The following is a 54,599-nucleotide window of genomic DNA, read 5'->3' on the forward strand; positions in this document are numbered from 1 at the left end:
GCCTTCGTCTAACCGTTGCTCTCGCCAATTATCACCGTGGAAACGATGTCGCTAGTCCTAACATCACGCTATGAGACCCATTCTGCCCCACCGCCCCTGTAGTCCTTCGGCAGACGCTTGTCCACCTGGTACTCCACCTGCGCCCGGAACGGTCCGGAAAACACACCGGCTGCCGTCGAAACGAATGGTTGTCCCGTCGAGAGATCCACCATCGCCCCGGCAGTCGCGTTCTCCATCGAGGCGGCCAGGTACTCACCACCAGAGAGGCCCTGCCAGTGACGCTCGATCGCTTCGCCGAACTGGGCGGCGATCTCGTCTGATTCGTTCATGAACAGCGCCAGTGTTCGCTGCTCGCGCTCGCTGAGGTTCTCGATTCTCTCGCGGTCATTGAACAGGAGTGAGTTCTGGATCTCTTCCCAAGTCCAGTGGGCCGACCCTTCACCGCCGTATCGCTCGTTGTTCCGGACTACTTCCCTTGTTAGCTCGGGGAAAGTCGCGTTGTCGAACGTCCGCTTGTACGCCCGGGTGAACGCTGGATGACCGTTCTCGTTAACCTTCGCGCAGCGCCTCCGGTAGCTTTTCGAGGATCTCCTCCGGCAGGCCGTCCTCGAACTCGTCGGCCACGATGTCCCGCTAATCCTCGATGCTATCCCGGTCGAACGTGGTCGAAAGCGGGTCAACATCGTGGACGATCTCCTCGACGGTGCGACCGACATCGTCCCCGGCTTAGACCTCGTGATGATGGACCGTGAGTTCGCCAATGACGGCGTCAAAGACGCCTGCGAGGACCACGGTGTCCACTACCTGAATCCGGGTGTGGTGCGGTCCAGCAGCGACCACGAACACCAGATCGCCAAGCTCGCCAGCGAGGACAAAGACTTCGACGTCGTCAAGCAGGAGCGACTCGACGATGGACCGACGCGGAAGGCGGTCTATCTCCCGAAGCGCGAGTGGGAACGAGAAGACGAGGCCGATGACGGCACGGACGTGACGATTCGCCAGGAACTCATCGAAGACTTCGAGGACATCGGCGATACAACACCGCTCTCGGCGGATCGTGACGGCGACTCGCCGTTGAGCAATCTTCTCGATGAAGTCGCGGACGAGGAGGAGATCGACGAGCCGACACGAGTCGAATCGCCGACGGTACCCTTCGAAACGAACCTGCCGTGGGTAGACGTCGATCCCGCTGACGAACGGGAGATGAAGCACCAAATTGGGCGGGTAATGGTCTGGTATAAGCGGCGCTGGGGTATCGAAAACGGGTTCAAGAAGCTGAAGACGTTCCTCGCAGAGACACAGTCGCCCGACCACCGGTTCCGGTACTTCAACTTCGCGTTCGCCTGTGTCCTCAACAACTGCTGGCGGCTGGTGGATATCCTCGTCCAACTCGAACTGGACGGCGAAGTGGGGGACGGGCCGGCTATCTCGGCGAACTCGTTCCTGACGTTCGCCAAGAAGAATTACGGCCTCGACCCACCCGACTAACCCACTCGTTTCCTCTGGGCTCTCCTCGCTCGAGAGCGCCAGCGCTGTCCTGAGTGCGCTTTCTCCGGTGGTTTCCGTACCGCTATCCGACAGGTTTCATAGACGTACGTTCTCAACGGCTCTCGGAGAGTTATTTCAGACTGTTCAGTTGTGAAAGCTGTGCATCATAGAGGCATCTTCGCAACATCAGGGAACGATTTCCATATCGCACTATGTGATTTATCGAGCGGGATAATCACATCCAACGCAGAGACGGAGAGACGAACTCGGCAGCCACGGAAGACCCCAGAAGCAACAGATCCTAGAGCCCGTCCACGAGAAACCGACAGACAGAGCGCCACACTGGCCGTTTCCAGACGTATCCGCGAGAGAAGTGGCCCGAACGACGCTCGACCGCAGGTCGTCGTCTACCACGTGCGAATCAATTCGGGAGTAGCGGGACGAACCGATCTCGAGAACGTATAAGACGATATTTGAGATCGTGGTTTGATCTCGACGATAGGCGGTGTCGGTGGCGCTATCCTATAGTAATCGTTGAAACGATTTACACACCGCTCGCACTCGAGCGGGAGTGCAATGACTTTCAACGATCCCTATAGATTCTGAGACAATCTCGCTTGCGGAGGGGAAACGTCAATCCAGCGGTGTCGTTGCTTTCGAGTCGGCCGTCTCGGGCCAAAGCGTCTCTGCGCCTGATGGATCCGGATCCCAGATGTACCCCTCGACCGCAACGACATCGCCACCGTCGTTGTACCGGCCACGGCCCTGCTCTCGGATCCGCAAGACATCGCCGTCAGCCGTCCAAATTCGATACCGGATGTCGAAATCCTCACGATGATCCATCGCGTCTTGAACGGCGTTCCAGACGTCGTCGGCGTCACCTTCGTGAATGATATCACCGCCCAAGGTAACGGTCCCGTCTACCAGTCGTTCGCTATCGTATCCTGTGAGACCCTTCGCTCCGCCAGAGGCGAACATAACCGGCCACCCCTCCTCGTTTTTCACCCGGTAGGCCATTCCGGACAAGTTGTTGATGTACGAGGTGAGGTGAGAGACGATCACCTCGTGTTCTCGGTGAGAGCACTGGCCGTGGCCATGTCCGAGAGGATCCGGTCGGAACGACTGTCGATCACGTCGGTCGTCTCGGAGATGGTTTCGATGGTGCGAGCCTGACTGTCGTTGACATCTGCCACTTCACCGATCCCGGAAGCGGCCTCGTCAGCGGCCGACGTAATCTCCCCGAGTGCGACGAGGACACTCTCGACTTTGTCATTGGCTTCGGTAACCTGTTGGTTCGTCTGTGTCGTTTGTTCGACCGTCTGTTTGGTCTGGTGTTCAAACTGTTCGATCTGGGTAGAGATTTCGTCAGCGTGGGCGATGGTTTCGTTGGCGAGCCCCTTGACTTCGTTAGCGACGACGGCGAATCCAGCACCGGAGTCGTCGGCTTTGGCCGCCTCGATGTTTGCGTTCAACGCCAAGAGATTCGTCTGGTCTGCAATATCGGCGATCACGTCGACGACCTCTTCGATCGCCTCCATGCGGTCGCTGAGTTCATCAACTGTCGTTGTCAGTTCGTCGGTGATATCGACCACCCCGTTCATCGTCTCCAGTGCAGTCTGGGTCGTCTCTTGACCGCGTTCGGCTGATGTCTGGGCCTGTTCGGCAGCGGCCGCGACCTCTTCGGAACTAGCAGCGACCTCCTCCATCGAGGTGCTCAGTTCTTCGAGCTCCTCACGAACGTTGGCGACCTCGTCGACCTGCGTCTCTGTGACTTCGAGTGTCCCATCTACATGTTCGCTGATCGTTTCGATGTGCTCGACTGCCTGTCCAAGTTCCCCCTCTTGTGGCATGAACCCACCAAGAGAAGCGTTCAACAACAAGATTCCGGCCAATAGCAGACTGAAGACGCGCGAACGGTAAATCGAGAGACTCGAGGCCAGGGGTTCGAAGGCGGTCGAACAGATTCGATGGCAACTCCAGCGTCAAACGCCGTTTCGATCGAGTCGATGCTGCCTCGAGGCCCGACGAACGCACTCTCCGTGAATCGAGCGAACCGATCGGTGATCTCGCCGGAGCGATGAGTTTCGTGGACCTCCGGAGGACCCCGACGACCGGGTTCACCACGTCTAGTCTCGGACTCGAGGGTGGGTCGCCGCGACTGGACCGCGTGTTCGTCGGGCCACGATCGACGCCACGACACCCCGTTGCCTTCTACAGCGCCAGCGTAGTGGGTCGTCGAGGAGAAACGCTCGGAACCCGACTCGAGTTTGTTGATAAATCATATACGACGATAGCAAATCTATCGGAAGTTTCGGAAACGGCCCGGCGAGGCTTAAGGGGGTCGCCGAGAAATCCACGAGCCGTGATCGTCGACGACCGCGTCCTACGCGAGGATTTCGTGCCGAGCGAGGTGGTCCACCGCCACGACGAGGTGAATCGCCTCTCGGAGGCCCTCGAGCCGCTGGTGTACGGCCGGCGACCCGATCCCGCCTTCCTGTTCGGGCCGACGGGCGTTGGAAAGACCTGTATCGCCAGATACGCGCTGACGCAGCTGTGTAAACAGGAGCCGGACGTCCGGGTCGCCTACGTCAACTGCTGGCAGGAGTACACCCGCTTTCGGGTCCTGTACAGTATCCTCGAGTCGGTCGGACGAACGACGGGCGTCCACCGGTCGACGCCGAAAGACGAACTGTTCGGTCGGCTGTCGGCGACGGACGACCGTCCCGTCGTCGTGATTCTCGACGAAGTCGACCAGCTCGAGGAGACGGGTGCCCTGTACGACCTCCATCGACTCGCTCACGTCTCGCTCGTGATGATCGCCAACCGCGAGGACGAACTCTTTGCCGGCTTCGACGACCGCGTGCGCTCGCGGCTTCGTGCCGGCTCGAGGGTCCGATTCGACAGGTACGGCACCGACGAGCTGGCGGCGATCCTCGAGAAACGAGCCGAGAAGGCCCTCGAGCCGAACACGATCGGGGACGAGCAGTTGCGAACGGTCGCCGACGCGGCGTCGGGTGACGCCCGCGTCGGAATTGGCATCCTCCGATCGGCCGCCCTCCGGGCCGAACGACAGGGGACCGCCCCGGTCACGGACGCCGTACTCGAGGAGGCGATTCCCTCCGGACGGACGGCCGTACGGCGGCGAACGCTCGAGGGGTTGATCGAACACCAGCGGGTGCTGTACGACGTGATCGCCGACGCCGGTGAGATCGAGCCGGGTGAGCTCTACGCCACGTACGAACGTCGCGTCGAGGAGCCGAAAACCAGGCGGACGCTCCGGAACTACCTCACCAAGATGGTCCACTACGATCTGATCGAGGCCGTCGGCAAGCGCCGCGGTCGGACCTACCGGGTGGTCGACGAGGAGGTCGGCGATAGCTGAGCGCGTCTCGACGGTCTCGAACCGCTACTCGAGCGTCCTGGTCGAACACTGCTGCGACCGAGCGTCGTCGTGGCGAACACCGCTACGGTCGAGCGCCGTCGCGGTCGAACACCGCTGCGATCGAACGTCTGCGCGTCGGCAAGACCGAAGCAGTTACTCGAGATACGGCAGTGGGGACACCGGCGCGAACATCGGCGCGACCGTCAACAGGTGCCGGAGGCCCGGAACGTGAGAGGCGCCGATCACCAGCAGTATCCGCTCGCCGTCGACGCCGTTCCAGAGGTTCGTCGCGATCCGGATGTTCCGCTGGTACCAGGCCGTCAACAGACTCGTCGCGGCGTACTCGCCGAGGTCGCTCCCCTCGAGTGCTGCGGCGAAGAGCAGTTCGTCGTTCCACCGCGCCCGGTCGGGGTCGTTGAGGTGACGGTGATACTCGAGCAACGTTCCCTCGTCGAGTAGTCGCTGATCCTCGGCGATCGTCTCCTCGAGTGCGGGAAGGGGATACGCGACATCGGCGGGATCCGGGAGCAACGACTCGAACGACGGCGGCGTCTCCTCGGACTCGAGCAACGCGGTCAGGTCCTGTGGGTAATCGACGGCCGCTGGCGGCTCGTGATCGAGCTGGTCGGCCAACCGAAACCCGATCTGGACGATCTCGTTGGTCGGGTCCAGGCGCTCCGGAAGCGACCCGAGGTCACCGTCCCGATAGCTCGCGTACGCGTCGTCGAGGGCCTCCTGCTCGGCGGACGGCCACTCGACGGCGATTCGTTCGGGTTCCCACTCCGCGAGCCGACCGGCGAGATCGGCGAGTTCCCGCTGTCGGTCCTCCCTGAGGACGTCGCCCGGATCGACCGCGAAGACGTTTCCGCCGTCGCCGTCGTCCGTGTGCTGGAGGTGCGTCGATCCGAAGAGCATGACGCGCCGTTTCCCCGCCCGCAATGCGGACCGCCCGTCATCGGCTCCGTCACCTGACTCGCGGGCGGTCGGGCTGGTACAGCCGGCGACCCCCGCCGCGGAACCGATCGTCGCCGTCGCCAGGAATTTCCGGCGAGCGAGAGCGAGTTCGGCGTTCATCGGTCCGCGGAGACAGACGTGGTGGGCATCTCGTCGGTGTCGAAGTCGGCGAAGCGGTCGGGTCCGTGCAAGTGAACAGTTTCGCGTGTTCGAGTCATCGTGGTTCGCTCGGAAGGAGGCAGGCGACGACGATATGACATCGTGACGAGTTGGCGAGTGAACACCTCGGCGAAAGCTACTTCACGACGAACACCACGTTTCGGAATTTCGGAAAGTGAACGGATACCCGAAAGAGAGTGACCCGAGCGGCCGAAATCGGCCGGTCCGATTCGTTTCGGAAAATCGGAAACCGCACGCCGCCGCTTATGTGCCGTTCTGACGACCTCCCGTCTATGTCCGACTCCGCAGTTCACGGGGAACCGCTCGGCGACGAATCCGGACTGGTACTGCTCGAGGTGTCCGAACCGCACTCGACCGTCGTTCATCGACTCGTCACGCACCGGTTGGCCGACACACCCGGTCGGACGGCCTACTGGATCGACGCACGCAACGCGGCCTCGACGCACGTCCTGTACGACTGCGCCTCGAGCGCCCGCGCGCTCTCCGGCCTCCGGATCGCGCGGGCGTTTACCGCCTACCAGCACCACTCGCTGGTCCGTGAGGTCGTCCGACGGGCCGACCCGCGGACGGAGCTGATCGTCGCACCGAACGTCGCCTCGCTCTACCACGATTCCGACGTGCCTGCGTACGAACGCGAGGAGCTGTTCGCCTCGACGCTCGAGACGCTGTCGGAACTGGGAGAGGTCCTCGGCTGTCCCGTTCTCGTCACGAGCGCCGACGACGAGCGGGCGTCGGCAGTCAGCGAGTACGCACGGACGACGATTCAATGCGTGCACACGCGCGAAGGACTCCGTCTGATCGGGCCGGACGGGAACGCCGCGACCGAAGGCTACTGGCAGGGAGAGTGGTGGCAAACGACGATCCCTTACTGGGCCGAGGTCTGTGGGACCGTCGACCGACTGGACCCCGTCGTCGCCGCTTACGACCACGGGCTGCTCGAGGTGACTCCCTGATGGGGCGGACGAACCCCACTTATCGGAACGCGATTCGGGCGATAGAGTCCGAGTGGAAGCCGATGCGGCGGGCACTGCGCCGGGAGCACCAGTCGGACTTCGACCGACTGTTCGACCGCGCCCGCGGTTTCGCCGACGCGGCCGGGTACGCGAACCCGCCGGGGCCGGAACGGGCGCTCGTGTTGTCGCTGTTGCTCGCCCACGAGGCCGAGTTGCGCCGGCTTCGCGAGGAGTGTGCGTGTCGGTGTGGCTCCGACAGGGGCCCGACGGACGGCGACCGAACGCGAGGGGACGAGAGCGAATGAGTCCGTACACGTTCGAATTCGAGGGCGACACCGTCCGCGAGTGGACGCTGACCGACACCGGAGCCGAGTCCCGGCTCGTCACGGACTATCAGCCATCGCTGTACGTATCGGGTCCCGACGACGCGCTCTCGGATCTGCGAGCGCGTCTCGAGTCCGATCCCAAACTCGTCGCGACGGGGTGCGAGCGCCTGGCGACAGATCTCCACGAGGCCCACGCCGGCGACCGGAGTTCGGTGCTTCGTGCCGACCTCGAGCGCGTCGGCGAGGCACGGACGCTGGCCCGCGAGATCCGCGGCGTCTACGAGCGCGAAGCGTACGCGCCGGGGACGTTCCGGCTGTTCGACGTCGATCTGTCGCCGGGATTTCGGTACTGTCTCGACCGCGGGATCGATCCGACCCCGGGTCGTGATCTTCGAACGCTGTCGATCGAACTCTCGGAACCGGCGCTGGGAGACGGCGACATCTCTGCAGTGAGAGTCGAGGGCGAACCGATTGGCAGCACCGAGACGGACGCTGTCGACGTCCTTCGAACGCTCGAGGATCGCCTCGAGCGCGACGACCCGGACGTCCTGGTGGTGAGCCACGCGGATCTGATCCCGCTGCTCGACGAGCGGGCGACCGAACGCGGACTCGAGGGGTTTCGCCTCGGGCGTCTCCCGGGGTGGACGCGGCTGGCCGGGGAGAACACGTACGAGAGCTACGGGCGCGTGGGCCACTCCCCGGCGCGCTATCGCGTTCCGGGTCGGGCGATCGTCGACGAGTCGAACAGCTTCCTCTGGCACCAGTCGGGGCTGGCTGGACTCGAGTACATGATCGAGAAGACGGGCCGCCCCCTGCAGGAAGCGGCGTGGGGAAGCATCGGAACGCTGTTGACCTCGAGACAGATTCGACTGGCTCGCGACCGGGAGGTCCTCGCGCCCTGGAACAAGTGGGAGCCCGAGCAGTTTACCGACGTCCGAACGCTTCACGCGGCCGACCGCGGCGGGTTCACGTTCGCGCCCGAGGTCGGCTTCCACGAGGACGTCCACGAGATCGACTTCGCGTCGTTGTACCCGCGGATCATCTGCGAGCACAACGTGAGCCCGGAGACGGTCGACTGCGAGTGTCGGGACAGCCTCGGAGCTGGTACCGGCGAGGCAACCGGCGAACTCGGCGGAGACGGCCGTCACGTCCCGGAGCTCGGATATCGAATTTGTGGGGACGACGGCTTTCTCCCCGACGTTCTCGAGCCCCTGCTCGAGGACCGGGCGGCGCGCAAGCGGCGACTGGCCGCCGATCCGTCCGAGGAGGAAGCCGCCCGCCTGCGCGGCGAGTCGGGCGCGATCAAGTGGGTGCTCGTCGCCTGTTTCGGCTACCAGGGGTACCGAAACGCCACGTTCGGGCGAATCGAGTGCCACGAAGCGATCAACGCCTACGCCCGTGAGATCGCCCTCGAGGCGAAACGACGGCTCGAGGACGCCGGCTGGCGGATCGTTCACGGGATCGTCGACAGCCTCTGGGTGACTCCCCGAGTGGACGAGCCGACGCCGATCGGTGAAGTCGCGGCCGAGGTCAGCAACGCCGTCGGGATCGAGCTCGAACGCGACGGCCACTACGAGTGGGTCTGTTTCGTTCCCCGTCGCGATTCGGCCGCGAGGATGAGCGCCTCAGAGGGGACGACGGGAAAGAGTTCCTCAGGGAGGACGACAGCGGAGTCCGCGCCCGCTGGCGCGCTCACGAAGTACTTCGGAAAGCGGGTGGATGGCGGGTACAAGATCCGGGGACTCGAGTGTCGCCAGCGGAGCACACCGGCGTTCGTCGCGGAGAGTCAACGCGAGTTCGTCGAGGTCCTCGACCGGGAACGGGAGCCGGCCGCCGTCTGCGACGCACTCGATCGTCGGCTCGGCGAGCTTCGGACCGGGTCGGTCGATCCCCAGGACCTCGTCGTCACGAACCGGGTTTCGAAGCCGCTCGAGGCGTACGACCGGCGGACGCGATCGGCCGCGGCGCTCGAGCGCTACGAGTCGAAGGGACTCGAGCGTTCGCCGGGTCAGTCGGTCCGATACGTCGTCGTCGACGACGACGCCGACGGCGCCGAGCGGGTTCGACTCCCGTTCGAGGAGCCGACCGCCTACGACGCGGAGTGGTACGCGACGGCGGTGGTTCGCGCCTGCGAGAGCGTCGTCTCCCCGTTCGGGTGGGATCGACGTCGGATTCGTTCCACCCGGCAGGACGGACGAACCGTGTCACTGACGACGTTTCATACGGATTGCTGTAGCGATTTACCGGTGAGACCGCCGTCCGGGTCGCGGTCTCACCGGAACTGATCTACAGTAAACCGTATCACGGGTGAGCTGTCGTCTCTCGGCGGAGGTTGGGCAGGGCGTTCGCCATTGGCAGTTTCAAGCGAGAGAGCGTCAGTAAATCCGATATCCGACACCACATTTATATCCCGCAATCGATTGTTGAATGGCAATCGATTCATGGACGTCTTCGACACGCGAGCAGAGAGACGACACGGACGGATGTACCGGTTTCACGATACGATGCCGGCGTCGACGACCGGAATCGATACACGAGACCCATGAGCACGTCCGGAGACACTACCCCCGAGCGAGCACAGATCCTGCTAGTCGAGGACAATCCGGGAGACGTCCGGCTAACGGAGGAGGCGTTCAAACAGGGACGGATCGAGAACGATCTCCACGTCGTCACCGACGGAAATCAAGCACTCGAATTTCTCGGCAGGGATGGACGATACGAGGACGCCCCGCGTCCTGATCTCATCTTGCTCGATCTCAACCTGCCACGGACCGACGGGGAGGAGGTCCTCGAGCAACTCAAGGACGATCCGAACCTCCGATCGATCCCGGTGATCGTCCTGACGAGTTCCCGTGCGGAAGAAGACATCGTCAAGTCCTACGAACTACACGCCAACGCGTATCTCACGAAACCGGTCGATCCCGACGAGTTTATCGATGCCGTCCGGGCGTTCGAGAAGTTCTGGTTCTCCGTCGTCAGGCTGCCCTCGGAGGTGGACCGATCGTGAACGAATCCGATCCACGAACCGAGACGGCCGATCGAATCGACGTGGTCGACGACCAGAGAACCCATGCCGATCAGCGAGCGAACCCCCTCCAGATCCTGCTAATCGAGGACAATCCGGGCGACGCTCGCCTGATCGAGGAGATGCTCAAAAACACCGAAGAGCTCACTCAGCGAGTCAGAACAGACGAATCTGCCGATCAACTGCCGGAGATGATCCGTGAGACACACCTCGAGGATGGACTCGAGCGGGTGCAGTCCGATCCGATCGACCTGGTGTTGCTGGATCTCAACCTCCCGGACAGCGAGGGATTACGGACCCTCGAGACGGTCTCCGAGCAGGGTGACGAAACGCCGATCGTCGTGTTGACCGGGCTCAGAGATCAGCAAGTCGGCGTTCGAGCGATTCAGCGGGGTGCAGAGGACTTCCTCGTCAAAGACGAGGTGACGAGCGAGTTGCTGGTCCGGACGATCCACCACGCGATCGAGCGGGCTCGACAGAAACGCCAGCGTCGCCGACAACGCCAGCAGTTGGAGGCGCTAAACCGGTTAAATCGGATCGGACACGACATCACACACGCCGTGATCACGACCGAGACGCGGGCCGAACTCGAGCAACGAGTGTGTGATCGTCTCGTCGAATCCGACGCGTACCGCTTTGCCTGGATCGGTGGCGTCAATCCCGGCAGCGACCGCGTCGTTCCGAAAGCCGCTGCTGGTGTCGAAGGAGGATACCTCGAAAACGTCGAAATCACGGTCAACGAGGACGACCCAACCGGCCAGGGTCCCTCGGGAACGGCGATCCGAACCGAATCGGTCCAGGTCATGAGCGACGTCCATACGCATCCCCAGTACGAACCGTGGCGCGAAGCGGCGAAAGAGCAGGGATACCAGTCGTCGGTCGCGATCCCCATCATCCACGAGGATCTCGTCTACGGCGTGTTGAACGTCTACTCGTCGTCGCCACGGGCGTTTACCGGCCCCGAGACGACGATTCTCGCCCGCATCGGCGACATCATCGCTCACGCGATTACCGCGATCGAGCGGCGGGACGCACTGGTCAGCGACGCTGTCGTCGAACTCGAGTTCCGGGTCGACGAACTCGCCGAACCACTGGTCGCGCTCTCACGGGAAGAGTCCTGTCGCGTGGAGATCGAACAGCTGATCCGTGGCGACGAGACGTTGCTGGCGTACGGCTCTGCGTACGAGGTGTCCCAGGACCGATTTCGAGATTCGGTCGAATCCACTGACGGCATCGACGAGGTTCGGTTCCTGACGGTCAGACGTGGGGAGTTCGAGTTCGAACTCGTCGCACCAGTCGCGATCTCGTTGCTCGAGTCGATCGCCACACACGGCGGCCGCGTCGATTCTGCGACGATCGAAGACGGGGAGTTTCGGTTTGTCGTCGAACTGCCACGGGGACGGGATACCCGACAGATGATCGAGGTCATCAGGGAAAACCGCCCCGACGCCACCTATCTCGCACAGCGGACCACCGAACGGAGCGACCGAACCGACATGGGTACGCCAGGGGTACTCGAGAACGATCTCACCGAAAAACAACGTGCCGCACTCGAGACGGCGTACTTCGCCGGCTACTTCGACTGGCCACGCCAGAGCACGGGCGAGGAGATCGCCGACCGACTCGGAATCGCGCCGGCGACGTTCAACCAGCATCTCCGAACCGCCGAGCGGAAGTTCTTCGATTCGGTGTTCGAAGGGTAACTATCGGTTGCGATTCGAGCAGCTGTTTTCGTTATGTTCGGGCTGGCACCATCGATAGAATTGCCCGGGTCAAACGTGTGGATGACTCTGCGTTTCTTCTCGCCGGAGGAGTCAGACGGATTGCTGTCCCTGTGTCCCGCCGTATCCGGGGAACGGGTCCCAGATGTGGCGGTACTGACGGACAATAGATCGTATCAATCAGCGCTTGCCGCTGGTTACGACGTTTTCACCACCACTACCACCACGATCGACCCAACCAAGCGCTCGATAACCGAACCCCGTCCGAAGAACTGTGCAACTAGATTCACTAGTGCTTTGGCACGCCTGCACTGCAGGGTCGAATTCGGTGGTGTGGTCCGAGTCGACCCTGCAGTCGACGCTTGTCGAAGTACTATTTCCGGAAATTTAATGATGATGTATGAAGTTCCGTAACGTGTTAGCCAATAGTTACCAATGATCGATCTCGATATCGACATGCGGCAGTACGATTGCCCGTTTATCGACACGACCGACGACGTCGATATCGCCTTCTCCGCGGTCCAGTGGCAACTCGATACGAGCGATGATCAACTCGAGACGCGACTCATCGCGAGAGGCGAGTCGAGGGGAGCCCTCGAGGACGGACTCAAGGCGCTTCGAGCGCATCCGAACATGCGGGAGTGTTACATCCTCTCGAAGCGAGAGAACGTCGCCCAGATCGGGACGACGATCGAGCAGACGAACGCGATGGAGACGATCCAGCAAAACGGCGGCTACATCACCGGCCCGTTCCAGATCGAGCACGGTCGGGAGCGCTGGCACGTCGGGTTCGACGACGACGACGCCGAGGATCATGCCCTCGCCGAACTCGAGCGCCACAACGACTACCACGTCGAGGACCGCGACCAGTTCGGCCCCACGCCGCTTTTCGACCTCCTCGAGAACTCCGACAGCGCTATGGAGTTACTCGAGGGGTGTCGGTCGCTGACCGAGACCGAACGGGAGACGTTCGAGGTCGCCTCCCGAAACGGCTACTACGAGACGCCGAGAGAGACGACTCTCGACGAACTCGCGGATCACTTCGAGATCTCGAAGACGGCCGTCTCGATGAACCTCCGGCGCAGCGAACGCAAGATCCTGAAAGGTGCGCTGTCGGCACTCGACGGGATGGTGGGCCGCGAGGAACTCTGATACGGAACGCTGTCCGGTGGATTGGTGCAATCGCAGGACTGCTCGCGGTTTCACCGTCGATGACCGACAGCAGTCCGGACGACAGTAAACCGTATCAGCATAATTCGAGGTGACCCTCCGACCTCAAGGAGCGAGCGAAGTCGTTCGAAAGACCGGAGGTCTTTCGTGATGACGAGACGTTCCGCGTCTCGAACCACGAGCGAGTAGGTCGGAGAGGACAGCGAGGGATCGAAGATCCCTCGAGCCGTGCGAACGGGCTACGGCCCGTGAGCAGAAATCGACGAAGGATGGCACAACCGCACGACAGTAGCTACCCGACTCCCCGGAGCTATAAGTACCGTTGGGAAGTGATCTGAAATATAGGGGTGCGTCGAACCGCGCCGGTCAAACTCATTGTCCCCGATGAGCACCGCGACGAGCTCCACGAATCCGCTCGACAGTTCCTTCACTGCGCGAACCGTGCCGTCGAGTTCTGTTGGGATGACGAGACCTACACGGACTGCATTACGGCGAATACGACCGCACGGGACGCGCTCTACATGGAACTCCGAGAGGAAACCGACCTTACCGCCAACCTCGTTCAAGAAGCCATCCGACGCGCCGTTCAAGCGACAAAAGGGTGCGTCGAACGGTGGAAACAGGGCAAGCGGGTGAGCCAGCCGCAGTTCACATCATGGAACTATTTACCGGTACCCGCTCCACGAGCCACGGATGTGTCGGCACCGACGGACAGAAAACCGTATCATTCGCACCGGATGCGGTCCGTACCTTCTTGCCAGTCGCCGATATACCACGCTGTATGGACGAACTCTCACTCGGCGTTCCCGAACCGATCCTCGAACGATTGCCACCGGAGGACGAGACCGTCGCAGCCGACATGCGAGAAGCGATCGCAGGCTGGGAGCAACGACTCAACGACGTGATCGACGAAGCGGACGACGACCGGGAGGCTGCCACGCAGATCCTCGAGGCGATCGACCGATTCGAGGAACGCTACCAGACGTACGACGAACTGGTGCCGGAGCTGCGTGCGTGGGGACAGTCCCCGATCTACGCACTGGCGTGGCGGACGCTGTACGCGGACGTCATCGCTCAACTGTACGACCACGACGACCTCGGAGAACACCTCGAGCGGGAACGAAACGCACGGCTGGTCCAAGACGGCATCAGACTCCGTGATCTGTAGTTCCCAACCGAAATGATCCGTCGTTGTCGACCGGGACCGAGGCCGTCACGTACGTTTGTGGCCGCTCTCCTCCGTCGGTTCGAGACCATGCCGGGCAACCGCTCGAGCGACTGGCCCCTCCGAGTGAAGGCACCAACTGAAAACCCCTGGTCGGTGAAACCGGTCTATGGCCTCGATCCCCAAGGAGGTTCACGACCTGTTCGAGAAACGTACGTTCGCCCACGTCGCGACGCTGACCGACGACTGCGATCCACACGTCACGCCGGTGTGGATCGACTACGACGCCGATGACGACCGGTTGCTGTTCAACACTGAACGCCACCGCCGCAAGCTTCGCAACCTCGAGGCGAATCCCTCCGTCGGTCTCAGCATGATCGATCCGGACGATCCATACCGTCACTTCACCGTCATCGGTGACATCGAGGAGATCACGACCGACGGCGCTCGAGAACATATCGACGAACTTTCCCGGCGCTATCTGGACCAGGACTACCCGCAGCCGATCGAAAGCGAGCGCGTGATCGTTCGCATCCGTCCGAACGAAGTTATCGTCTGAACACCGTCAGACGCACGTCAGCCACACGTCGGAACAGAATCCTGGGGCTTTTTAACCCGGTTCGTTGGACGGCCGGTATGGGGCCCGGGGAATCAACGAGCGTCAAGATCGCCAAGAAAGTCGCCGCACGCGACGGAACCAGTCCGAGTGACCTCCAGCCACCGCTGTACGCGGCGGTCGATACGGACGCACTGGACGCCCTGTTTCGTCCGTCGACGACACGCGAAACCGACCTCCGTCTCGAGTTTACCTACCGAGGATACACGATTTCGGTCACGCCACCTCAGGAAATCGAAATCGAACCGAGGTGTTCGTCCGCCGAACCACCGGTCGACTGAGACGAATTGTTGTCTCACAGAACTGCCCTCGATCACGAGGGGTACTGATAGGGATTATCGTAGGAGTTCATCGTTTCCCAGTGAAGAACCGAGAGACAGTGCCGAAAGAGAGGATTCGAAACCGGTGGTTGGCTACGATAATCCCTATGAGGACAAATCTCACACTGGCAGGTTGCCACGGATCCATCGTCAGCAGATAGAAATGGCCGGCGCAGATTACGAACCACGCCCAGACGTGCTCGCTTCGCTGTGCGCGACTGGTCTACTTCGAATCTGCTTGGTTCCATTTGTCCGCATCGCAAACTCGTCGCTTCGCTCCCCGTTTTGCGATGCGGGAAAAGTGGGCCGGCGCAGATTCGAACTGCGGTTACGGCCACCCGAAGGCCGAAGGATACCAAGCTACCCCACCGGCCCGCATTTCGAAAGTGATCATCCGAGCGTTTAACGGTTCCGAAACCGTTCATCGGCTGAGAGAAAAGGACCAAAATACGCCCGACGTGACCCGGTCGGTTCGCCGTTAGCAACCGGGGAATCAGCTACCAGCGCTCGTAGCCGTTCGTATCCAGAAAGTGATGAGCGATCGTGATCGCTTGATCGGCGTGCACCAGCTCCGGACCGAGTCGAAGCCGCCGGTCGGCGGCGGCCTCGAGCGTCCGGCGCTCGTCGTCGGTGAAATCCCGGTGGTCCGAGAGGACGAACGTCGGATCCGCGAGGTCGCCGGCGTCGACTACTGGATCGCCGTCCTCGTGTAGTTCGATGATCGGCCCGTCCTCACCGACGGACTCGAGCGTCTCTTCGAATCCGCGGCGGTAGAGTTCGACGCCAGGGCTCGGTTCGGCGGGGAGTGCACCGATCGCCTCGCCCCGATGCTCGAGTGCGTTCCGGACGAGTGCGGCGGTGCTCCGTTCGTCCGGATTGAGACGACGAAGCTCGCGACCGTCGAACGAGATCGTGAGTTCGTCCTGGGCCACGAGGTGGACGCGGACGTCCGAACGGATGCCGTGGGAGGTGACGAACGAGGCGGTGATCGATCGGCAAAGCGCGTCGAGGCGGCCGGCGCCGCCGGCGAGGTCGTCGAGCGAGAAATCGGGATCGGTGGGAACCTCGTGGCCGACGAGTACGAACTGGCGCATACTCGGGCTACGGACGGCTGAGGGATAGCCGCCACGATTCCGTGCGGTACGCTCGGCCGGGAGACGGTCTGACACGATTTCGGCTACTCGTCTCGAGACGGAACACGTCTGCCGCGTTCGAACAGTACGCGTACGTACCCCAGTCCGGGTGCTCCGTCACGGTACCAGACGACCGCCGCGAGGACGAACAGTCCGAACTGGAACAGTTCGTAGGGCCCCATCGCATAGTAGGTAAGAATCGCGTCCAGCACTCCGTCGACGGGATCTTCCGGCGGCTGTTCGACCAGCGGCCAGAGGAGGAACTCGGTTCCGGAGAGGTCGCCAGTGAGCACCGAGGGTGGGACGTCGGCCAGGAGATGAGAGAGGTGACCGACGACGAACGCGACGCCGACGCCACGAGCGTCGAAGCGGATCGCCAGGGCGTAGACGGCCAGAACCAACACCGCGGCGAACAGAAGCGAGTGACCGAGCGTGCGACCGCCCGGGAGGACGTCGAACGTCCACGCGAGCGGTTTGTCGATCAGGTCGGGGAGCTGTGAGCCGATCGCGAGTGCGATCGCCGGAAGCGAAAGCGGCGGACGATCGTACTGGTAGTGGGTGTAGGCAGTATACAGGAGATAGGCGACGGCGAGGTGTCCCCAGGGCCACATCGCTCTCCGATTCCGTGTGGAAGCGGATAAACGGATCGCCGTGTTTCGGTGCCAGCGGATCCTCGCAGCCCGCCAGTCGGTGCCGGCGGATCCTCGCAACCCGCCAGAGTGCTCGAGCACCGGAATAGAGATGGGATGGCACAGGCAGGGTCAACCGTTACCCCTTCCCCAGCCGGGTGTGGTGATATGGCGAAATCACAGCCGTCGCAGACCGACCGACAGGGACGTCAGCTACTCACGATTCTGGAGGGGCGGACCTGCCCGGTCTGTCCAGACGGCGAACTCGAGCGAGCGACGTACAAGGACAACCGAGCCGTCGTCTGTGACAGTTGCGGCACGCCGCAGGCACAGGTCTGGTCCTCCTCGTGACCGGTTCCTGCGGGTCGCTATCCGATCCGTCGGCTGCCGAATCGAGGCTCGCCGGAGCGATCGTCAACCCAACTGCGCGTCGGTGATCCGCAATCGCCTCGAGACCCGTCCCACTCACGCTCGTACTCGAGGTCGATCCACCGGTCCATGTGCGGCCCGTCGACCACCAGGGTCTCAGAACCACCTTTTTTCCGCTCGGGTCGACTTCGTCGACCGCTCGCGCAAAAATCTGGACCAAAAAAAGCCGCTCGTTCGCTTCGCTCACTCACGGTCGAACCAATCACTCCAGTTGCGCGTCAGTGATCCGCAACCGACCCCGGGACCCGTCCCACTCACGCTCGTACTCGAGGTCGATCCGCCGGTCCATGTGCGGCCCGTCGACCACCAGGGTCTCGAACTCCCCACCTTCTCCCAGAATGTGAACGCCGTACTCGTCGTGTAGTTCCTCGAGTTCGGCGAGCGTCTCGCAGTCGAGTGTTCGTCCGAGCCAGGAATCGTCTAACCCGTAGGCGGCGACCTGGACGATCAGGATCTCGAAGCCAGCCTCGAGCATCGAGTCGGCGAGTTCTCGTGGATCTTCCTGCCACAGCGGCGCGAACAGCTCACACCCCAGACGCTCGCACATGGCTTCGATCCGGTTGGTCTGATACTCGCTCTCGACGGCACCGGCCGTCAGGCCCGCGATCCCACCCTCGAGATTCCGATCGAGCGTCTCGAGGGCGGCTTCGAGCGGCTCGAGTTCGTCGTCGCCCTGCTCGCTCGAGTCGTCGGCCAGCCCCGCCTCGAGGTCGCCCGGATCGACGTCGACGAGTTCGATACCGACGCTCTCGGCGGCGAGTTCGGCGAGTTCCGTCGCGGGAACGTGGTACATGTACGAGTCGTCGCTCGGGTGGACGGTGACCAGTCGCCGAACGTCGAGGCCGTCCTCGAGAGCGCGGTACAACGCCCACGAGGAGTCCTTCCCGCCGGAAAAGAGGCTCACCCAGGCCCCGTCTGCGTCGCTCATGGTTGTGCGTGCATCTACGGGGGTAAATGGGTGACGAGTTACGCGTCCAACTGAAACGTTCGCCCGACTCGCTGGTGAACGCGAACCCGTCCGGTACGTACCGACGGATCGGAACCCGACCGTCTCGTACGGATTTCTGTCCCGATCTCCGGGTACACCCGCCCCACGGTCGCAGTGCGTCGGCACTGACGGACAGGAAACCGTATCACTCGCCCTCGTCGGACTCCGGTTCGGCGCTCGAGTCGCCATCGACGCCGGTGGCAGCCGTCGAACCCGATCGTGAGTTCGTCCGGTCGTCGACGATTTCGACGCCCGTCTCGTCGTTTCCGGCGCCCGTCGACCCCGTCGGTGGCGGTCCGCCGTCCGTCAGGCCGGACGTGGCGCTGGCTCCGTCGTCGAGTTCCGTTTCGTCTCGGCCGCTGAGCGACGCTGCCAGTCGAGCGCCGACGAGACTGACCGCGATCGCGGCGACGACGTACACCGCCAGCCGCTCGCTTGCGGTGACGAAGACGGTTTCGACCGGAAGGGTTCCGTGGCTGGCGATCTCGACCGGATCGATGAGCCCCTGTTGCTCGAGGAAGTACGCCGAGAAGCCACGGATCACGAGCCCGACCGAGAGCACGACGAACGGCAGGTTGAGATAGGAACGCCGGATCGGTTCCTCGCCGATCAGCTCGTCGAGGACTCGACCGGCACTCGCGGTGAGCGCGGCGACCGCAAGCCACGGGATGCTATCGTACGTAAACTGCATCGTCGGAATCACGATACCCGACTGATCCTCGAGATTCGAGACACCGAGCCCTCCTGCGAAGAGGCCAACGAGAGTCAGTCCGGCGGCGGCGACGTAGGTGACGACCGACACCTGTCCGGAGTACAGCGACTCCCGGACCTGGTGGGCGGCACCGGTGATGATCTCGTCGATGCTAAAGCCCTTGTAGAGCAAGAAGAGGCCGATGACGCTGGTGATCGCGGCGGCACCTTCCGCGGGTCCGACGACGGTCGCGAGCATCGGGAACACGAGAAGCGTCAGGCCGATCGGGACGAGTACGGTCTGGCGAAGTTCTTCGTCCGCGAGAAACTGCTTGAGCAGGTAGTACGTCGACTCGATGTCCCGGGCCTGCCGAACGACGACCCGGTCGACCGAGTCGACCTGGACCCGACTCTCGACGACCGGGACGAGCCGCTCGTCCTCTGCGCTGTCGATGACGACGACCGCGGACTCCGGCTCGTACTCGGCGATGAGTTCGTCGAGTTGGCGAGCGACTGCTCTGTCTGCCGAGACCATCGACTCTCGGTCCCCCGAGACGACCGCCACGACCGCCTCCTCGTTCTCGTCGCGGAGGTTCTGGGCGACGCGAAGCGTCTCGAGCAGGGAGTTGACCCCCGAATCCTCCGGATCCGCGAGGCCGATGTCGGTCACGAGCGCGCGGACTGCCTCCCAGCCGACGATCGGCGAGCGGAGACCGGCTTTCCGGCCGACGTCGTCGGTCCGGTCGAGACAGACGACCAGCGTTGTCACGGTACCTGTTCCTTTCTGTGTGACGATAAAACCACGTACTCGTTCGCCAAGCTCGTCGAGCGACCACCCCAAACCGCCACGGTAGCGGCGCTTTCGTTCACGTACCGGTTCTCTCGATTTCCAGAACTGACGACAGCAAACCGTCTCAGGACCGCAGTCGAAACTCCCTCGGTTCGGCCAGTCCGGCGATACCGGCCCCGAAGGCGTAGGCGACGGATCGCGCGCCGGCTCCCATGCGAGCGACCAGCGGCCGCTCGGGTTCGAACTCCTGGACGGTCACCTCGTCCGTCTCGAGGCGATCAGCGAGCACCTCCTCGACGTCCCGGCGGGTGCCGAGTTCGTCAACCAGGTCCAGTTCGTGAGCCGACTCGCCGAGGTAGATTCGGGCCTCGGTGTCGCGGACGAACTTCGGCTCGAGATCCCGGCCGTCGCTGACGCGCTCGACGAACGTCTCGTAGTAGTCGTCGATCACCCCCTGCAGGTACTCGCGTTCGTCGTCGTCCATCTCCTTCAGCGGCGTTCCGGCGTCTTTGTACTCGCCGGCCGCCAGCCGTTCATACGAGAGACCGATCTTCTCGGCGAGTTCGCTCGCGTTCACCCGCGAGCCGATGACGCCGATCGAGCCGACGATCGACCCTTCGCGGGCCCAGAGTTCGTCACAGCCGCTTGCGATCCAGTAGCCGCCGCTTGCACAGACGTCGGTCGCGTAGGCGATCGTCGGCCCCTCGAAACGATCGGCTGCGAGCCTGATGTCGTCGCTCGGGACGACCTCTCCACCGGGGGTGTTCAGTTTCACCAGTAACGCCTGTACGTTGTCGTCGTCGTTCGCCCGATCGATCTGTTCGACGATGTCGTCCGCCGGCGTCGCTCGCGGACTCGAGGGGAGCGCACCACTCCCACCGTCACGCGTAATCGGCCCCTCGACTGCGACCTCGGCGACGTCGTAACCGGGAAACAGCGAGCCCGCGATGCTTCCGGCGATCTTGACGCCAACGAGTAACACGCCGAGTGTGAGGACGACACCGAGTAGCTCCGCCACCGTCTCTGGATAGACGACGAACAGTCCAACGCCGAGGACGGCAAACAGCACCGTTCCCGACAGCACGATCGCGAGCCGACCGATTCCAGCCTTACTGACCATCGATCACACCTCGAGTCATATCACCGTCTGCGTGTGCTGACCTGTTAAAAGAGTCGTCTGCCGCATCCACCGACGGCATCGCTCGGTGTCGAACCGTCGAAAATCGAACGGAAGACGAATCGAAGCGACGACCGCGGTTACAGGAGCCCGGTCTTCTGGAGCTTCATCAGGTCCTCGGTATCGAGGGTCTCGCCTTCCTTGAACTTCTGATAGATCTCCTCGGCTTCCTCTTTGGCTTCCTCTTTTTTCTTGTCGCGTTCGGACTTGCGCTCCTTTTCTTCTTTCTTGTCCAGTTCGCGCAGACGCTTCTGGACGCGCACGAAGTCCTCGTGGTGCTGGTCGGCGGCCTCCTGGGCCTCGACGAACGAGTCGTGCATGTCGTCGGCGTCGTCACGGATATCGTCAGCCTCGCGGTAGGCCTCGATCATCTGGTTGTGGTGTTCCTGGGCCTTGTCCGCGAGTTCAGTGACCTTCTGGTGGTGTTTGGAGGCCTCGGAGCGAACCTCCTCGGCTTCCTCGACGAGTCCCTCTAGGTCCTCGTTCTGGTCGAGTTTCTGCTTTCGCTCCTCGTACTCCTCGCGTTTGGACTCGATCTTCTCGATGAGCTCCTTTTCTTCCTCACTCGAGAGGACCTCGGTCTGCTGTTTGAACTCGAGTTGCTCGATCTCTTCTTTGAGCTTGTCGAGGTCCTTGCCCTCGTCGAGTTCCATGTCCGATTTGAGCTTCTCGACCTTGTCGAACAGCTCGTTGGCCTCCGCGTTGAGTTCGTTGCGTTTATCCTTGTGCTCTTGGACCTGCTCGTTTAACTCGTCACGCTGTTCGCGGTGTTCCTGGGCCTCGTCGACCTTCTCGCGTGTCTTCGCGTTGAGGTCGTCGCGTTTCGAGGCTCGCTCGGAGGCCATCTGGTTGAGATCGTTTCGCCGATCTCGCAGTTGGCCCGCCATCTTGATGAGCTGTCCTTTCGATTTGTTTTCAAGGTCGTCTTCCGTCAGTTCGATGTTTTTCGATTCGTCTACCATGTGTTATTCAAACCTCTGTGCCATACCCGCACCGGAGTGGTCGGACCGACCACCGACGCATTCGTCGCTGGTGACGTACGTCGGTATCGGCCGAAGAGAGCGACCGCTCGGAATCTGCGAAATCTCGGTGAGTAAGATTTCCTGTCATCGATCGTCGAGCGATACGCGCCCCGGTGGCGTTCTGGTACCCGTGAATACTGTCGCCTGTAATTTAAAAGTACCGATCGAAAAAACCGTGAAAACCGTTAGCAGACGCCCCGTCGTCCGTGTTGGACAGTAACATGCCGACCCACACGACATATAAACGGGTGGACGAATTCGACTCGGAGGGATTATCGTCGCCAACCGATCGCTTCGCCGCTTGTCTGTCGACACCGTGTCTCGACCGACGGGCGGGTAATCCATGGACTTCTACGATAATCCCTATCAGTTTCTCCACTCGAGGCGGCGACCGACCGACGCCGTCGCCGCGTCGCACCTCGTGTGATTGGGTGTGGCGTGGCTATTTCCCGGCGTGACGCAGACGGATCGCCGCCCCGTACTGCGGGGTCGCGATCCGTCTTATACGGATTGCTGTACCGATGTACCGGCGAACTCGTACCTGTCTGCGGGTTCGGCGGTAGCGATTGACAGTATACCGTATCAGAATAGGTTCTCGAGGCGGTCGTCGGTGAGCTGGTCGACGTTCTCGTCGGGATCACGCGCCTCAGTCTCGTTTGCCGTCTTCGCACGCTCCATGAACTCGTCGAGGCGGGCCGAGCGTTCGGCCCCGCCGAGCAGGACCAACGCGCCCAGTCGTTCGCTTTCGATGGGGAAGTCGCCGCCACGGACCTGCATACTGTCGATTTCGTCTTCGACCCACCGGCGGGCCCGCTCGACGCCCTTGCGGGGGATGCGATCGGGCTCGCCCGCGATGACGACGAGCGCCGAGTCAGCTGCGGTCGCAGCGGGCATGCTCGTTCCGGTCAACAGCGCTTGTCTCGTGACCGTCATGGTCACCTGGATGTTCTCGGCGCTGTCCTCGCTTGCAACCTCGCTTGCGTACCCCAGCACGGAGACGCCGCCGGAGCGAAGCGTGTTGATGACCTCACTCGAGTCGACGACGCTCTCGCCGACGCCCTCGGTCGCCTCACCCGAGGCAAACAGCAGGCCGACACGCCGGGCGATCTTCTCGTTGATCGTCTCGAAGGCACCCTCGACGCTCTCTCCCTGTTCGTGCCAGGAGTCGTTGTCGATCAGGAGCGTTGAGTCGGCCTCCCTGAGCAGCGTCTTCAGCGAGCGGCCGGCGTTGGCCTGGTACAGTGCACCCTCGTTTCGGCCCGGAAGGACGCCGAGTGCGTAGACGGGGACGTCGTACACCCGCTTCAAGTGGTGAACGAGAACGGGTGCGCCGCCGCTTCCCGTCCCGCCACCGAGGCCGGCGATCACGAAGATTGCCTCGGCGCGGGAAGTGACGCGGCCGTCCAGGTTGCCGAGGACCTGCTGAATGTCCGATTGCATGATCTCGGTACCGAGTTCGTTGTCGCCGCCGACGCCGTGACCGTTGACGCGGTCGGCGCCGATCAGCTGCGTGTCGACGAATTCGAGGGAGTGGAGGTCGGGTTCTGCGGAGTTGACGGCCAGGGCACCTTGAACGGCGTCGAAGCCCATGTTCGCGTCGAACCGGGCGAGCCGTTCGGTGACTTTCCCACCAGCCTGACCGATCCCGATCAGGGCGACTTTCATACAATTCGTCATACGCATGAGGGAAGTTGAACGTTCCGATGAGATACACGTGCTATCACGGGACGTGGACTGTCCCGATCGATCACCAGCCCAACCACCGATCGATCGCGATTGTTGAATGGTAACCCACTTGTGGCCGAGCGCTGTCGGTTTCGGTATGTTCTACGAACAGCGGATGGCCGTTCCCGGCTCGCCCGCCGAACTGCGAGCGGAGTACGAGGGCGACCTCGAGGCGGTCGTCGAGACCCACGGTCTGGATACCGTCGCCACGGAAACCGGGCTCGATCGGGACGTCGTCGACGCACTCGTTGCGGGCGACGCTCCCGACCTCTCACTCGAGGACGCAGCCGAAATCCAGTCGCTCGCGGAGGGCGCGCCCGATCCGGAGACGATCGTGACGATGGCCTGCGAGCACCTGCTTCTCGGCATGTCCACGGCGGTCCTCGATGTCGACGCCGTCGAGAGCGAACTCGAGATCGACCTGGACCCAAAGGAGATTCAACAGAAGATCGAACGCCGCGCGCCGATGTCCCTCGAGGAGTTCGTCCACATCCAGTACGTGATCGTCGACAACACGCCGTGATCGAACCGTTCCGGACGATACTCACTCGAAACGCGGCAGAACCTCGTCCTCTATAGTAGCCACTGAACGTCATTGCACACCTGATCGCCAGCGGGATCGGTGATCAGTGTGTGGATCATTTCAGTTACTGTACCTCGAGCGACGACCCTATTGTCGTCGGCTCCCGACTCGGCGTATGCACGTCGCGATACTGGGCTGTGGATACGTCGGCCTCGAGCTGGGCCGACAGCTCGAGACGCGTGGACACGACGCGGTCGGCGTCCGGCGCTCCGCGGAGGGCGTTCGCCGGATCGAGGACGCCAGTCTCGAGGCCGTCCGGGCCGATATCACCGACCCCGACGCGCTGGCGGACGTTCCGGACGCAGACGCGATCGTCTTTATTGCGAGCAGCGGCGGCCGCGGGGCCGAGACAGCCCGCGAGATCTACGTCGACGGTCTCCGGACGGCGATTGAAGTCTTCGGCGAACGCGAAAACCCACCTGATCGGTTGGTCTACACCTCCTCGACGGGTGTCCACGGCGACCACGACGACGACTGGGTCGACGAACAGACGCCGCTCGAGCCGACGACGGAGAAAACCGCGGTGCTCGCCGAGGCCGAACGGATCGCCCTCGAGTATCCGACCGAGTACGGGTACGACGGCACCGTTGCGCGCTATGCGGGGCTGTACGGACCGGGGCGGTACCGACTCGAGCGCTACCTCGAGGGGCCGGTCACCGAGGGCTACCTGAACATGGTCCACCGCGACGACGCCGCGGGGACGGTCCGCTACCTGCTCGAGGAAGAGCTCGCGCGCGGTGACGTCGTTCAAGTCGTCGACGACGAACCCGCCGAGAAGTGGGCGTTCGCCGACTGGCTGGCCGACGAGTGCGACGTCGACCGACCGCCGAAGCGGACGAAAGCCGAACGGCTCGAGGACGACGACCTTTCTGACGCCGCCCGTCGACGGATCCTGACCAGCAAGCGGTGTTCCAACGAGAGGCTCCGTGCACTCGGCTACGAGTTCGCCTACCCGACGTTTCGCGAGGGGTATCGCGACGCGGTCGACGCGTACACGGGATGACAGTCACCTGGGGAGTGCGATCGGGTTCGGGGACGCGAACGTGTTCCTCTCCGAACCATCGATCGGCCAAAACAGGGGAAAATTCTTGGTAATTCAATATAAGTGTCCGGTATGTACGATCCCGGGCCCTCGAGGACCGTCGCGTTCGCCGACGTGGACGTTTCGTCCTTCGAGGGTGTCGTGGAGGGGGTTACCTCGCTCGAGCCGCTGGTTCTGTCGCTTCTGATCCTCGGCGTCGCCGCCCTGGTGCTCGGCGTCTGGTGGCTGATTCGCTGGTTCCGTCGCCCACCGGGCGCTCGCCTTCGACGAGTGCTCGCCGGCTACGACGATGTCTCCGTGTTGATGCATCCAAACCCCGACCCCGATGCGATGGCGTGTGCGATGGGCATCGCCACCATCGCCGACTCAGTCGACACGGAGACGACACTGCAGTATCCCGGTGAGATCCGCCACCAGGAGAATCGGGCGTTTCGCACGGTCCTCGGCCTGGATCTCGAGAGCGTCGAGTCGAGTTCCGAGCTCACTTCCGACGCAGTCGTACTGGTCGATCACAACACCCCGCGGGGCTTTACCGGCGCACAGACCGTCGAGCCGATCGCCGTGGTCGATCACCATCCCGGAAACGGGACCGGGACGAAGTTCACGGACGTCCGGACGGAGTACGGCGCGGCGGCGACGATCGTCACCGAGTACGTCCGGGAACTGGGCGCGACCACGGAGGACGAGGAGAACGGCGATGACGGAACACTCACCCTCACGCCGGAGCTCGCGACCGGTCTCCTGTACGGCATCCAGGCCGACACGAACCACCTCACCAACGGCTGCTCGAGTGCGGAGTTCGACGCCGCTTCCTATCTGTTCGACGCGATCGACGAGGACTTGCTCGAGCGAATCGCCAACCCGCAGGTCAGCGACGACGTGTTACAGATCAAAGCGACCGCGATCACCGAGAAACGCGTCGAGGGTCCGTTCGCGATCTGTGACGTCGGCACCATTTCGAACGTCGATGCGATCCCGCAGGCAGCGGACGAACTCATGCATCTGGAAGGGGTGACGGCGGTCGTCGTCTACGGCGAAAGCGACGGGACGATCCACCTCTCGGGCCGGTCGCGTGACGACCGCGTCCACATGGGCGAGACGCTCCGACACGCAGTCAGCGACATTCCGATGGCGAACGCGGGCGGGCACGCGCGGATGGGCGGCGGACAGCTCTCGGTCGATCACATGCGGGGGATCGGTCCGTCGGACGGTATCGACAAAGCCGAGTTCGAAGAACGGCTCTTCTCGGCGCTGTCCGGAGAGCGGTGAGAGGGGTTCTCGAGAGAGCCACTTCGCGATGAAAAACGTGATCCCGACGCGCTGTCGCGGCCACGGGTAGTTCGCGGGCCGTGTCGATGTGGTCGCTGTCGATTCCGAGTTCGACAGCCTCGGCGGATCGACTCGTTATCTGATCTCCTTCCACTCCTCGTTGCAGTCCGGACAGATCCGGACGGTCTTGATCTCGTCCGGATCGTTTTCGGTCTTCAGGGGCTTTTCACACTCGCTACAGACGAGACGATCGTACGTATCCTTCTCGAGGTCGCCTTTGCGTAGCGCCTTTCGGACTGATTTCATGTTCACTCTGTAGGAAGGTAGGGGAGAAAAAGACCGGGGCTTTCTGCCATTTCGTATAGAGTACCCGATAGCTTCCGTCCTCCCGTCTCGTTCGCCGGAGTCGTGGCCGTTTTATCGGTGGGGCCGAACACACCACCGATGGAGTACGTCCAGGAGCGAATCGCGACGCTCCACGACCTGAGTGGGGGCCGACGCTCCCCCGACGCGTCCGGCGACCTCGAGCGGGCGGTCGACGACACGGTCGTCGTCGTTCCGATGACCGACCGGGAGTGTGAGAGCCCCGCGGCCGACCGCGTGCTCTCGGAACTCGAGTCGCTCGATCCGGCCGCCGTTTTCGTTCCCGTGCGCGCGCCAGCGGAGCGCATCGGAACGTTTCGCCAGTGGCTCGAGTCGTTTTCGGTGCCGATCCAGTTGCTCTGGTGTAACTCGCCCGCGGTCGAGACGCTCCTTGCGGAGGCCGGGCTGTCGGGGGCGTTCGGCAAGGGACTCGACGTCTGGCTCGCACTGGGGCCGGCGGCCGACCGCGGCGAGTTCGTCGTCGTTCACGACGCCGACGCCCGGAGCTACGAGGCCGATCACGTACGACGACTCCTCACGCCGCTGTCGTTCGGATTCGAGTTCTCGAAGGGGTACTACGCCCGCGTCGAGGACGGTCAGCTGTACGGCCGCCTCTTTCGGCTGTTCTACGAACCGCTGATCGCCGCCGTTGGGGCCGAACACGACGAGCCGATCGTCGACTATCTCGGCGCGTTCCGGTACGCGTTGGCCGGAGAGTTCGCCGCCAGCGCGTCGCTGGCTCGCCACCTCCGCGCGCCACGAGCCTGGGGGCTCGAGGTCGGCACGCTTGGCGATGCGTTCGATCACGCTGGCTTTTCGGGGACCGCGCAGGTCGACCTCGGCCGGCACGTTCACGACCACCGCGCGGTCGCCGGCGAGACGGGACTCGAGGGAATGAGCCGCGAGGTCGCCGCCGAACTGCTGCGAGTCCTCGAGGAACGCGGTGTCGGCCTGGAGTACGAGACCCTCGCCGAGCGATGTCGCGTCGCGGGCGAGCGATTGATCGACGGATACCGGGCGGATGCGGCGTTCAACGGACTCGAGTACGACGTCGCGGGCGAACGGGACCAACTCGCTCGCTACGCCAGGTCGATCGGCGAGCCAGGCCCCGACCGGCGGCTCCCCCGGTGGGTGGACGCGCCACTGGAACCGGAGGCGGTGCTCGCGGCTGCGCGGCCGTGGCTCGAGGGGCGGGTCGGATCGTCGGCCGGGGATTCATCGCGACAACCGACACAGAAGAGCGACTCGCGGTAACGGGTGTGCCCGACGCTATCAATCTTTATCAGCGCACCACTCGTTGGGAGCGGTATGAACGCGACCGCCGACGAACTGGCCGGCGTGGTCGATCTCTTCGGCGGACTCACTCGAGCGGAACTCGAGCGTGCGCTCTCGGAAGCGGCCTACCGTGCGGACGGCCGATCGGTCGACGACGCCGCGCTCTCGGCGGCGATCACCGATGCACTCGACTCGTTCGCCCTCGTTCGCTACGAGCGCTCGGACGATCCGTCGCCGCTTCTCGTCGCCGGCCCGACCGCGTTCCCGTCGGTTCCCGACCACGCCGAGGACGTTCCACACATCCTCGGGATCGATCGACGCGACCTCGACCGGAAGGCCCTCGGCGAATCGACGTCCGAGCGGTTCGTCGAGGCAGTCGACGACGCGATCGAACGCGGCGACCAGGATCGACTCGAGGAGCTGATCGACGTCAGTTACGACCTCGAGGCGTGGGCGCCCGTGGACCTGACGACGGAGCGAAACCGACTGACGGAGGCACTCGACTGAGATGAGCCGTTTCGATCTCGACCCTGTCGCGGCGCACACCCCCGTCGAGATAGACGATCAGCCGTACGACGCGGCCGTTCTCGCGCCGGTCGTCGATCGAAACGACGAGGACCACCTCCTATTTACGCGCCGGGCCGATCATCTCGGCGAACATCCGGGACAGATGAGCTTTCCGGGTGGCGGCGCGGAGCCGATCGACGACTCCCTCCTCGAGACGGCGCTCAGGGAGTCCGCCGAAGAGATCGGCCTCGGGTCCGAGGAGGCCGACATGATCGGCCAGCTCGACGACATTCGGACGATCACGGAGTACGCCGTCACGCCGTTCGTCGGACGGATCCCCGACCGGGAGTATCACCGCGACGGCAACGAAGTCGCCGAGATCGTCGTTCTTCCCCTTGCGGGGTTTCTCGACTCAGCGAACTACGAGTACGAACGGCGCGATCATCCCTACTACGGCGAAATGGTCGTTCACTACTTCCACGTCGACGGCTACACCGTCTGGGGTGCGACCGGCCGCATCCTCGTCCAGTTGCTCGAGCTCGCAACGGGGTTCGAAGCGCCCGAGCGCGTGGATCGTTCGCAGGTCTGATGGGGTGGTTCGGCAAGTCTGAGCCGGCACGTCCGGCCGGTGGATGCTGGAACGGACCACCCAGAGGTAAGTATGATCCGAACGCAGATGGCACTATGATATCGACACGAAGTCGCGTAACGAACTCCCGAAGTATCCGAACGCGACGGCTATCTGGCGTCTCGTCGCCTGGTCTACGATGACCGAAAGCGAGGACCTCGAGGCGGAACTCGCGGTCGGCACCGACGCGTTCACCGACCGCGGTGCGGGCTCGAGCGTTGCGGTCGTGGGTGCAGGCGCAGTCGGCGCGACAGCCGCGTACGAACTAGCACGCGAGGGAGCGGATGTGACCCTGTACGATCGAGGAACGGTCGCGAGCGGAGCGAGCGGCCGGGCCGCGGGAATCTGCTACGACGCGTTCGCCGACCCACTCGACGCCGATCTCGCCGGCGAATCGGTCGAGCGATTCAGAGCCCTCTCGGGCGAGGAGACGTTCCCGTTCGTCGAGTGTCCGTACGTCTGGCTCGCACGCGAGGGCGACGACGAGCGCGTCGATGCCGTTCGAACGGGCGTCGAGCGGATGCAAGAACACGGTATCGTCGCGCTCCAGGCGGATGGCGACGCGCTCGCCGACCGATTTCCGTCGCTTCGGACCGACGACGTCGCAGTCGCAGGAATCGCCGGCGCAGCCGGCTACACCGATCCGGCCAGATACACGGCGTGTCTCGCGGCGGCTGCCAGCGGCACAGGGGCAACCATCGAGACGGAGACGCCGGTCGCGATTCGAGCGGACCCCGCACGGATCGTCGTCGACGGCGAGGAACGCGAGTTCGACGCCGTACTCGTTGCAGCGGGTGGCCACACGAAACGCGTGCTCGCGGACGCGGGGATTTCGATCGCGATGAAGCCGTACCGAGTGCAGGCACTCGTCGCCGACGCCGACCTCGCGGAGCCGATGTGTTACGACGCCACCGGCGACTTCTACGTTCGCCCCCACGCGGAGGGGATCCTCGCCGGCAACGGGACCGAGGAACGCGAGGCCGATCCGGAGGGCTACGACCGCGACGCGGACTCGACGTTTTCGACCGACCTGATAGAGCGGGTCTCCCACCGGTTTCCCGCCGGCTCGTTCGACCTCGAGCGAGCCTGGGCCGGACTCTGTACGGCGACGCCGGACCGGGATCCGCTGGTCGGTAAACTCGAGTCGAAGCTGTACGTCGCGACCGGGTTCCAGGGGGAGGGAATCATGCGCGCACCGGCGATCGGCGCGCGGATCGCCGAAGAGCTACTCGGCGGGGACGGGATCGACGCCTACGACCCGACCCGGTTCGACGGCGACGAGGCGTTCGACGTCACGGAGGGGATGACGTTTACGTTCGAGGAGTGACGAACGTCCACACGGCCGGAGCGCGGTCCCGATTTTCCGGGAGATCAGAATGGAGTGCGATCGTCCAGGATGGGGCGCGGTTTACCGGAACTGACTGACAGTAAACCGTCTCAGTCGTCGACGGCGACGCCGTCGCCGGCGGAACTGGACGACTCCGCAGTTCCGGGGGCGTTCGGTCCGTCGACGCTACCGGATTCGTCAGTTTCGCCGGACTCGACACGGGGGGCAGCTTTCGGAATTTCAATGCGGATCGTGCCGTTCTCCGAGAGGGTCGCGGTTCCGGCGTCCGGCTCGACGACCGCATCCGACGGCAGTTCGGCTTCTCCGTCTAACGTCATCCCGCGACCGGGAAACCGCATACGATACCCCTCGCGGAACTCGCGAAATCGGTCGATACGAACTCTGACGTTTCCGTCGTGGTATCGCACCTGTACGTCGTCGGGTTCGGTATCGGGGGCATCGAAGACGACGAGATACGACGAGTCGGCCTCGAGAACGTCGACGGGGAGCGAGCGATAGTTCTGGACGTGGCCGTTCGCACGTCCGATCTGTCGATACAGACTGTTGCCGACCGCAGAACCGAACTCCTCGAGGGTCATACACGCTCACCTCGAGAGCGGGCGGCGGTCGTCGTTGTGGCGTCGGGAGCGAGGATGTGGGCGGAGCCGGGGGACATACTCGAGAATCCCTCTACGGTCTGTAGCTTCATATTGGTTTTGATGTGGGGAAATTAACGTCTGACGAACCGGCGGGTCGGCTGGCTCCAACCCGCAACATCGTGTTACAATTTGACCGGTTCCAGGGAATCGGTTTCACCACAGACCGGACACGAAAGCGCCGCAACCTCGAAGTCGTCGGGAACGTCGTAGGTGTAGTGGTTTTCGAACAGGTCCAAAAAACAGTCGTCGTCCGTACAGCGGACCTCCTCGGTCGGTGGCATACCCGGTTCGAGGGCCTCCGGCTATATCAACGCTGGGAGAGCAGCGACGCATCCCCCGTCCGTTCCCCGATGTAGTCACCGTTTTACCGCTCGAGGCGCTACCTCGAGCCATGACTGACCCCGAAACGCTGTCGGTGACGATCGTCGACGGCTACGTCGACGAGCCCGCCCACTTCGGGGTGCCGCCGTACGTTTCGACGTACCCACGATACGCGGCGGGAGCGCTCGTGGACGCGGGCGTCCCACGTGAACAGATCACCTATCATACGATCGACGGCCTGCGGGACGAACAGCACCGGTGGCGCGACGTCGACGAGGCCGACCTGCTGATCTACCTCGGTGGGATGACCGTTCCCGGCAACTACGTCGGGGGAACGCCGGCCGAACCGGACGAGGTTCGAAAACTCGCCTGGACGGCAAGCGGAACGAGCCTGATGGGTGGTCCAATCAAGTTCGGCGTCGGCGACGCCAACGAGGGGGCGACCGAGACCGAACGCCAGGATCTCGATTTCGACTTCGTCGCGAAAGGCGACGTCGAGGCCGCCGTCTACGATCTCGTCGAGAGCGGTCTCGAGGGGTTCAACAACCGAATGCGCGATATCGACGAGGTCTCGCGGTGGGCCCGGGAGGGCGCGTTCGTCGTCGAACAACACCCGAATCACCCCGACTACCTCATCGCCGAACTCGAGACCTCGCGGGGCTGTGCCTACCGGTGTTCGTTTTGTACCGAGCCGCTGTACGGCAACCCCGAGTTCCGGCCACCGCCGACGGTCGTCGGCGAGGTCGACGCGCTCTCGGATTTCGGCGTTCGACACTTCCGAATCGGCCGCCAAGCCGACATTCTGGCCTACGGCGGCGACGGCGAAGCGCCGAACCCCGACGCGCTCAGACAACTCTACAGCGGCATCCGCGAGGTCGCACCCGATCTCGAGACGTTACACCTCGACAACGTGAACCCGATCACGATCGTCGAGTGGCCCGAGAAGAGCCGCGAGGGGCTCCGGATCATCGCCGAACACAACACGCCCGGCGATACGGCCGCCTTCGGTCTCGAGTCGGCCGATCCGGTGGTCCAGGAGGAGAACAACCTGAACGTCAGCGCCGAGGAGTGTTTCGAGGCCGTTCGGATCGTCAACGAAGAGGCGGGGTGGCGCCCGGGTGGGCCGAGGGACTCGAGGCCCGCCGACGGCGCGAGCGCGGGCCCCGAGGACGCGCCCGCCTTTGGCGACGAAGCACCCCGCCGGCTCCCCAAGTTGCTTCCCGGAATCAACCTCCTGCACGGTCTCAAAGGCGAACGCGAGGAAACCTACGAGCGCAACCTCGCGTTTCTGCGGCGAGTCTACGACGAGGGGTACATGCTCAGACGCGTCAACATCCGGCAGGTGATGTCGTTCGACGGGACCGAAATGTCCGAGACGGGTGCCGAGATCGCAAACGAACACAAGAAGCTGTTCAAACGCTACAAGCGCCAGGTTCGTGAGGAGATCGACAACCCCATGCTCGAGCGCGTCGCCCCGGCGGGGACCGTCCTCCCGGACGTTCACCTCGAGTACCATCAAGACGGGACGACGTTCGGCCGTCAACTGGGAACGTACCCGTTGCTCGTCGGCATTCCGGGCGAGTGCGATCTCGGGCGAACGATCGACGTCGCTGTCGTCGATCACGGCTACCGATCCGTCACCGGCGTCCCCCATCCGCTCGATCTCAACGACGCCTCGATCGACGAACTCACGGCGATCCCCGGTATCGGCGACCGGACGGCCGGCGACGTCGTCATCAACCGCCCCTACGAGTCGGTCACGGACGCCGATCTCGACCTCGAAGTCGATCTCTCGCGGTTCGCGACGGCTCGCGGGTCCGGGCGTGCCGACTGAACCGAACTGCTGTAATTTCGCTGTCAGTGGCCGATCACAGCCTGAACGACATCCCCATGGAACACCGGGTTCTCGGTTGCCGGCGCTCGAGCGGTCGGTAGTTCTATTATGGAGGGGGAACTGAGAAGCTATTGAGGGTCTACCTGTGGAAATATCTGAAAAACTCCTGTGTCTGTTCAGTACGGAGGTCACGGCCGAGGAGGATCGGTACGTTATCGAGGTACCACGTCAGGAAGTCGAAACTGGCGACATCGATCCGGGAGATGTCTACCGCGTTGCGCTCATCTCTCGAGCGGCGGACGGTGCCGACGAGGACTCGACGGCAACGAGCCCACCGAGTGCGCCGTCGGAGCCACAACCGCCGGTCGACATCGGGGAGACACGGTACGTCGAGATCGAAGACATCGGCAAGCAGGGGGACGGAATCGCCCGCGTCGAACGGGGATACGTCATCATCGTCCCCGGTGCCGAAGTCGGTGAGCGTGTCAAGATCGAAGTCACCGAAGTCAAATCGAACTTCGCCGTGGGCGAGATCATCGAAGAGACGTTTTAACACGATTTCGCGACGTTGTCACCAACGCCGACCGCGTGGCGACAACGTCGCCATTGTAGACGGGTGCGGGCTACGGCCCCTCCCCACTCGTGTAACAACCCCGACCGATCCTACCGGCTCGGAATCGTCTCGCGAAACGTCTCGGGATCGTCGTGGAAACAGTCGCCGACGACGATCGCGTCCGCGCCGGCCTCGAGGATCTCGGTCGCCTTCTTGGCGCTGTCGATCCCACCGCCGTACAGAAGCGTCGTCTCCTCGAGGTATCGTGAGGCCGCTTCGACGTCCGCCGGTCCGCCGTAGGTTCCGGAGTACTCCACGTAGAAGATCGGAAAGCGGTAGAACGTCTCCGTCGCGAGTGCCGCGCCGGCGATCTTCTCGGGGGTCCACGTCGATTCGACGCCGGCGCGGTCCGCCGCCGCCGACTCGAGGTTCTGGACGACGTATCCCTCGCCGAACAGCTTCGCGGCGAGTTCGGAGACCACGTCGACGCCTTTCGACGCGATGAGGTCGCCCACGACTGGCACACTCGAGCCGACGGTTTTCTCCGGTTTCCGGCCGATTTCCGTGAACAGATCGACGTGTTTGCCGACGAAGTGATCTCGGTCGCCGTTGTAGACGGCGGGAACCGCGAGCGCGTCGACGGCGTCGATCGTCTCTCGGGAGACGTGTGAAGAACTGTTGGGCTCCTGGCAGACCGGTACCGACGGCAGGTGCTCGTCGATCGCCCCGATCGCCTCGAGCGTGTTCGTCTCGGTAACGTCGTCGGAACCGCCGACGGGGATCAGATCGGTTCCCCCGAGCACTTCGAGGTCGGACGGAAGCTCCTTGGCGGGATCGACCTTCGTGACGTGTGTGATCGGATCCCAGTCGATAGTCATGGTCGACGTTCGAAGAGCCGACTCAATTTCCTATCGGTCCGACGCCGATGGTCGGTTCTGTTCGCGGATCCGATCGGGGTCGACGACTCACCGCTCGAGGGGCGTTCCGTCGAGCCGTTTCGCCCCCTCGGAGTCGTGGACGACGATCTCGCCCGGGCTGGGATCGGCGGGTTCGTAGGCGTCCCGGACGGCGATCGCCTCCTCGCGTTCGCGGACCGCCCGCTCTTTCAATGCGCGAGCGAGGTCCTCGGCATCCGCGCGCGGAATCTCGGTTCCCAACCCTTCACACTCGTGGGCGCGGACCACTCCCTCCCCGTCGACGGTCTCGCCCATCGGCTGGCTCGTGCCGGTGGCCCCTCCGTCGCGCGAGTCCGACGGTTCCTCACTCGCAGCGTTCGTGAGGTCGACGCTGAACGGATACGTTCGACAGATCAGCGGCCGATCGTCGTGGACGGTACAGCTCCCGACGCCGGCGTCGTCCTCCTCGTAGAACGTGCAGTCTCCACAGCCGTCGGTCCGAAGCGCCCACTCGAACGTCTCGCCCTCGAGGCCGTCCTCGCCTTCCGAGAGCCCGTACGGCATCGGGCGGGCGACGTCTCGCCACTCGCGGGCGGCGCTCGAGTCGGCGTCGTCGTTGGCGGCGGTCGCGTTCGTCTCTCCGCCGCCGCGATCCGCAAGTGTCGACTTCGCGACGCCGCCGTCGGCCGGGGACTGGCCGTCGTCGACGAGGATGCGTATCTCGTCGGGGAACACCGTTGCAGTGTGTTCGTCCTCGCCGTGGCCCGTACAGCAGGCACCACAGCGGGTACACTCGAAACCGATGGACTCGATTGCGTCCGCGAGCTCGGCAACCGACAGCGAGCGGGCATCTGCCAGTTCGGCCTCGAGCGATCGCACGCGAGGCTGTAGGGCGCGGACGCGCAAAAGACGGTCGATCGCGTTCGCGGACTCGACTTGCCGGCCGGCGTCGACGTGGAACCGTGGTCCGCGAACCGGGCGTGTGAGTGTCCGGCGTTTAGAGGGGGGCGGGGTACGTTGATGTGTGTGTCGGGAGACGTTCGAGTATGGACATCTCCTCGTTACGCGTGCGGTATCACCTCGTTGGGACGGTGATCGTCGTCCTCGTCGTCGGGGCGTACCAGTATTGGCAGAGCGGGATCGATCCGGGGTTTCTCGCCGGCGTCGCGATCGTCTACTTCGTTCTCTCGCTCGCGATCGACCACGCACAGAACCGTTAACGAGAGTCGTCGATCCGCTCAGAAATCTTCGCCCCGGCTCTCGTCCTCGTCGCTCGAGCCGTTGGGAAACTCGTAGGTTGCGATCTCCGTCGAGTCACAGACCGGACACTGCGACACTGGTTCGTCGAACTTCGAGCCGCAGTGGCGACACTCGTGGAGCACCGCGTCTTCGTTCGGCGCGTCGTCGTCCCGCTGGAGGAACTCGGGAATGAGTCTGTCGACGGGCATCTCACTCGGCTCGCGGACTCGGCTCCCCGGACGGAACCTGGAACCCCTCGAGTGCGGGTTCGTCGGTTCCGTCGGGCGAGAACACCGTCACGACGTCGTGGGGTCGGATCTCGGTGTCGCCGTGTGGCGTGATGACGGCGTCGTCGCGTTCGATCGCGACGACCAGCGTTTCGTCCGCGAGCGTCCCGTCCGCGGCGGCCTCCTCGAGCGTTCGACCGGCGATCGGGGCGTCCTCGTAGACGGTCACCTCGACGATGTCCGCGCCGCCGGTGAGGCTGATGTAGTCGGCAAGCGGCTCGAGTCGGCGGCCGTCGGCCGGCCCGTACGGCGTGTACGGAAAGTCGTGTTCGTTCTGGAGGAGGAACTCGTCTTCGATCTCGACCTCCAGATTCTCGAGTTCGCGGCCGATCCGTCGGAGGTCGCTCGTGTCGGTGCCGACGGCCAGGACGTGGAGGTTCATCCGGCCGCCCATCAGCTCCCGGACGTTGATGACGCCCGGAATCGTCCCGATCTTGCGGGCGACGCCCTCGACGTCGCCGAACGCCGCGTGACACAGAAAGAGGTTCATCAGCGAACCGTCGGCGTGCTCAAAGTCGACGGTCGCGTGATAGCCCTCGATGATGCCGTGTTCCTCGAGCTGTGCGATTCTGTTCCGAATCGTCGCTCCGGAGACGCTCACCTCCTCGGCGATCGCCGGAGCGGACGTGTTCCGGGCGTCGGCCATCAACGCGTAGACGATCCGTCGATCGATCTCGTCGAGCCGATAGCTTCCGCCGGTCCCATCGCCCATGCATCAATCTGTGTAATGCCGGAATATATATCCACGGGAGTTTCCATCCCTCAATTTGGCGTTCGATAATTTTTGTATCGAAAACGGTCGCTTCCGGCCTGGCTACTGCGTCGCGGCGAAACCGTCGGCCGTCGGGAGAGACGGCGGTAGAACGAACGGAATTATAGTAGCCACTGAAAGTCAGTACACACCTGATCGCCAGGCGGATCGGCGATCGGTGTGTGGGTCGTTTCATACGGATTGCTGTAACGATTTACCGGCGAAACCGCAGACTGTTCGCGGTTTCGCCAGTGATGACTGACAGTAAACCGTATCAGTTGTTACTATACGTCGATTCGTTCGGGAGTGCGATTACCGGAACTCGGTCCGTCGCGACGAGACTCCGTGTTTTATTTCCGGTGAGATACTTCGTGATTCGGCCACCCTCTCGGGGGAGGAACGCGATCGCCGTTGCGCGGTGCTCGTCGACGGCGGCGACGATTTCGTCGACGACGTCCGTTCCGTAGCGGACCTCGGTCTGGAATTCGTACCCGGCCGGCTCGAGCACCGCTTCGGCCAGTTCGAACGTTTCGGTGGCCTGTTTCTGGCGCGCACCGAGTGGTGCTTTGTCGGGCGCTCCACCCCCTTTTTCGATCACGTGAACGAGGTGTATCCGCGCCTCTTCGTCGAGATGGTGCTTTACCGCCTCGCACGTCGTCCGGGCGTCGTCTTCGTTGGCGACCGGAACGATCACCCGTTGGAGCAACTGTGACGTCATCCGTCGTTCACCTTGGTGGCCACAACGCGTCGATCCGTTAGTTCCCGTTTGCTACTTCCCATACGAAGACATTTCGACTCCGAATGTATAGGTCCTTTCGGTGACCCTATCGAAAGTTGAGGGGGGATAAATTACTTGATCGAAATTAGGAGTACGATCCAAAGAACGAGCACCACAGCAGCTTCGGTGTAGCCGCGTCAATCCTGCGTTGCGTCGACGGTTCGTTTTCCGAGACGAATTCGAACCGCGCTGACCGACGTGAAGATACCCTCCCCTGCCGGATCGTTCCTTCGATCGAGATTCGGCGAACGATATCCGACAAGTTTGCGGTTCCGACCGGTTCGACTCGTTTGGACTACCTGACACGTACTCTCCGGAAGTACGGATGAGTCAATACATTTATCTCATGGGATCGAATCACAACCTGGTATATGAACGCTGTTCAGGAATCAAAAATAGTCGTGGTTGAATCGGTCCGTTCGTATCGTGATTCGGACCGACGAGGAACACTGGACCATGGCTGATTCGGATCAGGAACTCGCCCGGGACCTCGGATTTCTCGAGGCGTACACCCTCGGACTGGGGACGATGATCGGTGCGGGGATCTTCGTCCTGCCGGGAATCGTCGCCGAGGCGGCGGGTCCGGCGAGCATGGTTGCGTTCGCAATCGGCGGCGTCGTCGCCTTGCTGGCGGCGCTGTCGCTGTCGGAACTGGCGACCGGGATGCCGAAAGCCGGCGGGAGTTACTACTACGTCAACCACGCGCTCGGCAGTTTCTTCGGGACGATCATCGGCTTCGGGATGTGGGCCGGGCTGATGTTCGCGACGGCGTTCTACATGCTTGGCTTCGGCCAGTACCTTCTCAATCTCCCCTCCGACGCCGCCGGTGTGATCCTCGCCGGGCTGGTCATGTCGGCGATCCTCGTGGGGGTCAACTACCGCGGCGTCAAGGAGACCGGCTCGCTCCAGAACGTCATCGTCATCTTCCTGGTCGGACTGATCCTCGTCTTCATCGCGGTCGGGCTGTTCGCGATCGATCCCGATCTGCTCACGCCGTTTACCGCGGCGGGAGGGTGGCCCGCCGTCGGCGCGACCGCCGGAACCGTCTTCGTCACGTTCATCGGCTTCGAGGTGATCGCGACCAGCGCCGAGGAGATCGAAGATCCCGGTCGAAATCTCCCGCTGTCGATGATCGCTGCAGTCGTCACGCCGACGATCCTCTACGTGCTCGTCATGCTCGTGAGCACCGGCACCCTCGAGATTCCGACGCTCGCCGAATCGGACGTTCCGGTCGCGGACGTCGCGGCCGCGGCCGCCGGGAACCTCGGTGCGGCGACCGCTGGCGGCTACACCCTCGAGTTCGCGGCGGTCGGCTCGACGATCATGATCGTCGGCGCGATCATGGCGACGATCTCCTCGGCCAACGCATCGATCCTCTCGGCCGCACGCGTCAACTTCGCGATGGGCCGCGACAAGATCCTCACCAACTGGCTCAACGAGATTCACGAACGGTACCGGACGCCGTACCGCGCGATCATCGCGACCGGGATCGTCATCCTCGCACTCGTCGCCAGCCCGCTCCCGATCGACACGCTCGCGGACGTCGCGAGTTTCATGTTCCTCATCACGTACGCGCTCGTCCACGTGGCCGTCGTGGTCCTGCGACGGGCCGAGCCCGATGGGTACGACCCCGACTTCAGAATACCGTCGGTACTCTACCCGATCGTCCCGATTCTTGGCTTCGTCGCCTGTCTCGTAGTCATGGTTCAGATGGGCGAGAGTGTGGTCACCTTCTCGGTCGGTGCCGTCACGCTCTCGCTCGCACCGATCACGTGGGTCCAGTTGATCGGACTTTTCATCGTCCTCCTCAGCATCCTCTGGTACGCCGGCTACGCGAAAGACCGTGCCATCTCGACGACGCTCATCGGCGAAGCCGTCGCTCCACAGGAGACAGACGTCGACGCGGACGTCTACCGCGTCGTCGTTCCCGTGTCGAACCCGGCAACTCAGCGTCCGCTAATTAAATATGCGGCCGCGAGCGCCGCGAGCCGACCGGGTGAGGCCGAACTGGTCGCCGTCAACGTGATCGAAGTACCGCCCCAGACCTCGCCATCCCAGATCGAATTCGAGGAGGAACGCGTCGAACGCCAGGGGGAACTCCTCGAGAACGCCAGAGGGGTCGCCGAGGAACTCGACGTCCCGCTTCGGACGCGGGCGATCGTCGGACGAAGCGCGGGCGAGTCGTTGCTGTCAGTACTCGAGCAGGAACACGCGGATCACGTTCTCCTCGGCTGGGGTGGCGAACGGCGTCGACGGGACGTCCTCTTCGGCTCGACGATCGACCCGCTCCTCGAGCGGGCACGGTGTGACGTGACGCTCGTCAGGAACCCGGTCGAGACGCCCGGAAACATCGTCATGCTCGCTGGGAGCGGACCACACGCGTCGGCATCGGCGCGCCGAGCGGCCGAACTCGCACGGGCGTTCCCGGAGAGTTCGTTGACGCTGTTGAACGTCCAGTCGGAGCCCGACGACGCGGACGTCGATCTCGAGGCGATCGGTACTGAGGTAATTTCCGACGTCGCGGCCGATGCAGAACTCGCGACCGACGAGTACGAATCACGGGTGATCGTCACGGACGACGACGTCAGAGACGTGCTCGTCGCGGAGGCGACGGCGTACGAAACGGTCTGCGTCGGCGCGACCGGAACGAGTACCGTCGCGCAGGCGCTGTACGGATCTATCCCACAGCGTATCGTCAACGAAAGCGACGGGACGGTTCTGATGGCCCGCGGGGACCAACGTGCTCCACGGACGTTCCGTCAGGCAGTCATCCAACGGCTCGAGCGATAGCTCTATGTTTCCAAACCCAGTAACGTCGGCTCGAACGAATGGGGTACGATCCATGCGCGTGATCGTCGTCGGCGCAGGAGCCGTCGGCCAAGCGATTGCGGCCAACCTCGAGGATTCACACGACGTCGTCGTGATCGACCCGGACAGCGATATCGTCGAGAAACTGAACTACTCACACGACGTTCTCGCCGTCCGCGGCGACGGAACCGAACTCGGGACGTTGCGCGAGGCCGGAATCGAACGAGCCGATCTCGTGATCGCCTCGACCGACAGCGACGAGACCAACGTGGTCATCTGTGGCGCGGCGAAAGCCGCAGGCGACGCGTTCACGATCGCCCGCGTCAGGCGACGGACTCTGCTCGAGACGTGGGAAGGATCGCACGGCGCGTTCGGCGTCGACTTCATGGTCTGTACCGACTTGTTGACCGCACGCGCGATCTTCCGTATCGCGGGGCTTCCGGCGGCACACGACGTCGACATGTTCGTCGGCGGGCTCGTGCGGATGGCCGAATTCGAGATCGGACCCGAAAGCCCCGTCGCGGGCACGACCGTCGCCGACGCCGACCGGTGGGACTCGCTGACGTTCGCGGGAATCTTCCGTGACGACGAGATGATCGTCGCCAGCGGCGACACCGAACTCCGTGCCGGCGATCGGATCGTCGTGATCGGCAGCCCACACTCGGTCACGGACTTCAGCACCGACATCGCCGCTCCCGACACGGCGAGTCCGGACGAAGTGGTCGTCGTCGGCGGCAGCGAGATCGGATTCCAGACCGCTCGCGAGTTCGAAGAGCACGGTTACAATCCACGGTTGATCGAACAAGACCCGGACCGCGCCCGCGAGTGCGCCGAGGCACTGCCGAAAACGATGGTGCTCCAGAGCGACGCCACCGACGCCGAGTTCCTCGCGCGAGAACACGTCGACGAGGCGGACGTCGTCGTCGCCGCCCTCGACGGCGACGAGAAGAACCTGCTCGTCTCCCTCCTGGCGCGTCGACTCGGCGTCGACCGGACCGTCGCGGTCATCGAGAACCTCGAGTACGCCGACCTCTTCGAGACGGTCGGGATCGACGTCGCGATCAACCCGCGCGAGGAGACCGCCGAAGAGATCGTCCGCTTTACGCGGGCCGAACACACCGAGAAGATCGCGATGCTCGAACACGACCGGGCGGAAGTGATCGAGATCGAAGTCGGCCCGGACAGCGCGCTCGTGGACGGCCCGATCGCCGACGTGACGAACGACCTCCCGTCCGGCGTCGTCATCGGTGCGATCTCGCGGGGCGGCGAGTTGATCACGCCCCGCGGCGAGACGACGATCGAACCTGGTGACCACGTCGTCTGTTTCGTCGACGGCGACGTCCTCGAGGAGGTCCTCGAGGCGATCTGAATGCACCGGCAGATCCACGTCGACTGGCGTGCCGGACTGGCTCTGGTCGGGACTATCCTCGCCGCCTTCTCGCTGGCGTTCGTGGTTCCGATCGTCGTCTCGCTCGCCTACGGCGGCGAGGATCTCTGGGTATTCGTCGTAAGTATGGTCGCGACCGCCGGGTTCGGGCTCTCGATTCGGCAACTCGAGTCGGAGCCGGACCCCGGTGCCCGGGAGGCGTTTCTCGTCGTCGCGCTCACCTGGCTGCTCGCGACCGTCTTCGGCGCGTTGCCGTACGTGCTCGCCGGAAACGGAGCGGTCGCGTACCCCGTCAACGCGCTCTTCGAGAGCATGAGCGGCTTTACGACGACCGGAGCGACGGTCATGAACGACATCTCCTTCGAGACCCACTCGCGGGCGATGATGATGTGGCGACAGCTCACCCAGTGGCTCGGGGGGATGGGCATCATCGTCCTCGCTGTCGCGATCCTCTCGCAGATGGCCGTCGGTGGTGCCCAGCTCATGGAGGCCGAGACGCCGGGCCCCGGCGTCTCGAAACTCACGCCACACATCGCGGAGACGGCTCGCGTGCTCTGGCTTGCCTACCTCTTCTTTACGGTCGTCTACATCGCGTTGCTCTACGGGCTCCACCTCGCGGGGTACGCACCGAACATGGACTTCTACAACGCGATCGCTCACGGATTCACGACGCTCCCGACCGGCGGATTCTCGCCGGAAGCCCGAAGCATCGAGGCGTTCTCGCCGGCCGTCCAGTGGCTCGTCGTTCCGTTCATGTTCGTCGCGGGCGTGAACTTCGTGCTGTGGTGGCACGTGATCTCCGGCGATCCGTGGGCCCTGTTCCGGGACAACGAGTTCAGGCTGTACCTCGGCGCAGTCACGACGCTGTCGGTCGTCGGTACGGGCATGCTGTTTTTCTCCGCACTCGAGGCGCCGGAAACCGGTGTCGTCGGCGGTAACCTCGAGCGGTCGGCTCGCTACGCCACCTTCCAGATTGCTTCGCTGGTCAACTCCACCGGTTACGCGAACACGGACTTCGTCGCGTGGAGCGGGCCCGCGAAGGGGCTGTTGCTGTTCGCGATGTTCATCGGCGGCTCCACCGGCTCGACCGGCGGCGGGATCAAGGTGCTTCGCTGGCTGGTGATCCTCAAGTCGTTGCGACGCGAGGTCTTCACGGCCATCCACCCGGAGGCGGTTCGCCCGGTCCGGATGAACGGGCAGGTGCTCGACGAGGACGCGGTCCGTGGCATCTACGCGTTCACGCTGCTGTATTTCGTCATCTTCTTCGTCGGCGTCGGGCTGCTCGCCGCCGACGCGGCTCGCGTCGGTCTCGAACTCGAGTTGATCGACGTCGTGAGCGCCTCGATCGCGACCCTCGGAAACATCGGCCCAGGACTGGGTGAGGTCACCGGTCCGATGGGCGGCTACGAGTCGTTCCCGAGGAGTTCCAAGCTTCTGATGATCCTCTACATGTGGGTCGGCCGCCTCGAGATTTTCCCGGTGCTCGTCTTGCTCACGCGGGCGTACTGGCAGTCCTGAGCCGATTCACGACGTTTCCGACTCCCGGCTCGGCGTCGCGTGGCACCCGTCCCACTCGAGTCGGCCCTCGGCGTCGAGTGTCTCGAGGTGGCAGACGACCGTCGCCTCGGCGAGATCGTAGACGCCGCTTATGTCTTTCTCGTAGACCGTCTCGAGGATCTCCTCGAGCGTCCGCGCGCCGGAGTCGACGGCCGCGAGGACCCGACGCTCCCGCCGGGCGCGGTGTTCGAGCAGTCGCTCGAGAGTTTCCCGGGGCGTCTCGACGGCGGGACCGTGGCCGGGAAACAGCGTTGGCGGGTCGATCGTCCATAGGCGCCGCAGAGTGTCCACGTACGCGCGCATGTCTCCATCGGGTGTGCCAACCACGACGCTCCCGTCACGGACGGCGCAGTCGCCACAGAGGATGGGTCCGTTCTGCCCAGCCTCGAGTGCGACGTGGTCAGGCGCGTGTCCGGCGGCCTCGAGGACGCGGACGGCGTCGTCGCCGAGTGTGATCGACGTTTCGGGCGAGACCGTCCGGTCGGGCGAGCGCCCGGTCGCGTCCCGAAATCGGTCGACGTGGCCGCGCCTGGCCCAGACGGTCGCCCCGGTCTCGGCGGCGTAGACGTCGACGGCACCCACGTGGTCGGAGTGGGTGTGCGTGAGGAGGACGTGTTCGACCCCGCGTTCGGCGACTGCTCGGTCGAGTTCGTCCGTTCGCCCGGCGGGATCGACGAGCATCGCCGGATCGGTCCCAACGAGATACGCGTTGGTCGATCCCGTCGGTGCGCGGGTCGTGGTCTCGACGGGGTGGCGAGTAACCCTCATACGTCCTCACGGGCCTGGAGAAAAAAGTGCGTATCGAGATCGAACGCGACGACGACGCGTCTACCGCCTGAGGAAGTAGACCTGTTTGCGTGCGTCGCGGAAGCTGTAGCGCGAGCCCACGAGTTCGACGTCCTCGAGTCTGTTGAGCGCGTACCGGACGGTCCGGTCCGGAAGCAGCGATTCCTCGGCGAGTTGCCCCTGCGAGAGCGGGGAGTCGGTCTCGAGAACCTTCGCGACGAGTTTCGCACTCGGTGGAAGGTCGCGGAGTCGCTCGAGGTACTCCTCTTCGGGCAGTGGCTCTTCTGCGGCACCGATCCTGTCTTCGGCTGTGCTCGTGCTCATATCTACCCGAGTGGAATAATCGATGGTAAAGCTTCCCTATATGCAGATACGAACAATCCAGTTTGTAATAGGTGTATGAATGGTGTATTAACTCTAGATCGACACCACGTCCACGATGGTCGTCGCCAGTGGCTCCAGGGCAACCGGCTCCCATCGCCGGAGACTGGGTCGTCGCCAGCGACCGGCGTCGTCGACCGACTCCAGTATCGTTTTATCCCCGCGCTCCTGTAGTTGTGCCCAGTGTGAAAGGACAGGAGTGGTACCAGGCCGACGACGTCGCCGAGGAGTACGACGATAAACGCTTCTCGCGCGGTGGACAGCTCATCGACCGCCGCGAGAAGGAGGCTGTCCTCGAGGCGATCACGCCGGTCGAGGACCGGCGCATCCTCGAGATCGCCTGTGGTACCGGGCGATTTACCGTGATGCTCGCGGAGGCCGGCGCGGACGTCGTGGGACTGGACATTTCGGCGGCGATGTTACAGCAGGGACGATCGAAATCGCAGAACGCGGAGCTATCGGGAACCCTCGAGTTCCTTCGGGGCGATGCGGGGCGGCTGCCGTTTCCCGACGATCACTTCGACACCGTCATCGCGATGCGATTTTTCCACCTTGCGGACGATCCGGAGGCGTTTTTACGGGAGATGCGCCGCGTCTCGCGAGAACAGATCGTCTTCGACACGTTCAACCGATTCAGCGCCCGAAGCGTCTACAACTGGGCGTTGCCGATGGGATCGCGACTCTACTCGAAAAGCGAGGTTTCGACGCTGCTGGCGAAGACGGACCTGACGCTGGTCGACGTCGAGGACGACTTTCTCGTCCCCTACGGAGCGTACCGGTCGATCCCGAACTCGCTTGCCTCGCCCATTCGAACGCTCGATACGGCCGTCGGTGGCACCCCTATTACGGATCACTTTGCGTCCGTCTCCTACTGGAACACTCGGCTTCGGTGACTGACGGATGCTTCTGGAGTCCGCGGGTCGCCGTCCCGATCCACCCGCTGGTCGCATTCGCCGCGGAACCCACCTGCTTTTTACCGTTCGGGGGGCCTATGATGCTGTATGGAGCTCTCGGTAGTGGTTTCGACGCTGAACGACCGGGAGCAGTTACTCACCTGTCTCGACGCTCTCGCCGATCGAACGCCGTCCTCGACTGAAGTGATCGTCGTCAACGGCCCGTCTTCGGACGGGACGACCGGCGCCGTTCGCGAGCGAGCCGACGTCGACGTCCTCGTCGAGATCTCCGAGCGAAACCCGAACGTCTCGCGAAACGCAGGGTTCGGCGTCGCAGACGGTGACGTCGTCGCGTTTCTCGACGGTGTACTCACCGTCGAGCCGGGGTGGTACGAGGCGATCGAACGGTCACTCGAGACCGGATCGGACGTCGTCGCCGGGCCGATCACCGGCGAAACCCCGTACGACCGCGACCCGAATTCGCCTCGCACCGTCGCCGGCCGGCGCGTCTTCGCCTTCGACGCGGACAACGTCGCGTTCGATCGGACCGTCCTCTCGGCGCTGGATGGCTTCGACGAGTACCTCGAGATCGACGGCGAGCGTGATTGTGCACACCGCATCGCCGGGCTCGGATTCGACGTCGCCTGGAGCGCCGAGATGGCCGTTCGAGGCGAGTTCGGTGCCGATGGCGGGACGCCGGAGCCGGAGTGGGGAACGAGGTATCGTTCGATCACCTACCGACTCGCGAAGAACTACGGACCACGACCGACCGTCCTCGGGCGGACGGCGTTCCGAGCGGTTCGCGACGGCCTCTCCGGAATTTTCCGGGTCGTCTCCGGCGACGTGACGCCGACCGACTGGCTCTCCGACGGCGTCGACGTCGTCGCCAACGCCGCCGCGGGCAACCGTGACGGGCTTCGTGCCCGGTACTCGGATCGCTCCGCGAGACGGAATCCGAACGGCCTCTCGTCCAGACACGATCGGGCCGTCAGAGTGTACGATCGACGTGAGGAGTCGGAAACGTAGTGTGGGTCACTCGGGATCGAATCCGCCGGCGAGCGTATCGAGGCCGAAGAGGACGACTGCGCCGAGAAGCGCCCACATTGCGGTCGATACGACGACGCTCGTCGTCCAGGCGTGTGTCTCCGCGATATTGTACAGCGGCGCGGGAATCGAGCCGGCGACGAGACCGACGAGAAAGAGCAGCGTCAGATCCCGACGGTACTCGAGCGCCCGGCGGACGACCCTGGCGATCGTCAGGAGGCCGACGAACCCCCCGGCGACGAACAACACGACGGTCGTCCCCGGCTCAAGGGCCGCCTCGATCGTCCCACCCCCTGAGACGAGATTTCCGAGGGCCTCGAGAAACGCGGTCAGTTCCGTCGAGAGAAACTCGTACTGGCCGATCAGGATCAGGATCAACGCGCCGGAGACGCCGGGGAGGATCATTGCGCTGATCGCGAACGCGCCGGCGACCAGGATCAACAGCGGGCCGCTTCCGGGAAGTTGGATCACGTTGCTCGCGACGAGTACGGCGAGGCCGGTGCCAGCCGCGGCGGCGAGGACGTGTTCGGCCGACGCGAACTCGAGACTTCGGAAGAGAACGACCGCCGAGGCCGCGATCAGCCCGGTAAAAAAGCCATAGAGGACGACGGGGTGGGAGTTGGCCAGCGCGGAGACCGCACCCGCGATCAGCGCGACGGCGGTCACCATGCCGACGCCGAGCGGGAGCAAGAACACGAGGTCCATCTCGACGAGCGCTTCCCGCGCTTGACCCCGGCGATCGGGGTCGTATCCACGGACGACGGCACTCACGCGACCGGGCGTGAGTGCGGTGATGGCGGCGATCAGCCGCCCGTAGAAGCCAAGCAGGAGCGCAACGGTTCCGCCGGAGACGCCCGGGAGGGCGTCGGCCGTTCCCATACAGAGGCCGTAGCCGTAGATGCGAACGAGTTCGAGTCGATCGACGGTCCACTGTGGCAAGGGATAGCCCACCGTGGTCACCCCTCGATCGGTCGCCGGTGGCGCGCCGAGAGACGATCGATCCAACTCGCGTGCATACGACGGCAATCTCGATGGACTCGTATAAACTACCTCGTTTGCTGCACGAGCCGAAGACCCGACGCGACGACCCGCGAGCGACGGCGGGTGGCGCTTCAGGTCAGTGCTGGGGACTCTCCGTCGGCCTGCTCGTCGTTTCGCCGGTCGGCAGTGTACCCTCGTCGCTCACTGTCGGAGTTCGGATTCAGGCGCGAGCGCGTCGACGACCCGACAGGCGTTTTTCGAGAACGCCCGCCAGAGTTTGTCCTCGGAGACGTCGAGAGTCAGAATCTCCATCAGCGCGACGTCTGGGTGACAGAACGGTGCGCCGCTCCCGAAGAGAACGCGGTCCGGGTGTTCGAGCAGCGCTCGCTCGAGCAAGTCGCGGTAACGGACGAAACTCGTCTCTACGTAGCAGTCGTCGTACTCCCCGAGCAGGTCGATCATCTCGTGCATCAGCGAGCGCTCGAGGGGGTGGCCACCGAAGTGAGCGACGATGACGGGAAAGGAGTGGCCGAGGACGGTCTCGGCGAGCACGTCGGGCGGAGCCTCGACGCCGCCGCGGACGATCAGGGGGAGTCCGACGTCGTCGAGCACCGCGAGTAGGTCCTCGTCGGGGTAGTCGTCGACCGTCGGATCCAGGACGAAGCCGTGAAACCGATCGTCGTAGGCGTAGCGTTCGACGTCACTCGGGGTCGTATGAAACTCCTTCCGACGGCTGACCGCGTTGTGGAGCCGACCGGCGGTGTTTCGCTCGGATCGTTTCGTCCCGTTGATCCGGGCGAACGCCACGAACGGCCGGTCGACGCTGTGGCGTGCGACGCTGTTGTTCGGCCCGACGTAGCTCGTCTCCGCCGTTGCCGGCGCGAAGACGACCGATCTGGTGATTCCGGCCTGATGCATCTCTCGCTCGAGCCGATCCGGTGAGATCGTCGGCCCGCGAGTATCCCCATCCCTCGGTCCCGGGGAGAGTCGAGCGTAGACATCGACGACCCGAAACCCGTGTTCCAGCTCCAGCATCCCACGGGAACGTACCGCGTCGATCCATATTTTGCTACCGACTTCGCGATCGGAGCTGCGTGCCGGTCGTTCACACGGTAATCGCCAGAGGGAGTGGCATCGGTAGGGAAACACTTATATAGAAGTGCTGACGACAATATTAGTGAGGATTCAACGATGGCACAACAGCGACGCATGGGCGGACAGCCTATGTTCATTCTGAGCGAGGACAGTCAGCGAACCCAGGGGCGAGACGCCCAGTCGTCGAACATCATGGCCGGCAAGGCCGTCGCCGAGTCCGTCCGGACCACACTCGGTCCCCGCGGGATGGACAAGATGCTCGTCGATTCGGGTGGCGAGGTCGTCATCACGAACGACGGCGCGACCATTCTGAACGAGATGGATATCGAACACCCGGCGGCCCAGATGATCGTCGAAGTCGCCGAGTCCCAGGAAGAGGAAGTCGGCGACGGGACGACGACTGCGGGCGTCGTCGCCGGCAACTTACTCGGCGAGGCCGAGGACTTGATCGAACAGGACGTCCACGCGACGACGATCGTCGAGGGCTACCACGAGGCGGCCCAGATCGCCCTCGAGGCGATCGACGAGCAGGTCCAGGAAGCCGAGGTCGACGACGAGATACTAAAGCAGGTCGCCGAATCGAGTATGACCGGCAAGGGTACCGGTGGACTCACCGCGGAATCGCTGGCCGAGACGGTCGTCGAGGCCGTCCGCCACGTCGACAGTGAGGACGGCGTCGCCCGCGACAACGTCGCCGTCCACACCCAGATCGGTGCCTCCTCGAACGCGACCGAACTCGTCCCGGGTATCGTCCTCGACGAGGAACCCGCCCACGACGAGATGCCGAGCGAGGTCGAGAACGCCTCCATCGCCGTCCTCGACGTCGAACTCGAGGTTCAGACCGGCGAGATCGACGCCGAGTACGCGATCGACTCCATCGATCAGCTCAACGCCGCGATCGACGCCGAGGAGGGCGAACTCCAGGGCTACGCAGAAACGATCGCCGAAAGCGGTGCGGATGTCGTCTTCACAACCGACGGCGTCGACGACCGCGTGAGTTCGGCACTCGCAAGCGAGGGCGTCCTGTTGTTCGACGACCTCACGAGTTCGGACGCCAAAGACGTCGTCTCCGCGACGGGTGCACGCCGCGTCGGCGCACTCGACGATCTGGAGGAGAGCGACTTCGGCGAGGCCGACCTGATCCGTACCGAGAACTTCGGCGACGACGACCTCGCGTTCATCGAGGGCGGCGCGGCCGCCGAGGCCGTCACCGTCTTCGTCCGTGGCGGCACCGAACACGTCGTCGACGAACTCGAGCGAGCGATCGGCGACGCCTTGGATGTCGTCGCGACCGCACTCGAATCCGGCGAGGTCGTCCCCGGTGCGGGTGCGACCGAGATCGCGATCGCCGACAAAGTCCGCCAGGAGGCCGCCGGCATCGAGGGCCGCAAACAGCTCGCCGTGACGGCCTTTGCCGACGCACTCGACATCGTCCCACGGACGCTCGCCGCCAACACCGGCCAGGACCCCATCGACGCGCTCGTGGACCTTCGTGCCGCCCACGAGTCCGAGGGCCGGGCTGGTCTGATCACCGATGGCGAGGAGGTCACCATCGACGATCCGTTCGAGTACGGCGTCGTCGATCCCGCCGACGTCAAACGTGAGGCCGTCGAGAGCGCGACCGAGGCCGCGACGATGATCGTCCGTATCGACGACGTCATCGCCGCGGAATAACCGCGTTCGTCCCCGATTTCTTTCGTTCGTCGTTTCGCTGTTTGTCGATTTTCCGTCAGTCTGGCCGACACTGTTATGTGTTAACACGTCTAAAATCCAGACGTGATGTCCGGGAAATCACTGCCAGACCGACTGACCGCGGTCGACGACGCCGGACGGACGATCTACTACGACCAGGGTCGACGGACGTATCACACCTGGTGTGACGAGGACGAGTACGAACCCGTTAGTTCGGCGGTGCTCGAGGCGATGGCGTCGCTTCGGGACGTCGAGCCGATCGACCTCGAGACGCTCTCCCGACGGGTCGATCCCGACGCGCTAAACGCCATGGTTGCCCACTGGCGGACCGATCGCGCCGAACCCGTCGGCGCGTCGATCAGGTTTGCGTTCGCCGACTGTCGTGTTACGGTCTGGGCTGACGGCGAGATCGTGATCGATCCCGGATCGAGCGGACTCGCCTCGCGTTGATCCCCGTTACCGGCCGGACGACGACTCCAGGGACTCCAGGACGACGCCGTCGCCCACCGCGAGTCCGAACGCGTCGTCTCCCCGACCCCGATTGACGTCGAGTTCGACGTAGCCGTGGCTCCCGAGGGTCGCGAGGCGGTCTCCGGCTGGAACGGCCGCGAACGTCTCGCCGACCGGAACCGATTCGCCGTTCGCGAGCAGTCGCGATCTGTTCTCGAGGAACTCCCCCGGAACGTTCGTGATGACGTTCCCGAAGTCGTCGACGACGAGGACCTCGCCGCTCGCACGGTCGGCGTCGACGGTCGCCGCCGGCAGTCGGAGATCGACGTACTCGTCGGTCGCCTCGAGAAACGGAAGCGACGCGAGCGAGTCGACGCCGACCTCGTGGACGTCGGCCGCCGCCGGTGCGAACACGTCTCGGCCGTGAAACGTGTTGCTCGAGTGCGCGTGAGCGGGTACGACCGGTTCGAGGGCCGACTCGTCGATCACGTACGTCTCGATCCCGCCATCGGCGAGTCGCCGGGATGCCGGGACGAGGACCCCGTTGTCCGGGCCGACGAGCGCGTGCTCGCCGGCGCGAACGACGATCGCGTCGCGGTCGGTTCCGACGCCGGGGTCGATGACGACGAGGTGCGTCGCCGGCGGGAAGTACGGGAGCACCTCCCGAAGCCAGAACGCGGCGGTTCGGACGTCCTGTCTCGGGAAGTCGTGGGCGACGTCGATCAGTTGCGCCGCGGTTCGCTCGAGGATCACCCCTTTCATCGCTGCGGGGTACGGCGTCCCGAAGTCGGAAGCGAGCGTGATCATACCCCTCGTAGTCGGCCGACCCAAAAAATCGATGCGCCTCGAGTCGGGAGTCACGTTCTTTCGACCGTCCGTCGACGGTTCCCCGTTTTCGACGACTCGTACGGTTTGCTGTCCGTCAGTTCCGGCACAGCCGCGACCGTGGGGCGAGTGGGCCGGACCATCGGGACAGCAATCCGTCTCACTCGCCGTTCGAATCGGAGTCACTGACCATCTGGATGCGTTCGACGCCGCCGATTTCTCCGACGACCTCGGCGACGGCTTCGGGGACCAGCGACTCCCAGTCGCCGCCGTGGATCATCCGCTGGCGCACCTCGGATCCCTCGAGGACCTCGCGGTTGAACATCGGCGACTGGCGGATTTCGATGTTCGCCTCGCGAAAGAGCTGGATGACCAGCGGGTTGTTCGAGTAGGCAACGTCGAAGTCGGGACTCATACTCTGGACATGACTCACCCAGACGGAGTTGCGCTCTAGGTCCTCGATCGGAACGGCGTAGGTTACGAGGTCGGTGTCGACGAGTGACTTGGTGATCATCATGATCCGTTCACCGGCGGTAAACGGATTGCGGACCGTATGCGAGTCGTCGGCGCTCCCGATGCCGAGGACGAGTTCGTCGACGTCGTCGGCGATCTGTTCGACCATGTTCTGATGGCCGTTGTGAAACGGCTGAAATCGGCCGATGTAAAACCCCCGCGTCATGCTGAAGAGTGTTCTGCGACAGCGCTTAAGCGTGGCGAGTTCGTCGCCGCCCGGCCGGGATCGCTAGAATTCTAGATCGGTTCGTCGGGGCCGCTATGGCGTGTTTTCAACCACTGACACCATGCTCCGCATGGAGAAAGTATATCAGTGGCAATCCCTTCGAGACAGGTACCGAACAGAGTTCTATGAGTAACGATACGAACGTTGACGATCCTCCCGAAGACGCCCCAAACTCCGCTTCCAGCGAGAAGCGAGTCACGGAGCAAGAGCGCTCCGAGGAGCGTCGGGGAGATCGGTCGTCGCCCGAGGAGGAACTGGACGACGACCGTCGTGAGGATGTCGACGACCTCGAGGAGTCGACCGACGGGCTCCGGCCTGGCTCCGATCCCGACGACGATCCCGTGACGTCGGACGACGAGATCGAGACCGTCGAGGATCTGGGAAGCACGGTCGACGTCGACCCGGGCGTCGAAATCGACGAGGAGAACGCCGAAGACGACTTGCTCGGCGGCCTCCAGATCGACTCGACGGCGGACATCGAGGTCCCCGACCGACTCGTCGATCAGGTCATCGGTCAGGACGAGGCTCGAGACATCATCATCAAGGCGGCCAAACAGCGTCGTCACGTGATGATGATCGGCTCGCCCGGGACGGGGAAATCGATGCTGGCCAAGGCGATGAGTCAGCTGTTGCCCCAGGAGGATCTCCAGGACGTCCTGGTCTATCACAACCCCGACGACGGTAACGAACCGAAGGTTCGGACCGTTCCCGCCGGCAAGGGCGAACAGATCATCGACGCCCACAAGGAGGAAGCGAGAAAGCGCAACCAGATGCGCTCGATCCTCATGTGGATCATCATCGCGATCATTATCGGCTACGCGATCCTCGCGATGAACATCCTCCTTGGGATCCTCGCGGCGGGTATCGTCTGGCTGATCTTCCGCTACACCTCCCGTGGCACCGACGCGATGGTGCCGAACATGATCGTCGACAACGGCGATCAGCGAACCGCCCCCTTCGAGGACGCCACCGGCGCTCACGCCGGTGCACTGCTGGGCGACGTCCGCCACGACCCGTTCCAGTCCGGCGGCATGGAGACGCCCAGCCACGACCGCGTCGAACCGGGCTCGATCCATAAATCAAACAAAGGCGTCCTGTTCGTCGACGAGATCAACACCCTCGACGTCCGGACCCAACAGAAGCTGATGACGGCGATCCAGGAAGGCGAGTTCTCGATCACCGGCCAGTCCGAACGCTCCTCGGGCGCGATGGTCCAGACCGAACCCGTCCCCTGTGACTTCGTCATGATCGCGGCGGGGAACCTCGATGCGATGGAGAACATGCATCCTGCGCTGCGCTCGCGGATCAAAGGCTACGGCTACGAGGTCTACATGGACGACACCATCGAGGATACCCCCGAGATGCGCCGGAAGTACGCCCGCTTTATCGCCCAGGAGGTCGAACGCGACGGTCGCCTTCCCCACTTCGAGCGCGAGGCCGTCGAGGAGCTCATCCTCGAGGCAAAGCGCCGGGCGGGCCGAAAAGACCATCTCACGCTGCTGTTTCGGAATCTCGGAGGTCTCGTTCGGGTTGCCGGCGACATTGCCCGTGCCGAGGACCGCGACCACACCACCCGAGACGACGTTCTGCAAGCCAAAGAGCGCTCGCGCTCGATCGAACAACAGCTCGCCGACGACTACATCGAGCGGCGCAAGGACTACGAACTGCAGGTCACCGACGAGGGCGTCGAAGGCCGGGTCAACGGGCTGGCCGTCATGGGCGAGGATAGCGGAATTATGCTCCCCGTCATGGCCGAGATCGCGCCC

54 protein-coding genes, 1 tRNA gene and 4 pseudogenes are annotated in these 54,599 nt (G+C 63.7%); 32 read left to right on the forward strand and 27 right to left on the reverse strand.

Annotated elements, in window-relative coordinates; all coding sequences use genetic code 11:
* Positions 1–68: 68 nt before the first annotated feature.
* Positions 69–716, reverse strand: a complete 648-nt coding sequence (locus tag GRS80_RS03570) for a hypothetical protein (protein ID WP_235019630.1) — start codon at positions 714–716, stop codon at positions 69–71.
* On the opposite strand from GRS80_RS03570, the pseudogene GRS80_RS03575 reads away from it, so the two are divergent.
* Positions 601–1,488 (forward strand): annotated as a pseudogene (locus tag GRS80_RS03575) (transposase); the annotation flags it as partial. The gene GRS80_RS03570 and the pseudogene GRS80_RS03575 overlap by 116 nt on opposite strands.
* A 633-nt stretch (positions 1,489–2,121) precedes the next feature.
* Here GRS80_RS03575 and GRS80_RS20580 read toward each other — a convergent pair.
* Both GRS80_RS20580 and GRS80_RS03580 read right to left on the reverse strand, forming a co-directional pair.
* The gene (locus GRS80_RS20580; protein WP_343161429.1) at positions 2,122–2,550 is read right to left on the reverse strand and encodes a PAS domain-containing protein; all 429 of its coding nucleotides are present in this window, start codon (positions 2,548–2,550) and stop codon (positions 2,122–2,124) included.
* The gene (locus GRS80_RS03580) at positions 2,547–3,338 is read right to left on the reverse strand and encodes a methyl-accepting chemotaxis protein (protein WP_235019631.1); all 792 of its coding nucleotides are present in this window, start codon (positions 3,336–3,338) and stop codon (positions 2,547–2,549) included. Before GRS80_RS03580 ends, GRS80_RS20580 begins: the two co-directional genes overlap by 4 nt.
* 512 nt (positions 3,339–3,850) lie before the next feature.
* On the opposite strand from GRS80_RS03580, the gene GRS80_RS03585 reads away from it, so the two are divergent.
* Positions 3,851–4,870, forward strand: coding sequence for a Cdc6/Cdc18 family protein (locus GRS80_RS03585; RefSeq protein WP_343161430.1), 1,020 nt, complete (start codon positions 3,851–3,853; stop codon positions 4,868–4,870).
* Positions 4,871–5,023: 153 nt separating this feature from the next.
* Here the strand turns inward: GRS80_RS03585 and GRS80_RS03590 are convergent, their stop codons facing one another.
* Positions 5,024–5,944: a DUF5694 domain-containing protein gene (locus GRS80_RS03590; protein WP_160046363.1), complete on the reverse strand. Its 921-nt coding sequence runs from the start codon at positions 5,942–5,944 to the stop codon at positions 5,024–5,026.
* Positions 5,945–6,276: 332 nt separating this feature from the next.
* On the opposite strand from GRS80_RS03590, the gene GRS80_RS03595 reads away from it, so the two are divergent.
* The 11 genes and pseudogenes from GRS80_RS03595 (at position 6,277) to GRS80_RS03645 (ending at position 15,261) form a co-directional block, all read left to right on the forward strand.
* Positions 6,277–6,957, forward strand: coding sequence for a hypothetical protein (locus GRS80_RS03595; protein WP_160046364.1), 681 nt, complete (start codon positions 6,277–6,279; stop codon positions 6,955–6,957).
* Positions 6,957–7,262: a hypothetical protein gene (locus GRS80_RS03600; protein WP_235019632.1), complete on the forward strand. Its 306-nt coding sequence runs from the start codon at positions 6,957–6,959 to the stop codon at positions 7,260–7,262. Before GRS80_RS03595 ends, GRS80_RS03600 begins: the two co-directional genes overlap by 1 nt.
* The gene (locus GRS80_RS03605) at positions 7,259–9,568 is read left to right on the forward strand and encodes a DNA polymerase domain-containing protein (RefSeq protein WP_160046365.1); all 2,310 of its coding nucleotides are present in this window, start codon (positions 7,259–7,261) and stop codon (positions 9,566–9,568) included. The genes GRS80_RS03600 and GRS80_RS03605 overlap by 4 nt, the downstream gene beginning before the upstream one ends.
* Before the next feature lie 257 nt (positions 9,569–9,825).
* The gene (locus tag GRS80_RS03610) at positions 9,826–10,290 is read left to right on the forward strand and encodes a response regulator (RefSeq protein ID WP_160046366.1); all 465 of its coding nucleotides are present in this window, start codon (positions 9,826–9,828) and stop codon (positions 10,288–10,290) included.
* A 41-nt stretch (positions 10,291–10,331) separates the two neighbouring features.
* Positions 10,332–12,011, forward strand: a complete 1,680-nt coding sequence (locus GRS80_RS03615; protein ID WP_343161435.1) for a bacterio-opsin activator domain-containing protein — start codon at positions 10,332–10,334, stop codon at positions 12,009–12,011.
* Between the two features lie 200 nt (positions 12,012–12,211).
* Positions 12,212–12,313: pseudogene (locus GRS80_RS20585) on the forward strand (IS6 family transposase); the annotation flags it as partial.
* 151 nt (positions 12,314–12,464) lie between these two features.
* Entirely contained in the window at positions 12,465–13,181 is a 717-nt protein-coding gene (locus GRS80_RS03625; protein WP_160046367.1) for a helix-turn-helix domain-containing protein, read from the forward strand.
* A gap of 359 nt (positions 13,182–13,540) precedes the next feature.
* Positions 13,541–13,858, forward strand: a pseudogene (locus tag GRS80_RS21060) (RNA-guided endonuclease TnpB family protein); the annotation flags it as partial.
* Between the two features lie 122 nt (positions 13,859–13,980).
* Positions 13,981–14,367 carry a hypothetical protein gene (locus GRS80_RS03635; protein WP_160046368.1) on the forward strand — a complete coding sequence of 129 codons (387 nt, stop codon included), beginning with the start codon at positions 13,981–13,983 and terminating at the stop codon, positions 14,365–14,367.
* 166 nt (positions 14,368–14,533) lie between these two features.
* Positions 14,534–14,923, forward strand: a complete 390-nt coding sequence (locus tag GRS80_RS03640) for a TIGR03618 family F420-dependent PPOX class oxidoreductase (RefSeq protein ID WP_160046369.1) — start codon at positions 14,534–14,536, stop codon at positions 14,921–14,923.
* A 77-nt stretch (positions 14,924–15,000) separates the two neighbouring features.
* Positions 15,001–15,261, forward strand: coding sequence for a HalOD1 output domain-containing protein (locus tag GRS80_RS03645; RefSeq protein ID WP_160046370.1), 261 nt, complete (start codon positions 15,001–15,003; stop codon positions 15,259–15,261).
* A gap of 341 nt (positions 15,262–15,602) precedes the next feature.
* Here the strand turns inward: GRS80_RS03645 and GRS80_RS03650 are convergent.
* The 3 genes from GRS80_RS03650 to GRS80_RS03660 form a co-directional block, all read right to left on the reverse strand.
* Positions 15,603–15,675 (reverse strand) — tRNA-Pro (locus GRS80_RS03650).
* Between the two features lie 122 nt (positions 15,676–15,797).
* Positions 15,798–16,394 (reverse strand): tRNA (pseudouridine(54)-N(1))-methyltransferase TrmY, encoded by a 597-nt coding sequence (gene trmY / locus GRS80_RS03655; protein WP_160046371.1) that lies wholly within the window; start codon positions 16,392–16,394, stop codon positions 15,798–15,800.
* 83 nt (positions 16,395–16,477) lie between these two features.
* Positions 16,478–17,044, reverse strand: coding sequence for a metal-dependent hydrolase (locus GRS80_RS03660; RefSeq protein ID WP_160046372.1), 567 nt, complete (start codon positions 17,042–17,044; stop codon positions 16,478–16,480).
* Between the two features lie 186 nt (positions 17,045–17,230).
* Between GRS80_RS03660 and GRS80_RS03665 the strand changes: the two genes are divergently transcribed.
* Positions 17,231–17,413, forward strand: a complete 183-nt coding sequence (locus tag GRS80_RS03665; RefSeq protein WP_160046373.1) for an HVO_A0556 family zinc finger protein — start codon at positions 17,231–17,233, stop codon at positions 17,411–17,413.
* 63 nt (positions 17,414–17,476) lie between these two features.
* On the opposite strand, the pseudogene GRS80_RS20590 reads toward GRS80_RS03665, so the two are convergent.
* From GRS80_RS20590 to GRS80_RS03695, 6 genes and pseudogenes are all read right to left on the reverse strand, one after another.
* Positions 17,477–17,589 (reverse strand): annotated as a pseudogene (locus GRS80_RS20590) (ATP-binding protein); the annotation flags it as partial.
* 104 nt (positions 17,590–17,693) lie between these two features.
* Positions 17,694–18,419 carry a diphthine--ammonia ligase gene (locus GRS80_RS03675; protein WP_160046374.1) on the reverse strand — a complete coding sequence of 242 codons (726 nt, stop codon included), beginning with the start codon at positions 18,417–18,419 and terminating at the stop codon, positions 17,694–17,696.
* Positions 18,420–18,624: 205 nt separating this feature from the next.
* A complete protein-coding gene (locus tag GRS80_RS03680; protein ID WP_343161431.1) occupies positions 18,625–19,938 on the reverse strand; it encodes a DUF373 family protein in 1,314 nt (437 codons plus the stop codon).
* Positions 19,939–20,083: 145 nt separating this feature from the next.
* Entirely contained in the window at positions 20,084–21,079 is a 996-nt protein-coding gene (gene sppA / locus GRS80_RS03685) for a signal peptide peptidase SppA (RefSeq protein WP_160046376.1), read from the reverse strand.
* A gap of 137 nt (positions 21,080–21,216) precedes the next feature.
* The gene (locus GRS80_RS03690) at positions 21,217–22,098 is read right to left on the reverse strand and encodes a phosphoserine phosphatase (RefSeq protein WP_160046377.1); all 882 of its coding nucleotides are present in this window, start codon (positions 22,096–22,098) and stop codon (positions 21,217–21,219) included.
* A 642-nt stretch (positions 22,099–22,740) separates the two neighbouring features.
* The gene (locus GRS80_RS03695; RefSeq protein ID WP_160046378.1) at positions 22,741–23,823 is read right to left on the reverse strand and encodes a tubulin/FtsZ family protein; all 1,083 of its coding nucleotides are present in this window, start codon (positions 23,821–23,823) and stop codon (positions 22,741–22,743) included.
* 157 nt (positions 23,824–23,980) lie between these two features.
* Here GRS80_RS03695 and GRS80_RS03700 point away from each other — a divergent pair, with 157 nt between their 5' ends.
* The 3 genes from GRS80_RS03700 to GRS80_RS03710 all read left to right on the forward strand — a co-directional run bounded on the left by GRS80_RS03700 (position 23,981) and on the right by GRS80_RS03710 (position 26,777).
* Positions 23,981–24,406: a DUF5791 family protein gene (locus tag GRS80_RS03700; RefSeq protein ID WP_160046379.1), complete on the forward strand. Its 426-nt coding sequence runs from the start codon at positions 23,981–23,983 to the stop codon at positions 24,404–24,406.
* Between the two features lie 175 nt (positions 24,407–24,581).
* Positions 24,582–25,469 (forward strand): NAD-dependent epimerase/dehydratase family protein, encoded by an 888-nt coding sequence (locus tag GRS80_RS03705; RefSeq protein WP_160046380.1) that lies wholly within the window; start codon positions 24,582–24,584, stop codon positions 25,467–25,469.
* Between the two features lie 111 nt (positions 25,470–25,580).
* Positions 25,581–26,777: a DHH family phosphoesterase gene (locus GRS80_RS03710; protein WP_160046381.1), complete on the forward strand. Its 1,197-nt coding sequence runs from the start codon at positions 25,581–25,583 to the stop codon at positions 26,775–26,777.
* Between the two features lie 135 nt (positions 26,778–26,912).
* Here GRS80_RS03710 and GRS80_RS20290 read toward each other — a convergent pair whose 3' ends face one another.
* Positions 26,913–27,083 (reverse strand): HVO_0758 family zinc finger protein, encoded by a 171-nt coding sequence (locus GRS80_RS20290; RefSeq protein ID WP_200840315.1) that lies wholly within the window; start codon positions 27,081–27,083, stop codon positions 26,913–26,915.
* Positions 27,084–27,221: 138 nt separating this feature from the next.
* Here GRS80_RS20290 and GRS80_RS03715 point away from each other — a divergent pair, with 138 nt between their 5' ends.
* The 4 genes from GRS80_RS03715 (at position 27,222) to GRS80_RS03730 (ending at position 30,877) form a co-directional block, all read left to right on the forward strand.
* Positions 27,222–28,394, forward strand: a complete 1,173-nt coding sequence (locus GRS80_RS03715; protein ID WP_160046382.1) for a glycosyl transferase family 2 — start codon at positions 27,222–27,224, stop codon at positions 28,392–28,394.
* Positions 28,395–28,448: 54 nt separating this feature from the next.
* Positions 28,449–28,922, forward strand: a complete 474-nt coding sequence (locus GRS80_RS03720; protein ID WP_160046383.1) for a hypothetical protein — start codon at positions 28,449–28,451, stop codon at positions 28,920–28,922.
* Position 28,923: 1 nt separating this feature from the next.
* A complete protein-coding gene (locus tag GRS80_RS03725; RefSeq protein ID WP_160046384.1) occupies positions 28,924–29,511 on the forward strand; it encodes a CoA pyrophosphatase in 588 nt (195 codons plus the stop codon).
* A gap of 178 nt (positions 29,512–29,689) precedes the next feature.
* A complete protein-coding gene (locus GRS80_RS03730; RefSeq protein ID WP_160046385.1) occupies positions 29,690–30,877 on the forward strand; it encodes an FAD-binding oxidoreductase in 1,188 nt (395 codons plus the stop codon).
* Positions 30,878–30,987: 110 nt separating this feature from the next.
* On the opposite strand, the gene GRS80_RS03735 is transcribed toward GRS80_RS03730, so the two are convergent.
* A complete protein-coding gene (locus GRS80_RS03735) occupies positions 30,988–31,476 on the reverse strand; it encodes an Hsp20 family protein (RefSeq protein WP_160046386.1) in 489 nt (162 codons plus the stop codon).
* Between the two features lie 182 nt (positions 31,477–31,658).
* Positions 31,659–31,817, reverse strand: a complete 159-nt coding sequence (locus tag GRS80_RS20295) for a hypothetical protein (RefSeq protein ID WP_200840316.1) — start codon at positions 31,815–31,817, stop codon at positions 31,659–31,661.
* Positions 31,818–31,927: 110 nt separating this feature from the next.
* On the opposite strand from GRS80_RS20295, the gene GRS80_RS03740 reads away from it, so the two are divergent.
* Entirely contained in the window at positions 31,928–33,691 is a 1,764-nt protein-coding gene (locus tag GRS80_RS03740) for a radical SAM protein (protein WP_160046387.1), read from the forward strand.
* A gap of 145 nt (positions 33,692–33,836) precedes the next feature.
* A complete protein-coding gene (locus GRS80_RS03745; protein ID WP_149082077.1) occupies positions 33,837–34,244 on the forward strand; it encodes a TRAM domain-containing protein in 408 nt (135 codons plus the stop codon).
* Between the two features lie 110 nt (positions 34,245–34,354).
* On the opposite strand, the gene GRS80_RS03750 is transcribed toward GRS80_RS03745, so the two are convergent.
* Together GRS80_RS03750 and GRS80_RS03755 are read right to left on the reverse strand one after the other, a co-directional pair.
* The gene (locus tag GRS80_RS03750; RefSeq protein ID WP_160046388.1) at positions 34,355–35,122 is read right to left on the reverse strand and encodes a heptaprenylglyceryl phosphate synthase; all 768 of its coding nucleotides are present in this window, start codon (positions 35,120–35,122) and stop codon (positions 34,355–34,357) included.
* Positions 35,123–35,209: 87 nt separating this feature from the next.
* Complete coding sequence (locus tag GRS80_RS03755; protein WP_343161432.1) at positions 35,210–36,019, reverse strand: YkgJ family cysteine cluster protein; 810 nt, start codon at positions 36,017–36,019, stop codon at positions 35,210–35,212.
* A gap of 167 nt (positions 36,020–36,186) precedes the next feature.
* On the opposite strand from GRS80_RS03755, the gene GRS80_RS03760 reads away from it, so the two are divergent.
* Complete coding sequence (locus GRS80_RS03760) at positions 36,187–36,360, forward strand: hypothetical protein (RefSeq protein ID WP_160046390.1); 174 nt, start codon at positions 36,187–36,189, stop codon at positions 36,358–36,360.
* Between the two features lie 18 nt (positions 36,361–36,378).
* Here GRS80_RS03760 and GRS80_RS03765 read toward each other — a convergent pair whose 3' ends face one another.
* From GRS80_RS03765 to GRS80_RS03775, 3 genes are all read right to left on the reverse strand, one after another.
* The gene (locus tag GRS80_RS03765) at positions 36,379–36,588 is read right to left on the reverse strand and encodes a hypothetical protein (RefSeq protein ID WP_160046391.1); all 210 of its coding nucleotides are present in this window, start codon (positions 36,586–36,588) and stop codon (positions 36,379–36,381) included.
* Position 36,589: 1 nt separating this feature from the next.
* On the reverse strand, positions 36,590–37,378 hold the full coding sequence (locus GRS80_RS03770; protein WP_160046392.1) for an Lrp/AsnC family transcriptional regulator: 789 nt from the start codon (positions 37,376–37,378) through the stop codon (positions 36,590–36,592).
* Positions 37,379–37,691: 313 nt separating this feature from the next.
* Positions 37,692–38,135, reverse strand: a complete 444-nt coding sequence (locus GRS80_RS03775) for a universal stress protein (RefSeq protein ID WP_160046393.1) — start codon at positions 38,133–38,135, stop codon at positions 37,692–37,694.
* 516 nt (positions 38,136–38,651) lie between these two features.
* Between GRS80_RS03775 and GRS80_RS03780 the strand changes: the two genes are divergently transcribed.
* From GRS80_RS03780 to GRS80_RS03790, 3 genes are read left to right on the forward strand one after another with little or no spacing between them, the layout of a single operon-like run.
* Positions 38,652–40,985: an amino acid permease gene (locus GRS80_RS03780; protein ID WP_160046394.1), complete on the forward strand. Its 2,334-nt coding sequence runs from the start codon at positions 38,652–38,654 to the stop codon at positions 40,983–40,985.
* Positions 40,986–41,037: 52 nt separating this feature from the next.
* Positions 41,038–42,372 carry a Trk system potassium transporter TrkA gene (gene trkA, locus GRS80_RS03785; protein WP_160046395.1) on the forward strand — a complete coding sequence of 445 codons (1,335 nt, stop codon included), beginning with the start codon at positions 41,038–41,040 and terminating at the stop codon, positions 42,370–42,372.
* Complete coding sequence (locus GRS80_RS03790) at positions 42,373–43,908, forward strand: TrkH family potassium uptake protein (protein ID WP_160046396.1); 1,536 nt, start codon at positions 42,373–42,375, stop codon at positions 43,906–43,908. It abuts the gene before it with no gap.
* A 6-nt stretch (positions 43,909–43,914) separates the two neighbouring features.
* Here GRS80_RS03790 and GRS80_RS03795 read toward each other — a convergent pair whose 3' ends face one another.
* Together GRS80_RS03795 and GRS80_RS03800 are read right to left on the reverse strand one after the other, a co-directional pair.
* Positions 43,915–44,715: an MBL fold metallo-hydrolase gene (locus GRS80_RS03795; RefSeq protein ID WP_160046397.1), complete on the reverse strand. Its 801-nt coding sequence runs from the start codon at positions 44,713–44,715 to the stop codon at positions 43,915–43,917.
* Between the two features lie 60 nt (positions 44,716–44,775).
* Complete coding sequence (locus GRS80_RS03800) at positions 44,776–45,057, reverse strand: helix-turn-helix domain-containing protein (RefSeq protein ID WP_160046398.1); 282 nt, start codon at positions 45,055–45,057, stop codon at positions 44,776–44,778.
* Positions 45,058–45,299: 242 nt separating this feature from the next.
* On the opposite strand from GRS80_RS03800, the gene GRS80_RS03805 reads away from it, so the two are divergent.
* Complete coding sequence (locus GRS80_RS03805; RefSeq protein ID WP_343161433.1) at positions 45,300–46,007, forward strand: class I SAM-dependent methyltransferase; 708 nt, start codon at positions 45,300–45,302, stop codon at positions 46,005–46,007.
* A 108-nt stretch (positions 46,008–46,115) separates the two neighbouring features.
* Positions 46,116–47,033: a glycosyltransferase gene (locus GRS80_RS03810; RefSeq protein WP_160046399.1), complete on the forward strand. Its 918-nt coding sequence runs from the start codon at positions 46,116–46,118 to the stop codon at positions 47,031–47,033.
* Positions 47,034–47,039: 6 nt separating this feature from the next.
* Here GRS80_RS03810 and GRS80_RS03815 read toward each other — a convergent pair whose 3' ends face one another.
* Positions 47,040–48,002 carry a DUF368 domain-containing protein gene (locus GRS80_RS03815; protein ID WP_343161434.1) on the reverse strand — a complete coding sequence of 321 codons (963 nt, stop codon included), beginning with the start codon at positions 48,000–48,002 and terminating at the stop codon, positions 47,040–47,042.
* Positions 48,003–48,233: 231 nt separating this feature from the next.
* Entirely contained in the window at positions 48,234–49,067 is an 834-nt protein-coding gene (locus GRS80_RS03820) for an amidohydrolase family protein (protein WP_149082092.1), read from the reverse strand.
* 189 nt (positions 49,068–49,256) lie between these two features.
* Here GRS80_RS03820 and thsA point away from each other — a divergent pair, with 189 nt between their 5' ends.
* Positions 49,257–50,801 (forward strand): thermosome subunit alpha, encoded by a 1,545-nt coding sequence (thsA, locus tag GRS80_RS03825; protein ID WP_160046406.1) that lies wholly within the window; start codon positions 49,257–49,259, stop codon positions 50,799–50,801.
* A 105-nt stretch (positions 50,802–50,906) separates the two neighbouring features.
* Positions 50,907–51,269, forward strand: a complete 363-nt coding sequence (locus GRS80_RS03830; RefSeq protein ID WP_160046400.1) for a HalOD1 output domain-containing protein — start codon at positions 50,907–50,909, stop codon at positions 51,267–51,269.
* Between the two features lie 6 nt (positions 51,270–51,275).
* Here GRS80_RS03830 and GRS80_RS03835 read toward each other — a convergent pair whose 3' ends face one another.
* Together GRS80_RS03835 and GRS80_RS03840 are read right to left on the reverse strand one after the other, a co-directional pair.
* On the reverse strand, positions 51,276–52,076 hold the full coding sequence (locus GRS80_RS03835; RefSeq protein ID WP_160046401.1) for an SAM-dependent chlorinase/fluorinase: 801 nt from the start codon (positions 52,074–52,076) through the stop codon (positions 51,276–51,278).
* Between the two features lie 178 nt (positions 52,077–52,254).
* Positions 52,255–52,773, reverse strand: coding sequence for a nicotinamide-nucleotide adenylyltransferase (locus tag GRS80_RS03840; RefSeq protein ID WP_160046402.1), 519 nt, complete (start codon positions 52,771–52,773; stop codon positions 52,255–52,257).
* 185 nt (positions 52,774–52,958) lie between these two features.
* Between GRS80_RS03840 and lonB the strand changes: the two genes are divergently transcribed.
* On the forward strand, positions 52,959–54,599 hold a 1,641-nt coding region (gene lonB / locus GRS80_RS03845; protein WP_160046403.1), incomplete at its 3' end, for an ATP-dependent protease LonB.

The sequence above is a fragment of the Natrialba sp. INN-245 genome (assembly GCF_009807105.1).
Lineage (GTDB): Archaea > Halobacteriota > Halobacteria > Halobacteriales > Natrialbaceae > Natrarchaeobius > Natrarchaeobius swarupiae.

Coding starts and splice junctions, on each gene's coding strand:
- GRS80_RS03570 (WP_235019630.1), bottom strand. CDS start 716: ATGTCGGTCGCACCGTCGAGGAGATCGTCCACGATGTTGACCCGCTTT.
- GRS80_RS03580 (WP_235019631.1), bottom strand. CDS start 3,338: ATGCCACAAGAGGGGGAACTTGGACAGGCAGTCGAGCACATCGAAACG.
- GRS80_RS03590 (WP_160046363.1), bottom strand. CDS start 5,944: ATGAACGCCGAACTCGCTCTCGCTCGCCGGAAATTCCTGGCGACGGCG.
- GRS80_RS03595 (WP_160046364.1), top strand. CDS start 6,277: ATGTCCGACTCCGCAGTTCACGGGGAACCGCTCGGCGACGAATCCGGA.
- GRS80_RS03600 (WP_235019632.1), top strand. CDS start 6,957: ATGGGGCGGACGAACCCCACTTATCGGAACGCGATTCGGGCGATAGAG.
- GRS80_RS03605 (WP_160046365.1), top strand. CDS start 7,259: ATGAGTCCGTACACGTTCGAATTCGAGGGCGACACCGTCCGCGAGTGG.
- GRS80_RS03610 (WP_160046366.1), top strand. CDS start 9,826: ATGAGCACGTCCGGAGACACTACCCCCGAGCGAGCACAGATCCTGCTA.
- GRS80_RS03625 (WP_160046367.1), top strand. CDS start 12,465: ATGATCGATCTCGATATCGACATGCGGCAGTACGATTGCCCGTTTATC.
- GRS80_RS03635 (WP_160046368.1), top strand. CDS start 13,981: ATGGACGAACTCTCACTCGGCGTTCCCGAACCGATCCTCGAACGATTG.
- GRS80_RS03640 (WP_160046369.1), top strand. CDS start 14,534: ATGGCCTCGATCCCCAAGGAGGTTCACGACCTGTTCGAGAAACGTACG.
- GRS80_RS03645 (WP_160046370.1), top strand. CDS start 15,001: ATGGGGCCCGGGGAATCAACGAGCGTCAAGATCGCCAAGAAAGTCGCC.
- trmY (WP_160046371.1), bottom strand. CDS start 16,394: ATGCGCCAGTTCGTACTCGTCGGCCACGAGGTTCCCACCGATCCCGAT.
- GRS80_RS03660 (WP_160046372.1), bottom strand. CDS start 17,044: ATGTGGCCCTGGGGACACCTCGCCGTCGCCTATCTCCTGTATACTGCC.
- GRS80_RS03665 (WP_160046373.1), top strand. CDS start 17,231: ATGGCGAAATCACAGCCGTCGCAGACCGACCGACAGGGACGTCAGCTA.
- GRS80_RS03675 (WP_160046374.1), bottom strand. CDS start 18,419: ATGAGCGACGCAGACGGGGCCTGGGTGAGCCTCTTTTCCGGCGGGAAG.
- sppA (WP_160046376.1), bottom strand. CDS start 21,079: ATGGTCAGTAAGGCTGGAATCGGTCGGCTCGCGATCGTGCTGTCGGGA.
- GRS80_RS03690 (WP_160046377.1), bottom strand. CDS start 22,098: ATGGTAGACGAATCGAAAAACATCGAACTGACGGAAGACGACCTTGAA.
- GRS80_RS03695 (WP_160046378.1), bottom strand. CDS start 23,823: ATGAAAGTCGCCCTGATCGGGATCGGTCAGGCTGGTGGGAAAGTCACC.
- GRS80_RS03700 (WP_160046379.1), top strand. CDS start 23,981: ATGTTCTACGAACAGCGGATGGCCGTTCCCGGCTCGCCCGCCGAACTG.
- GRS80_RS03705 (WP_160046380.1), top strand. CDS start 24,582: ATGCACGTCGCGATACTGGGCTGTGGATACGTCGGCCTCGAGCTGGGC.
- GRS80_RS03710 (WP_160046381.1), top strand. CDS start 25,581: ATGTACGATCCCGGGCCCTCGAGGACCGTCGCGTTCGCCGACGTGGAC.
- GRS80_RS20290 (WP_200840315.1), bottom strand. CDS start 27,083: ATGAAATCAGTCCGAAAGGCGCTACGCAAAGGCGACCTCGAGAAGGAT.
- GRS80_RS03715 (WP_160046382.1), top strand. CDS start 27,222: ATGGAGTACGTCCAGGAGCGAATCGCGACGCTCCACGACCTGAGTGGG.
- GRS80_RS03720 (WP_160046383.1), top strand. CDS start 28,449: ATGAACGCGACCGCCGACGAACTGGCCGGCGTGGTCGATCTCTTCGGC.
- GRS80_RS03725 (WP_160046384.1), top strand. CDS start 28,924: ATGAGCCGTTTCGATCTCGACCCTGTCGCGGCGCACACCCCCGTCGAG.
- GRS80_RS03730 (WP_160046385.1), top strand. CDS start 29,690: ATGACCGAAAGCGAGGACCTCGAGGCGGAACTCGCGGTCGGCACCGAC.
- GRS80_RS03735 (WP_160046386.1), bottom strand. CDS start 31,476: ATGACCCTCGAGGAGTTCGGTTCTGCGGTCGGCAACAGTCTGTATCGA.
- GRS80_RS20295 (WP_200840316.1), bottom strand. CDS start 31,817: ATGCCACCGACCGAGGAGGTCCGCTGTACGGACGACGACTGTTTTTTG.
- GRS80_RS03740 (WP_160046387.1), top strand. CDS start 31,928: ATGACTGACCCCGAAACGCTGTCGGTGACGATCGTCGACGGCTACGTC.
- GRS80_RS03750 (WP_160046388.1), bottom strand. CDS start 35,122: ATGACTATCGACTGGGATCCGATCACACACGTCACGAAGGTCGATCCC.
- GRS80_RS03760 (WP_160046390.1), top strand. CDS start 36,187: ATGGACATCTCCTCGTTACGCGTGCGGTATCACCTCGTTGGGACGGTG.
- GRS80_RS03765 (WP_160046391.1), bottom strand. CDS start 36,588: ATGCCCGTCGACAGACTCATTCCCGAGTTCCTCCAGCGGGACGACGAC.
- GRS80_RS03770 (WP_160046392.1), bottom strand. CDS start 37,378: ATGGGCGATGGGACCGGCGGAAGCTATCGGCTCGACGAGATCGATCGA.
- GRS80_RS03775 (WP_160046393.1), bottom strand. CDS start 38,135: ATGACGTCACAGTTGCTCCAACGGGTGATCGTTCCGGTCGCCAACGAA.
- GRS80_RS03780 (WP_160046394.1), top strand. CDS start 38,652: ATGGCTGATTCGGATCAGGAACTCGCCCGGGACCTCGGATTTCTCGAG.
- trkA (WP_160046395.1), top strand. CDS start 41,038: ATGCGCGTGATCGTCGTCGGCGCAGGAGCCGTCGGCCAAGCGATTGCG.
- GRS80_RS03790 (WP_160046396.1), top strand. CDS start 42,373: ATGCACCGGCAGATCCACGTCGACTGGCGTGCCGGACTGGCTCTGGTC.
- GRS80_RS03795 (WP_160046397.1), bottom strand. CDS start 44,715: ATGAGGGTTACTCGCCACCCCGTCGAGACCACGACCCGCGCACCGACG.
- GRS80_RS03800 (WP_160046398.1), bottom strand. CDS start 45,057: ATGAGCACGAGCACAGCCGAAGACAGGATCGGTGCCGCAGAAGAGCCA.
- GRS80_RS03810 (WP_160046399.1), top strand. CDS start 46,116: ATGGAGCTCTCGGTAGTGGTTTCGACGCTGAACGACCGGGAGCAGTTA.
- GRS80_RS03820 (WP_149082092.1), bottom strand. CDS start 49,067: ATGCTGGAGCTGGAACACGGGTTTCGGGTCGTCGATGTCTACGCTCGA.
- thsA (WP_160046406.1), top strand. CDS start 49,257: ATGTTCATTCTGAGCGAGGACAGTCAGCGAACCCAGGGGCGAGACGCC.
- GRS80_RS03830 (WP_160046400.1), top strand. CDS start 50,907: ATGTCCGGGAAATCACTGCCAGACCGACTGACCGCGGTCGACGACGCC.
- GRS80_RS03835 (WP_160046401.1), bottom strand. CDS start 52,076: ATGATCACGCTCGCTTCCGACTTCGGGACGCCGTACCCCGCAGCGATG.
- GRS80_RS03840 (WP_160046402.1), bottom strand. CDS start 52,773: ATGACGCGGGGGTTTTACATCGGCCGATTTCAGCCGTTTCACAACGGC.